Source organism: Silvimonas amylolytica (assembly GCF_014645555.1).
GTDB classification, from domain to species: Bacteria; Pseudomonadota; Gammaproteobacteria; order Burkholderiales; family Chitinibacteraceae; genus Silvimonas; species Silvimonas amylolytica.
Genome location: NZ_BMLY01000001.1, coordinates 325,610 through 383,153 on the forward strand (window position 1 = coordinate 325,610; position 57,544 = coordinate 383,153).

A 57,544-nucleotide genomic window follows, 5' to 3' on the forward strand; every position below is an offset into this window, starting at 1 on the left:
ATGCAATGTGAGGTCGGGGTGCCAGCGGCGCAAGTCATTGTTTGCGCGAGTAGTGTAACTGGAACAGCCCACCAGAGAGACTTTGCTGTTGTTGGAGTTGCCAGGACGACGCAGCCGGGCCGGCAAAGATGCCAATCCCTTCGCCCAGCACCTCAGGCACCAGCGTCAGGATCATTTCGTCCACACAGCCAGCGGTAAAGAAATCAGCAGCCAGTTTGCCGCCGCCCACCAGCCAGATGCGTTGATAGCCCGCGCGATCCATGCGTGCCAGCCAGTCGGGCACCGGTTCGCAGACACGCTGGATGGTGCTGGACATGGGCAAGGACGACAATGCGTGATGGCTGAAGACATAACACGGCCGATCCGGGTGCGGCCAGGCACCAAAAGTGCGAACCTGATCAAACGTGGCACGCCCCATCACCAACGCATCGACACCGGCATAGAACGCGCTGAAACCGTCATTCTCACGACGAGCGGGGTCAATCCGGGGCAACCAGTCCAGCCCGCCATCCGGACGTGCCAGTTTGCCATCCAGAGATATGGTTGCGTACAGCACCACGGTGCTCACGCGGCCTCCTGTAGCCAGCGCGCCCAAACCGGGACACAACCTATCGGCAGATCCGGATTAAGACCCGGCTCACGCGCACCTTCCCCCGTGGCGTGATAATCCGTTCCGCAAGAGGCTTCGAAGCCGAACTCTTGCGCCAGACGCCCGAAACGGCCGACTTCCGCAGCGCCATGACTGCCAGAGACCACTTCAATCGCCTCGCCACCAAGGCGCCGGAACTCGGTCAGCAATACACGCATGGTTTCGTTGCCCATTTCATACCGCCCCGGATGCGCCAGCACGGCAACGCCACCGGCGGCGCGAATCCAGTCTATGGACTCATGCATGCGTGCCCATTCGTGATCGACATAACCTGGCTTGCCGCGCACCAGAAATTTCTTGAACACGGACTTGGTATCTTTGGCCGCGCCGATTTCTACCAGATAGCGCGCAAAGTGCGTACGACTGATCATTTCGGGGTTTTCGGCGTATTTGCGCGCGCCTTCCAGCACATTATCCAGCCCAACCCGCGCCAGCGAATCGCTCATGGCTTGAGCACGAGCATCGCGCCCGGCGCGCACACTGGCCAGCCCTGCTCTCAAAACCGGATTGGCCGGATCAACATCCAGCCCGACAACATGCAGCGTGTACTTGCCCCAACTGGCCGAGACCTCGACACCATTGAGAAACTGCATGCCGTGCAATGCAGCCTCTTCCGCAGCCAAAGCCACGCCACGCGTGTCGTCATGGTCAGTCAGTGCAAACAGTTTGCAGCCGCGTTCAGCCGCCTTGCGGGCAACCTCTTTGGGCGGCAACAAACCATCCGAGAAATTGGAATGACAATGCAGATCAACCGGTACCATTACGCCTCCTTGACGCCGGGCGCCATGGCGAGATTACGTTGACCACTCATGCAGGGAACACCCCGGTAGAGAGATAACGATCGCCCCGGTCACATACGATAGACACAATAACCGCGTTCTGGACTTCGGCCGACAAACGCAGTGCCGCGGCCAGCGCACCACCCGAAGAAACACCGGCAAAAATCCCCTCGTCACGGGCCAGCCGGCGGGTCATTTCCTCTGCTTCCTGCTGGGTTACTTCCATCACGCGGTCCAGTTTGCTCCAGTCGCAGATGGCGGGCACGTATTCTGCTGGCCATTTGCGGATACCCGCGATCGATGCCCCATCGGTTGGCTGTACGCCAATGATCTGGATGCCCGCGTTTTGTTCCTTGAGATAACGCTGCGTGCCCATGACCGTACCGGTCGTGCCCATGCTGGACACAAAATGGGTGATTTGACCCTCGGTATCGCGCCAGATTTCCGGGCCGGTGGTTTCATAGTGCGCCAACGGGTTATCGGGGTTGGCGAATTGATCCAGCATCACGCCCTCGCCGCGCTGAACCATCTCAGCAGCCAGATCACGTGACGCTTCCATGGATTCTGCCAGGATCACCTCGGCACCAAAGGCCTTCATGGTCTGCACCCGTTCCACACTGGAGCTTTTGGCCATGATCAACGTCATGCGATAACCCATCATGGCAGCGGCCATGGCCAGTGCAATGCCGGTGTTACCAGAGGTTGCCTCGATCAGTCGATCACCCGGCTTGATGGTGCCGCGCTCCTGCGCATGACGGATCATGGACAACGCCGGACGATCCTTCACCGAACCGGCCGGGTTATTGCCTTCCAGCTTGACGAGCACGATATTGCTGGTATTGCCCGGCAAGCGTTTAAGCCGGACGAGCGGGGTGTTTCCGACAAAATCTTCGAGGTATTTGAACATGCAGCACTCCAGTGATACGGGCAATTATACCCTCATCATGGAGTGCGGCTGATAGAGGGCGCGTTTGCGCCCCGAACGGGAAGTATTTGCGTGCTCAGTCACCGCCGTTCAGGCGATTGCGCGCAGACCTTTGAGCACGGGTGCTGGCGCACTCAATAACAGATCGCCATCTACGCTGAAATCAAGTTGGGCAAAATCTGTGATGTGGCCGATCACGCCCGGTTCATCCGAAATAAAATCGCCTACCAGCACCACTTTGCAGCCGGCCGCCAGCGCAGAAGCCATACCGGCGGGCGCATCTTCAAACACAATACACTGACGCGGATCGACGCCCAGGCGTTTTGCGGCCAGCAAATAAGGATCAGGTGCAGGCTTGCCGCGCTCCACCTCTTCTGACGTCACGATCACTGCCGGCAATTGCATATTGCAAGCGGTGAAACGCGCATCCAGCACGGGCCTTGATGCCGAGGTCACCACCGCCCAGCGACCAGCGGGCATGCTCTGCAAGAACACGTCAGCACCGGGGACTGGCGCGATGCCACCCGTGGTATCGGTTTCGATTTCTTCCATCCAGGCGACTTCCGTCGCGACATCAAGATGCGGCGCCACCATGCGTACGGTGTCTTCGGTCCGCACGCCATGGGTGTACGGCCGGATGTCATCCAGATTCAGGTCGCAACGCGCGCACCATGCCTCCCAGACTCGTTCAACCAGGATGTGGGAATCAATCAGGGTGCCGTCCATGTCGAACAGAAACGCCTGTGCGCGATGTTGCTGCATATCAGCCTCGTGAGCCATTTGTTCAGATTTCATTATCTTAGGCGCAGGGGCTGGACTTGCGTTCTGTTATGGTGCAAATTTCTCCGTGATTAGCTCAATCAAACCCCTAAGGTTTAACCCGTATGCTTATACGAGAAATGGTCGGACAGACCTTCGGGCAGCGCTGGCATTACCAGCACCTGCTGGTAGAGCGGGTTCCTTTTGCCTGGCACTATCACCCGGAATACGAATTGACGCTCACGCGCCGCGCGCGCGGTATGCGCTACGTGGGCGGCGATGTCGCACCGTTTGGCGAGCTTGACCTCACCCTGGTTGCACCGAACCAGGCACACACCTGGCAGGCCCAAAGTCGCGCCGATGGACAGACCCAGGAAGTCCAGGTCATCTTCTTTACGCGGGAGTGGCTGGAGCAACTGACAACCGGTGGCCTGCCAGAGTTGACGGGGTTTGCCGACTGGCTGCGTAAAGTGCAGCAAGGCGTGGTCATGAGCGAGTCCTGTACACGCCAGCTATTGCCGCTTTTCGATGAGTTGCATCAAAGCCGCGGACTGGACCGGCTAAGTTGCCTGCTACGGATTTTCGGCCAGCTACCACGCGATCAAGCGGCACGCCTGATTGGCGGAGCACCCTCACCGGAATACCAGGACAAGCGCGTCGAAACCGCCCTGGCATGGCTGCATGAGCATTATCGGGAGCCCGTTACCCTGGCCGACCTGGCACAGGTAACGCGCAGCAGCGAGGCGACGATCAAGCGCCTCTTGCGGGAGCAACTACAGGACAGCATGACCGGCCTTCTGGCGCAACTGCGCATCGGGCACGCCTGCAACCTGTTGATTACCACGCAGATGCCGATTCAGCTGGTGGCAGAGGAAAGTGGTTTTCCCAGCCCCAGTCACTTCTACAAGCAGTTTGGTTTGGCCAAGGCCATGTCACCCGCAGCATTCCGTAAACGCTACCATTTGCGCCGCGCCATGCAGGAAGACGCCCCAGGCATGCAATCTGCGCTCGTCCGGACGGGCGTTGCGCTTCATACCGGGCAACAAAAAAGCCGCATCATCTGATGCGGCTTTTTGATATTGAACCAGAGTGCGCGTTCAGGCACCACGCTGCAACAGCGTTTCCACGTACCGCTGCACACCCTCTTCCACGGTCATGAATGGCAGGTCATAGCCGGTTTCACGCAGCAAGGTCAGATCAGCCTCAGTAAAGCTCTGATACTTGCCTTTGAGTGCATCGGGAAACTCGGTGTACTCCAGCAGTCCTTCAGACAAGACCTGATCCAGTGTCAGCACCGACTTGCCTTCGTGCTGACGGAACGTGTTGATGACGGACGTCGCCACATCGTTGAATGGCTGGGCACGGCCAGTCCCGACGTTGTAGACGCCGCAGACCTCAGCGTTATCCAGGAACCACAGATTGACCTTGACCACGTCTTCCACCGACACAAAGTCGCGGGTGTGGCCGCCGGCCGGGTAGCCGCCGTATTCACCAAACAGCTTGACCTTCCCATTCTGGCGATACTGGTTGTAGTGATGGAAAGCCACGGACGCCATGCGCTCCTTGTGCCATTCGCGATCACCATACACGTTGAAATAACGGAAGCCGACAGCCTGGGCCGAGAGGTCATCCCAGCGCTGACGCAAGACCTGATCAAACAGCAGCTTGGAATAACCGTATACGTTCAGCGGCGATTCGCATTCCGGATCTTCATGAAAACCATTCGTGCCCGCGCCATAGGTTGCCGCGCTGGAGGCATACAAAAACTGGACTTCCTCCGCCTGGCACCATTCGAACAGACCCAGCGTGTACTGATAGTTGTTTTCCATCATGTACTTGCCGTTGTGCTCCATGGTGTCAGAACATGCGCCCTGGTGCAGGATGGCGGTAATCTGGCCATCCCAGCGACCACTGGCCAGTTCGGCAATGAAGTCGTTCTTGTCGACGTAGTGCGAGATCTGGCAATCGACCAGATTGCGGAACTTGTCGCCGCGCGTGAGGTTGTCCACGGCGATGATGTCGGTTTCGCCTCGCTCGTTGAGCGCCTTGACGAGATTGGAACCGATAAAACCGGCCGCGCCGGTAACCACGATGGTCATTGCTTACTCCTTGTTGATTCGACTGCACAGCGCCAGGAATAACCAGGCGCCATGCGGCATCCATTGTTCGGTCCAGCGCCAGCTGTTCGCCATGGTCGCTACCTCGGACTTCTTGAAATCGATGTCCGTTTCATCCTCAAGCCCGCTGGTGATGCCGTTGCACACACCGCCTGGCGCATTGTAGTAACCAGGCTCGTAGCGCGGATTATTGCGGCCCCAGCCTTGCAACATGCAACTGTCAAACGGATTGTGGCCCAGAATCCAGTCCAGTGCAGCCTGCGCGTAGCCATCCAGGTCTGCGGCAAAGTTCGTTTCTTCGCTGAACAACCGGTTGGCGCGCGATGCGGCGGCGGCAATGGAACCCAACCGCGCATTCTCGCCCTGCCACCAATACCCGGTCCCGTTGTCATGCGGAATGAAAAACTGCGTCTTCCCTGCTTTTCCGGGCTGCAACACATACTGCCGCGGATAGCGGAACGGATTGTTTACTTCATCATGGGTAATGCGCAAGGCATATTCGAATGACTGGCGCAGTGCAGCACGAATTCTACCTGCCAGCGGGCTGGCCGGGACGACTTCCAGATAACGCATCAGCGCAATTTCCGGCAAACCGGCATCAGCCGCATGGAAGAACGACCGCGCACCGGTTTCGTCAGCCCTGAACCAGCCGTCATCGTGTTGACGAACCAGCAAATTGTTAACCCGCCGTACGGCCGCATCCGCGTAAGCGCCCTCGCCCGTCACCGCCAAAAGTTCCGTGGCCGCCAACAGCGCGCAGTAATCGTCGATGATGTTTTCTACGCCATCATCCAGGTACTGCAGATTGTGCTCTTGCAAGTGCGCAAAGCCATTTTGTGCCGCCTCCAGATATCGCGCGCGGACGAACTCGCCATCACGCGGCAGCTGGCTGGCGCGGGCCAGTGCAGCAATGGTCACGCCGCCACCCTGACGGAATGCGGCTTGATACCGGTCAGACTTGATACCCTGCTGCGTGGCGTAGGCACACAGATCACGCTGGTGTTCGTCCTTTGACCACTTGTCAAACAAGGTCATATAGAAGAAGCCGGCAGGATCTTGCATGCGCATCAGAAAATCCGCGCCATGCAAGGCTTCATCGACCATGCGCTCATTAAACCACTTGAGTTGCGGTGGTAATTGGGCGTGGCCGTCGATCAAATTCCACACCACTTGCGGTGTTTGCTGCGGGTTCATGAAATTGGCGACTGACAGATGCGACAGATATTTGGAGCAATCGCCCGAGGCATCGAACCAGCCGCCGTGTACATCGCGGTGCTCATCGCTCGCAAATTTGGGCCGACTGCGGTCGGCGTTGTCATAAAGGCCAGTACAACGCTGACCTTTGATGTAGTGAACAATGTCCGACAGCATCTGGCCGCCAAACAGATCGGCATCGATCGCAAAGGTATGCGACACCAGCGGCGGCACAATGCCATCAGCAACGATGAAATACTCGCCCGGCTCGGTCAGTGCGGACAAATCCGCCTGCCAGAAATGCCAGTTTTTCCATTGGTCGACCGTACCGCTGGCGGTGATCGGTCCCGCAAGTACCTTCTGCCGAGTCAGTGCGTTGTACAGACTGAACGTCAACAAACCACATTCTGCTGGCGCTTCAATGGTGATGACTTTGCGGGCATGCGGCGTGAAGCCAAGATGGTTGAACAGGAATTTCATTTCGTCTCCGGTTGCCTTTGTCGGCATAGCGCCAGTGCGGGCTGGCATTCTCTATGTATGCAGGCTCAAGCGGGCGAACTGGAAAGCCACCAGTTGCGGGCAGCGCCAATCATGCCGGCGTGATTGCCCGCGCTGGCCAGGCAAATTTCGGTTGTGCCACGAAAATCCTCCTCCAGCACATCATCGATGCTCTGGCTCAGTTCCTGCCGGAACCGTGCGCCGCGCGCGCTGATACCGCCGCCAACAATCACCCGTTGAGGATTGAAAGCGTATATCAGGTTGGCAATACCGGTCGCCAGTAAATGGCGCCATTGCGCAATGACGGCACAAACCACGGCGTCACCCGCGTCATAGGTGGCCATGATGCGTTCGCCACGCCAATCGCCCTCGCCTGTTGCGGCTTCGATAGCCCGTATCAGCGCAGCGGTGGACGCATGACGCTCCCACACCTTGCCATCGATGCGCATATAACCCCATTCGCCTGCTGCGGCCCGCGCGCCTCGATACAGCGAATTGTTGATGACAATGCCACCTCCAATACCAGTACCCACCGTCAGCGCAATGAAATGCGCGCACCCCTGACCTGCACCAGTCCAGCCTTCAGCCAAGGCCACGCAGTTGACGTCGTTTTCTACTGTGACGCGCAGGCCAAAAGCACGCTCAAGCACGATTTTTGGTGAACACCCGGGGTAGTCGGGAATCGCCTCGGCCGCGCCAAGAATAGTGCCGGTCTCTGGTGCGACCAGACCCAGTGTGCTGAACGCGATCCCGATCGGGGTAGCCTCTCGCACCAGCGGCGCAGCCAGCGCACACACATGGTCGAGCACAAAAGGCCCGCCTTGCGCGGCTGGCGTTGGAACGGTCTGCACATGGCTGACGCGACCATCCGGCCAGACCAGGCCGTACTTGATCTGCGTGCCGCCAATATCGAAGGCAAGAATGGAGGACATGGTTTCGTTTCGCTGCGGTGGTGGTCATGCCGCAGTGTGCCGGTTGATCCGGTCTGGTCTGCGGTTGCGTTGCGTGAAGCCTGCTGTCTCAGGAAGTAGCCCAGTCGATGACTGGGCGACGATGTTCCTGCAAATAACGATTGGCCGAAGAAAAGTGGCCGTTGCCAATAAACCCGCGGTGCGCGGACAGCGGCGAAGGATGCACGGACTCCAGCACCAGATGTTTGCTACGGTCGATGAGCGCAGCTTTTTTCTGTGCATGGCTACCCCACAACATAAAGACAATGCCGGACTCATGGAGGGCCAATTGGCGAATGATCTCGTCGGTCAGGACCTCCCAGCCGCGTTTGGCATGAGAAGCGGCGCAATCAGCTTCGACAGTCAACACCGTGTTGAGCAACAGCACGCCTTGATCGGCCCAGCCGGTCAGCGAACCATCCTGCGGCGGCGTCAGCCCCAGATCCCGGGCAATTTCTTTCCAGATATTATTGAGTGAAGGTGGTTTTTTAATGCCAGGCGGCACGGAGAAACTCAATCCGTGGGCTTGGCCAGCCCCGTGGTATGGGTCTTGCCCAAGGATGACCACTTTGACCTGATCAGGAGCGACATGCGCCAGCGCCGAAAACCATTGACTACGTGGCGGGTAGATTGTCTTGCCTGCGGCAAGTTCGCCATTCAGAAACTGGCCCAGTTCATGCAAGATCGGGCTTTGACGCAGCGCGTCCAACAAAGGTTGCCACGCAGCGGGAATTGCTTCAAAAATCAAGAGTTTGCTCCACGATTTCGGCGAATATGCTCGCGATGATGACGAAAAACGGTGCGTTCAAAAGCCTCTTTCAGGCCGGGCGAAGGGTAAGACCAGCGAACCAGGATCAAATGATCGGCATCCTGGCGAGCCACGTGCTCTACCCGCGCGGGCAGGCTCATCAAGTACGGTAGATGAGGGCTCAGGACGAGACCAACGTAACCTTCTTGATCCACCGCCAATGGCTCTGGTTGCGCCCATTGCACGTGCTCGATACCGATCAGACAATCGCGCTCGGGCGGCTTTTGCGGGGTCAGCAGACGCGCTAACCACAATAATTGCAGGTCCAGTCGGGATTCCACTTGCGACACCTCTCGCTCTTCGTGAGGGTGTTGTTCCATGGCTTCCAGCACTTCCAGATAACGCTGGGCCTCCAGCGGATGCTGGACGGGCTCTGCCAGCCAGGTCAGCGGCAGACGCGATTCAAAGAAAAGACCATCCGGAAAATCAGGCATGGGCGGGTTCCACGAGGTGGTTGCAGCTCTGACGATAGGCTGATTATAGGCTGCTGGCACTTAGCGCAGACGGGTTTGCCGCACACACTCATACAAGCAAATGGCCGCAGCGGCGCCCACATTCAAAGACTCAATCCCTGGCTGCATGGGGATGGTCAGCCGCAAACTGGCGCGCGCTGCCATATCCGCAGACACGCCTTGCCCTTCCGAACCCATAACCAGCGCCAGATCGCCCGTCAGTGTCGCGGCGTAGAGGTCTTGGGCATCTTCCAGCATCAGTGCGGCAATCGGCCCGGCGAACTGATCCGCAAATTGCAAAAGATCAGCACGCTCCACCAGATCGAGCACAAAGTGGGCCCCCATACCGGCGCGTAACACTTTAGGCGACCACAAATCAGCGCACTGGTCAGACAGCAAGACCTGATCAACCCCGGCAGCCGCGGCAGTACGCAGGATGGAGCCGACGTTGCCAGGGTCCTGTACGCCATCCAGCAACAGGCACAGCCCCTGTTTGCGCACCAAGGCATTGTCCGGAATGCTCACCAGCGCAAGCAGCCCGGTCGGACTAGGTAGCTCGGAGAGCGACTTGAAAAGCGCAGGTTCGAGTAGCGTCGGCGTCACGGCGCTGGTTTTGACCAGCCCGGCGACTTCCGGATTGTCGAGGCCTTCTGGCGTAACCAGCAGTTTTTCTATCACCCAGCTAGCGTCTAGCGCAGCCGCGACCAGATGCGTGCCATCAAGCAGGGTTTTCTTTTGTTTAAGGCGATCGCGCCGATGCGCTGCCAGCTTGTGACAAAGCTTGTACAGCGCATTTTGCGGCGAATGTATGACTTCCATGCCACTCTCAGGAAAAATCAGGCGCGGTTATTGCGCTCGGCCAGCGCGCGGCTGACCAGCAGGCAAACCTGTTTGAACTGGGTAAAGGTTGTTTCATCCAGCGCTTTAAGCGAGGTGCGTTGTCCGACAAACAGTCCCACCGGGCGTTCGCCCATGAAAATGGACATCGCACAGAAATCACCTGCGCCAAAGCGCTGCAGCCAGGTGCCTGGCAACAACTTTTGCAGATTATTGCGGGTGTGTTCGTTCAGCCAGACAGCTTGAGGCTTGGTCATTAGCCGGGCAAACAGGTGGACGTTATCCATGGGCAAGGCGAAGTCGCGCAGGCGGTCCTGCTCGTCCGGACTTTGCACAAAACGGACACGCAAGATATTGTCTGCGGCGGAATAAACCATAAAAGCGGCCCGCTGGATCTGCATGCCTTCGGTAAACACACGCAACGCCAGTTCGATCAACTGCGAGGCATTGGCACCTTCTCGCACTGCGGTATTGAGCGCATGCAGACGTTCAGCAAACAGATTGGTGGTTGGTGCGGGCGGTGCTTCGGGTTCCGGGGCGGCCACGGGCTCCCACGGGCCCGGCAACATCGGCAAAGCATAGGCGGCTTGCAGCCGACCAGACCGGGCAGTTTCTTTGCGAACAAATTTCAGGATCGCAGTGGTCGCGATATTCCAGCACTCATCTGTCGAAGCCTGCAGTACGCCAGAAATCACCTGGAGGGCCATTTCGATTTCTGGCTGCCACCAACCGTGGTCCAGCGCGCGGGCCATCTTGAGCACTGCCACCTGTAGCGCCTGACGTGGTGTTTCGACCGCGCTGCCTGCTTGCAACTGAATCAACGGTTCAGGGAAATGCCAGGCCACCAGCATGTCATGCGCAGCAGATTCGGCCTGCGCAGTCCGTGCTTTACCCTGCCCCAGAATGTTGAGTAGCGTCGGCAAACCAGACAATACGGCAGCAATAAAGATCTCATCGAGCTTGGCATCAAAACGCTGCGTGGCGTACTCGCGGGTCAAACGCGCAGCAAAACGCAAGCTGGTGACCGCTGAATGTAATTCAGCCACGCCCTGCGGATGATCAGGCAACAAGCTGGCCTCAGCCACCGGCCCATTGGCGAAACGCTCAAGAAAGGGGCCAATGCCATACAGCGCCACACAATTTTCAACCGAGACAACATCGGCGGACAAACTAGTCCGCTCCCGATGGTTCACCGTTCGCAGCACCTGCGCTGTCAGCAACGGGTCACGCAGGACAATATCGACCAGATCCACAGGTCGCACGCGATCCGGCCGACGCAGCATAGGCATCAGCAAGTCCTTGCTGGCTTGCAGCATGGGCAGTGGCCGGTTGGTCCACTCTGCGATCCAGGGTGCAAATGAGGGTGCTAGATTGACTGCCATATCAGAAGCTTGCTGTGTTTCCAGTCGTCAATTTCAATGGTCTTGTCCGGATTGTGTCCGGGCACGCCAAAGCTGTTGCTGATAAGCCGACAACCGGGCCGGCATTCTGCCTGAACCTTTTGCCATAAGCGTGGCATCGGTTCAGGTGACAAATAAGCATAGACCACATCAAACGTGGCCAGATTCTGGGCAAATGCATCGTCCCGCCGCCAGTCGGCATGTCCGCCCAACCGGCAACGGCCAATCAACCAGGGCAGCAAGGCGGTTTCTACACCGGCCGTAGTGACATCTGGCCGGTATTTTCTGAGCCAGGCCAGTACCGTGCCCGTACCCGCGCCAAGATCGATCAGGTGTGCATTGGGCGGGATTTCCCGGGACAGCAAGGCCAGCGTACGCTGGTTGCTCAAATACAAAGGCACCCGGCTCTGGATGGCCCCTGCGGAGAACAGAAACAACACGACAAACGCCACCAGCCAGAGCCACGATGGCACTTGCCAGCTTAAGGCAATGAGTACCGCAGCGGGAAAACACAAGTGGATGAGACTCCACCAGCGGCCGTCATGCCAGAACCAGGCAACTGTCGCGGCCAGAATCCCGCCAGCCAGTACCAGTTGCCACACCGGGCTTTGCGGCGCAACCACCCAGAACCCGGCCATCGCGGCCACCGCCAGTAACTGCAACAAAACAAAGCGCAGTGGCTGAGACATCAATTGGACCCGGAGGCCACCTTGCCAGCAACTTTGGAAGCGACTTCCGAAGCGGGAATGGCATTGGCTTCCTGATCAATCCCGGCCTGACGGCGGATTTCGGATTCAGCTTCTTTGTTCAGCACCACAATGCTGATCCGGCGGTTCACCGGGGCGTAAATATTGGTGGTATCCAGCGGTACCTGATCTGCAAACCCGTTCACACGCAAGATCTTTTCCGTAGACAAACCACCACCCGACAAGAGCTCGCGACGCGACGCATTGGCACGATCGGATGAAAGCTCCCAGTTGGAATATCCTCGCTGACCAGAGGCAAATTGTTGCGCATCGGTATGCCCGGAGAGCGAGAGATCATTGGGCACGTCATTCAGGAGTTTACCGATCTCGTCGAGGATGTCCTTGGCATAGGGTTCGAGTTCGCTGCTGCCGGACTTGAACATCGGACGGTTCTGATCATCAACGATCTGGATACGCAAGCCTTCGGCCACCATGTCCAGTTTGAGCTGCTTCTTGTACTGCGCCAGCTTGCTGTTGCTCTTGGCCTTGTCTTCCATCAGCGCTTCAAACTTCTTTTTCAACTCACTGAGGCGACGGCGATCTTTGGCCTGCTCATCTTCCTGAACCGCGCCTTTTTTCATCTGGCCAACTTGCTGGGTCAGATCCTTGCCACCACCCTTGATCAGCGAGTCAGCATCACCCGCGCCTTCGCCACCACGGCGCGCAATTTTGAGCGGGTTAGAAAAGTAATCGGCAATCCCCTTGAGGTTGCCCTTGGATACCGAACCCAAGAGCCACATCAGCAGAAAGAACGCCATCATGGCGGTCATAAAATCGGCGTAAGCAATCTTCCAGGCGCCGCCATGGTGCCCATGCCCGCCCTTCTTGATGCGCTTGACCACTATGGGGCGCTGGGAGTCGTCGCTCATCGCATATGCTCGTTTTAATCGTCAGGAACGGTGCGGGTTTATTTGCCCTTGGCGTTCTTCACGTAATCTTCCAGTTCCTTGAAGCTGGGGCGTTCAGTGCTCTCAACAGCTTTGCGGCCGAACTCCACTGCCACTTGCGGCGCATAGCCGTTCAGACTGGCCAGCAACGTGGTTTTGACAGCATTGAAGGCTTGGGTCGCGGCGGCGGCACGCGCTTCCAGTACGGAGGCAATCGGCCCCACAAAACCGTAGGCCAGCAAAATACCCATAAAGGTACCGACCAGCGCGGCGCCAATCAGCTTGCCCAACTCAGAGGGGGGCAAATGCAAGGAACCCATGGTGTGCACCACCCCCATCACCGCCGCCACGATACCGAACGCGGGCAGGCCGTCGGCCAGCTTGGAGATCACGGTAGAAGGTACTGCAGCCTCATGGTGATGGGTGTCGATTTCCACATCCATCAGATTTTCAATTTCAAACGCATTCAGGTTGCCGCCGACCATCAATCGCAGGTAGTCGGTCATGAATTCGATCAGGTGATGATCGTGGGCCACCTTGGGGTATTTGCTGAAGACGGCACTACTGTGCGGGTCATCCACATCTGCTTCAATCGACATCAGACCTTCCTTGCGGATTTTGGTCAGAATTTCGAATTGCAGCGCAAACAAATCCATGAAGAAATTTTTGTTGTATGGCGACCCTTTGAAAATCGAAGGCGCAGCCTTGAGCGTGGCTTTCATGGGCTTGCCGCCATAGCCAACAATCAGTGCGCCGATACCGCCACCAAAAATGATGACGATTTCCGTGGGTTGCCACAGCACGGCCAGTTCGCCGCCGTGCACCGCGTAGGCGCCGAAAATACAAGCGACCATGAAGATGTAACCAATAATGACAAACATGCGCCGTGTTTTCCCGGTATTACAGCTCTGTTATTGGAGGGAGCATCACTCTGGTATCGGCTTGGTGCCGACACCCATATTCTTAATCAGCGTATGTGTTGACTGGCCTCATTGCCAGACTCCGGATGCCGCCGGAATATTCATTATGAATACGCCTCCCGTACGGCAGTTTAGTTGCAGTACCCGGAGGCGACAACAGGCAGTCAATCCCAAAGCGGCATTTGTGCCACGGCCTGACGCACCGGACCGAAACTCATACGATGCACGGGGCATGGTCCGAGGGCTTTCAAAGCCGCCAGATGCGCTACAGTAGGATAGCCTTTGTGCTTGGCAAAACCGTAGCCGGGCCACTGGAGTTCATATTCTGACACTTCGCGATCACGCGCCACTTTCGCCAGAATGGAAGCTGCAGAAATACAGGCATGCAATGCGTCGCCACCCACCACGGTTTCAACTTCGCACGTGAGTTTGGGTGCGCGATTGCCATCAATGAGCGCTTTGTGCGGAATGGTCTGCAAACCTGCAACCGCCCGCTGCATGGCCAGCATGGTGGCCTGCAGGATGTTGATCTGGTCAATTTCTGCATGGGTCGCAAAAGCAATGGACCACGCGAGCGCCCGTTCCTGAATTTGCGGGAACAAACGTTCACGTGCGGCTTCGGTCAGCTTTTTGGAGTCGTCCAGCCCGATGAGACCGTGCTCATCCGGCAGGATCACCGCTGCAGCGTAAACGGAACCCGCCAGTGGGCCGCGCCCTGCTTCATCGACTCCGCATACCAGCATGGTTATCTCCGCTTGTTCAACAGGGCCAGTACGGCCTGTGCTGCACGCTCAGCCGCGTTACAGCGCAATTGCTCATGAAAATCAGTGAAGCATGCATTCAGGCGCGCACCAAATCGCTTGTCGTCAACCATATTGGTGACCGCCTGGACCAGGTTTTCTACGGTCGCATCGTGCTGCAACAGTTCAGGCACGACAAAACCACCGGCCAATGCGTTGGGCAGACTAACGTAAGGGGTTTTGATCTTCTTTTTGACCATGCGATAGGTCAAATTGGAGAGCTTGTAGGTCACAACCAGCGGACGCTTGGCCAACATGGCTTCCAGCGCAGCAGTACCGGAAGCCACGATAATGGCATCGGATGCCAGCATCGCATCATGTGCATGGCCGAACATCAGCCGGAATGGCAGTTCCTGCGCTTCCAGTTGCCACATACGCCGCTCGAACATGTCTCGCGTTTCCCGTGTAATGAACGGCACCAGAAATACGGCATGGGGATAACGCTCGGCCAGTTGTTTGGCGGCTTCGATAAACAGCGTGGCGTGCAGTTCAAGTTCGCTCTGCCGCGAACCCGGCAACATGGCAAAGGCCAGCGCCTTCTCGCTAACCCCCAATTGCTCACGATAAAGCTCGCGATTGGGTTCAACCGGGAACATGTCCGCCAGCGGATGTCCGACATAAGTCGCCGGGATACCAGCCTGCCGGTACAAGGGCTCTTCAAACGGGAACAGCAGCAAAACGTGCGAAACCGCTTTGCCGATCTTCTTCAAGCGTTCACTGCGCCAGGCCCAGATTGACGGGCTGACGTAATGAATGGTGGTAATGCCGGCGGCTTTGGCCGTTGCTTCCAGGCCCAGGTTGAAGTCCGGCGCATCAATACCGATCACAAGATCAGGCCGTTCACGCACAATGGCCTGCTTAAGCTCACGCCGTATGCGCAAAAGCTCCGGCAAATGACGGATCACTTCGACGTAACCGCGCACGGCCAGCTTTTCCATAGGCACAACAGAATGTGCACCCAGGGCCTTCATTTTGGGGCCGGCAATGCCGGAAAAGCGCGCGTCCGGGATCGCACGCTGTAGCGCTTCGATCAATTGCGCGCCGAGCAAATCGCCCGAGGCTTCACCCGCAACAATGGCAATACGCGGACCGGTACCGGTCTGGGGAAAGAGTCGATCAATCATCGGCTCAACTGTATCTGGATTAGGGTTGGAAAAGGGCCAGGGACGAGCAAATTACATGCTTAGCGGATAATGCCGCGTTCGCTGCCACGTACAAAACCAGCAAACCGTGCGACCTCTGCGGATTCTGCCGCCAGTGCATCCAGCGCGACGAGAGACTCTTCCAGTGGCAGGCTCTGACGGTATAACACACGGTAAGCCTTTTTGATTTGGGCAATCTGTTCAGCGGTAAACCCGTGACGGCGCATGCCCTCACTGTGTACGCCTGCCGGTTTGGCCCGATTGCCTGCCGCCACAATAAATGGCGGCACATCCTGCGAGATCGCAGCGGTAAACGCCGACATGGCATAGGCGCCGATCTTGCAGAACTGGTGCACCGTGGTAAATCCGCCCAGGAACGCGCCGTCGTCCACGAAAACGTGCCCAGCCAACGTCACGTTGTTGGCGAAAATGGTGTCACTACCGATCCGGCAATCGTGCGCAATATGCACATAAGCCATGATCCAGTTGTTGTCACCAATACGGGTCAGTCCTTCATCCTGGATCGTCCCGGTGGACACCGTCACATTCTGGAAAAACGAATTACCGTCGCCAATCACAAGACGTGTCGGTTCGCTTTTATATTTCTTGTCTTGCGGATCGCAACCAATACTACCGAATGAGTAAAACTTGTTACGTTCACCAATACTCGTCACACCAGAAATGACCACATGCGCATCGACCACGGTGTCAGCCCCGATCGTGACATCCGGCCCGATGACGGCATAGGGGCCGACTGTGACGCTGTCATGCAATTTTGCCTTGGGGTCTACTACCGCTGTCGGATGGATGTTTGCCATATCCGTCGATCCTGGAAAAAATTCTGGCGGGCCTGATGCCCGCCGGTACATAACCGCCCGTCTTCACTAACCACGCCCGTGGCGCTGGCTAGTGAACGTTGCAATACTTATTTGTTGACCTTGCGCTCTGCACACATCAGATCAGCTTCTGCCGCGAGTTCATCACCCACGTAAGCCTTGGCCTGATATTTGTAGATACCGCGTTTCTGGGCCACCATCTCGACGCACAATGTCAGTTGATCACCTGGCAACACCTGGCGCTTGAAGCGGGCATTATCAATACCGGCAAAGAAATACAATGTGCCATCAGAAGGCATGCGACCTTCAGACTTGAACGAGAGCACGCCAGCAGCTTGTGCCAGCGCTTCCATAATCAGCACACCGGGCATGACCGGGTACCCCGGAAAGTGCCCCTGGAAGAATGGTTCATTGATAGTCACATTCTTGATTGCCTTGATCGACTTGCCCAATTCCAGTTCGACCACGCGGTCAACCAGCAAAAACGGGTATCGGTGCGGCAGATACTTGACGATATCGTTGATATCCATCGTCTCGCTCATTATTCCTCCTGCGTGTCGCGCGCCAGCAAGGCGGCGACCTGTTTCTCGAGTTGTTTGACCTTGTTGTTCGTGACTTCAAGGCGCCGTAGATGCACGGCATTTTTTGCCCACTGGTCTTGCGGGGCTGCCGGGATGGGGCCGCCGTAGACGCCGGGCTCACGTATGCTTTTGGTTACTGCAGTGGCCGCCAGAATGATCGTGCCGTCTGCAATATCCAGGTGACCGCCAATCATGGCCGCGCCGCCAATCTGGCAACGCGCGCCAATTCGTGTTGAGCCAGCAATGCCCACACACGATGCCATGGCGGCGTGTTCACCGATCTGGCAGTTGTGACCAATCATGATCAGGTTATCGATGCGGGCACCGTTAGCGACAATGGTGTCTTCCAGTGCGCCGCGATCAATGGTGGTATTCGCGCCAATCTCGACATCATCACCAATAATGGCACGGCCCAGTTGCGGAATTTTTTCCCAATGGTCATCGGCCCAGGCATTTCCAAATCCGTCTGCGCCAATGACTGCACCCGGATGCAAAATAACCCGCTCGCCAATGATGCACTCGGCCATGAGGCACGATTGCGGATACATGCGTGCACCCGCACCAACCTGGGCACGCTCGCCCACATAGGCCTGCGGCATGATGACAGCGCCGGCACCAATCACCGCACCAGCACACACCGTCGCGCCCGGACCAACTTCAGCGTCAGCGGCCACCACAGCGGTCGCATCAACATATGCGGCCGGGTGAATGCCCGCGCGCACCGCCGGAGCGGGATGCAACAGCGCCGCAGCACGCGCATAGTAAAGGTAAGGGTTATCGGTGACGATATGCGGCACGGTCACGTCTTGCGCATCCGCAGCCTTGAGCAGCACGCAAGCGGCTTTGCAATCCACCAGCAAGTTCTTGAACCTGGGATTGGTCAGAAACGTCAGCGCGTCCGGCGTGGCGCCATCCAGCGAAGACACACGAGTGACTTCAGCATCGGCACCATGCAGCTCACCACCCAGTTTTTCTACGAGTTGGGACAAACGCATCATCAGATCACTTACTTGTCTGCCAAGGCCTTGAGCACCTTGTCGGTAATATCGATACGCGGGCTGTGGAAAGCCGCTTCCTGCAGGATCAGATCAAATTTCTCGGTATTGGCGATCTGCTGCACAGCATTATTGACGCGCTCCTGAATGCCGGCCAATTCTTCGTTGCGGCGTGAATTCAGATCTTCGTTGAGTTCACGCGACATGCGCTGGTAGTCCAGGTTGAGCTTGACCAGTTGACGCTCTTTGTCTTTGCGGTCCGCGTCGGTCAAGCCCCCTTTATCAAGTACCAGTTGCAACGACTTGCCTTGATCAGCGATTTTTTGCACGTCAGCACGACGGCCTTCGAACTCTTTCTCCAGGCGCTTGGTCGCGCGCTGCGCCGGGGCCGAATCACGCAGGATGCGGTCAACGTCTACAAAACCAATCTTCAGCGCAGGGTCGGCCGCGCGGGCCACGCCGCAAGCCAGGAGCAAAACACACAGAAAGATACCAGGCAGTCGTGCAAATTTCATGCTTTAACCTCGTTCAAACCCGAAATCAGAAGATATTCCCGATCTGGAACTGGAAGGATTCCATCTTGTCGGACTCGTCTTTCTTGAGCGCCTTGGCCAGCGAGAATTTCAACGGGCCAATTGGGGAAACCCAGGAGAACGACGCGCCAGTGGAATAACGCAGCGTACCGGCAGGCACATCATCCGTCGGACCGCGCACAAGACCGGAATCCAGGAACAGCGACAAACGCGTGCTCTTGTCATTCTTCAGGCCCGGCATCGGGAAGAACAGTTCCAGACTATTGGTCAGCATGCGATTACCACCCATGCCGTCACCGTTCTCATCCTTTGGACCAATTGTACCGTAGGCAAAGCCACGTACCGAATTCACACCACCCGCGTAGTAATTCTTGAAGAACGGATAGGTCGAGTTGCCATAGGTGCCACCATACCCGCCTTGCAGGTTCCATTCCAGCGCTGTGCCTTCATCGCCAAACGGAATCCAGTACTGACTGGTCGCACCGAGGCGATAGTACTTCAGATCAGATGACGGAATCGCCGCTTCGGCCGAGGTGCTGAAGTTCCAGCCCCGTGTCGGATACGATGCGCTATCACGCGTATCGCGGCCGAATTTCATGTTGACGCTGAATGTCCCGGTTTTGGAACCGTATTCGTTCACGAACTCGTTCACATACTTCGGCGTATTGCTGTTGGTGATGATCTCGAGGTTGTCATAAGCCAGGCCCATGCCCACCGAGTTGAACTCAGTCACCGGCAAACCAAAGTTCAGCGCACCACCCCACCCGCTGGTGGTGTAGTTACCCAGGCTGTTGTATGAGGGGTCTGTGTCGCGTTTATAGAAGTTCCAACCCATCGAGATGCCATCCGGCGTCGCGTACGGGTCGCTCAGACCCAGCGAGTACACGCGCTGGGCTGAGCTATTGTTGAATTCTGCAGAGAACGCCTTGCCGCTACCCAGGAAGTTGGTTTGCGATACCGACGCGATCAACACAACGCCTTCGGATTGACCATAACCCGCACCGATATTGAACTGGCCGGTCTTTTTCTCGGTCACTTTGACGTTCATGTCTACCTGGTCCGGAGACTCCGGAACGGGCGGCGTATCAATGGTGACTTCCTGGAAATAATCCAGCTGGTTCAAGCGTTGCTTGGAACGATCAACCTTGGAGGCATCGTATTGTGCGGATTCAAGCTGACGCAATTCGCGGCGTACCACTTCATCACGCGTCATGGAGTTGCCGGTGATGTTGATATTACGCACGTATACCTTGCGACCCGGATCAACATAGAACGTGAACGACACGGTGTGATTCACCTTGTCGACTTCCGGTACGGCATTCACGTTGGCAAACGCATAACCATCATTCCCGAGCTTGCCGGAAATGGTCGTCGTAGCCTTGGTGATTTTGGAGCGATTGAAGATCTCGCCCGGCTTGATGTTAACGATTTTTTCCAGCTCGGCCTGGGTCAGCGTGCTTTCGCCAGCAAACTTGACGTCACTGACGGTATATTGCGGACCCTCGGTCAAGTTGATCGTCAGGAAGACGCTTTCCTTGTCTTCACCAATGGCCACCTGGGTCGAGTCAATGTTGAACTCCAGATAACCGCGGTCCATGTAATACGAACGCAAGGTTTCCAGGTCAGCGGTCATTTTCTGGCGCGAGTACTGATCGTCACGCGTGTACCAGCTGAACCAGCCCGGCGTGGACATGCTCATTTCATCCAGCAGCTTGCTTTCCTTGAAGACGTTCGCGCCCACCAGGTTAACCTGCTGGATCACCGCCGTAGCGCCTTCAGAGATATCAAACTGGACACCAACACGATTACGCTCAAGGCGCGTTGTCGATGTCTTGATTTGCAGGGAGTAACGACCGCGCGAGTAATACTGCTGTTTCAGTTCTTGCACGGCGGCATCAAGCACGCCCTGATCGAAGATGCGACCTTCCGCAAAGTTCTGGCTCTTGAGTGCGGTCTTGATCTGGTCTTTATCCAGCAGCTTGGCACCGTTGATGTTGATCTGGGCAATGGTCGGACGTTCGTCCACCGTCACGATCAGCACATCACCGCTGCGCTCCAGACGCACATCGTTGAAAAAGCCGGTTGCATACAGAGCCTTGATGGCCTGCTGCGCCTTATCGTCATCCAGGCTCTCGCCTACCTTTACAGGCAGATAGTTGAAGACCGTGCCGGCGTCAGTGCGCTGCAGGCCCTCTACCCGGATATCCTTCACCACAAAAGCATCGATGGCCCAGACAGGAAGTGCACTGAAAGACAATGCTGCGCCAAGCATCAAGGAAAGCGGTTTTAATTTCATTGTGTCGGATCGGAAACTGGCAGTACTCAGCCAGAGATAAGTCGGAAGAAATCGTTATATAGCGCTAGCGCCATTAACCCGGCAATAAACGCAAGGCCCAACCGCATGCCAAACGCTTGTACCCGCTCAGGGACCGGCCGTCCGGTCACCAGTTCGGCGGTATGATACATCAAATGGCCGCCATCCAGCAGCGGCACGGGAAGCAGGTTAAGAACAGCCAGAGAAAGACTGATCCGCGCCAGATTTTCAATAAAGGGCAACAAGCCCATTTCGGCGGAACGGCCCGCCAGATCCGCCAGTGTGACCGGCCCGCCAATCTGTTTGACAGAGACGTGGCCCACAATCATCCGGCCAAACATCTGCAAGATGAATTTGACCGTATCGACAACCTTACCCCCAGCCGCGCCGATCGCTTCAACCGGCCCGTACTGCAACTGCATTTGTTGCGCTTTCCAGCGAGCCTCATCAAGCCTGGGCGCCAATCCCAACTGGCCGATATGCTGCCCTTTGACGACAACTTCATGTGGCGTCACAGTTTTGCTGATCTGCTCTCCATGCCGATCCAGCACCAATTGCACTGGCACAACCGGATAACGCGCCACAGCTTGCTGCAATGCGCTCCAGCTTTGCAGCGGCTTGCCGTTCAGCTGCACAACGCGATCACCTGCCTTGATGTCCGCATGCGCCGCCGCACTATCAGGCGCCACCTGCCCGATCACTGCAGTAATGGGCAACGGAGAGATACCAAACCGGTCAATCAGGTTTGCATCAATTTCGCCCAGACTGGTTCTTGCAGGGTCAACCTGCAAAGTGACATCACCGGCCTGGCTGTGCACCGCAATTTCAAATGGTTCGCGTTTGCTGGCGGAATCGATCAGGTTCTCTGCAAGGTCATCCCAGGTGCTCACCGGACGATGGCCAATCGCATCAATGCGGTCACCCGCACGCAAGCCAATCTGTTGTGCAGGAGACCCCGTCATCACATCGGCAATAACAGGCTTGAGCGTGGTGACACCACAGACAAACAACACCCAATAGAACAGCAAGGCCAGCAAAAGGTTGGCCACCGGCCCCGCTGCGGCGACTGCCATTTTCTTTAGTGGATGTTGTTGATTGAATGAACGTGGCAGATCTTCAGGCTCAACCGGACGCTCCCGTTCATCGAGCATGCGAACATAGCCACCCAATGGAATGGCGGCAAGTTGCCAGGTGGTTTCGCCACGCTGCCAGGACACCAGCTTTTTGCCAAAACCAATGGAAAACGTGAGCACCTTGATGCCACAACGCTTGGCTACCCAGTAATGACCCAACTCGTGGAAGGTCACCAGAATGCCTATCGTCACCACGAAGGCCAGCACGGAGATCAGTACGCTCATGGCGTCAGCTTTGGGACGCCAGCCAGCGCTGTGCGGTCAACCTTGCCAGTGCATCGGCCTGCTGCAGGGCGTCGAGCGAGTCGGATTTACAGTCACCCACGCATGTCGCCAGCACCTCTTCAATCAGCACCGGAATCTGCGTGTAACCCAATTGACGATCAAGGAAGGCAGCCACCGCGACTTCATTGGCGGCATTCAGCACAGCGGTCGCCGCACCCTCGGCGCGAAGCGCTTCAAATGCAAGACGCAGGCAAGGCGTGCGAACCAGGTCTGGCGCCTCGAAATCCAGACGGCCAACACTAAAAAGATCGAGCGACTTCACGCCAGATTCAACGCGTTGCGGGTAAGACAAGCCATAAGCAATCGGCGTGCGCATATCTGGCGTACCCAGTTGTGCCAGCACCGAGCCATCCGCGTATTCAACCATGGAATGAATGATGCTCTGGGGGTGTACCACCACAGTGATTTCATCTGGCGCGGCATTGAACAACCAATGCGCCTCAATGACCTCAAGCCCTTTATTCATCATGGTGGCCGAGTCGACCGAAATTTTCCGACCCATAGACCAGTTAGGATGCTTTACGGCCTCTTCTGGCGTGACATTGGCCAATGTTTCCAGTGAGCGAGTCCGAAACGGGCCGCCCGAAGCAGTCAGCAGAATGCGTTTAACCCCGGCCTGAGCCAGCGTGCCGCGATAGGGGTGTTCACGATGCGCACGAGGCAACACCTGAAAGATCGCATTATGTTCGCTATCAATCGGCAACAACTCTGCGCCGCTGGCATTCACCGCATCCATGAACAGTTTGCCAGCCAGCACCAGTGTTTCTTTATTGGCCAGCAGCACGCGCTTGGCGGCTCTGGCCGCAGCCAGCGTTGGGCGCATACCGGCCGCACCGACAATGGCCGCCATAACCATGGTGACTTCCGGCGCAACAGAAACCTGTTCCAGCGCAGCTTCACCACAAAGCACCTCTGTCTGGCACCCGGTCTGTTTAAGCAGGCCACGCAGTGTCTCAGCAGATTGGTCGTCCAGAACAACCGCATAACGAGGTGCGTGCTGGCGGCATTGCTCTGCCAGTTTCTCCAGCTGGGTTGCGCCGGTCAGCGCATAAACGCGAAATTGGTCTGCGTGACGGGCGACCACATCAAGGGTACTGACACCGATGCTGCCGGTGGAGCCCAGCACGGTCAGCGTTTGGATTGCGCTCATGGTTACTGCCCGAAATTCGTTTTATCGATATGGATCGGCAAGATAGCGTACGCGCTCAAGCCTGCATCAGCCATGGCCAGGCCAGCGCAGCCACCGGCAACAATGCGAGCAGACTATCCACACGGTCAAGTACGCCGCCATGTCCCGGCAGCAATTGACTGCTGTCTTTGATTCCAGCCTGACGCTTGAACAGCGACTCCATCAAATCACCAACAATGGATACCGCCGTCAGGCACCAACCCGCCAACAGCATCTTCCACCAGGAGATACCGACGAGATGCCCCATCACCAAGACATAGATACCGACAGCGACCATTGCACCGGCCACGCCTTCCCACGTCTTGCCCGGGCTGATAGCGGGCGCCAGTTTATGCTTGCCAAACGCCTTGCCGGAAAAATAGGCCGCCGTATCGGCCACCCAGGCCACAACCATAATCGCCAGCAGGCCGGATGCATCAGCCTGCGCCCTCAATGCCGCCAGCGCAATACCTGCGGCAACAAGCAACAAGATGCCCGGTAACGTGCCTTTGAGTGCGGTGCCTTGTAAACTCCAGCGAAAACGCAGCCACAGTGGCGCGACAACGAGCCAGAAAGCTGCGGCAACCGAAAGTACCGGCAACACCCAGGGCTGGTGGAATACAAAAAATTCACCAGGCGCGAGTGCGAACACAAGCGCCCCCACAATCACCCCCAACCCAATGCGTCCAAAACGGGGCAAATTGCACAAACCGCCCCACTCCCACGCACCCAATGCGGTGACGATCGCGGCAAATGCAACCCAGCCGGAATGTGGCAGCAAATAAAGCGCGCACAAAACCAGCGGTATCAATACCAGTGCAGTCAGAACTCGGGTAATCAGCATTTCAGGACGCCGCGCTTTGTGGATGCAATTGTTCGCTAATGCGCCCGAACCGGCGTTCACGCCCCTGATACCAGGCGACAGCCTCAGCCATGGCATCAAAATCGAAATCGGGCCAGAGCATGTCTGTGAAATAGAGTTCAGCGTAGGCCAGTTGCCACAACAGGAAGTTGCTGATGCGGCGTTCGCCGCCAGTGCGGATAAACAGATCAGGCTCAGGCGCGTAGGCCATGGCGAAGTATGGCGCGAGATCGGATTCTTCAATCCGCTGACCCAATAACTCCGGGCGATCCTTGAGCATAAGCTCCGTAGCCTGCAGGATATCCCAACGACCGCCGTAGTCCGCCGCAATAGACAGTGTCACACCGGTATTGCCGGCAGTGCGTGCTTCTGCAGATTCAATCCATTGCACCAGTTCTGGTGCGAAGTGGCTGCGATCGCCCACAATTTTCAGGCGAATACCATTCTCATGCATGCGATCCACTTCAGATTGCAGGACCTTGAGAAACAACCCCATCAGAAAAGAGACTTCATCTGCCGGGCGGCGCCAGTTCTCGCTACTGAACGCAAATACGGTCAGGTATTTAACGCCCAGTTTGTCGCACGCCTTGACGGTTGCGCGGAGCGCATCAACGCCTTTTTTGTGACCAAAAACACGCGGCATCAGGCGCTGTTTGGCCCAGCGCCCGTTGCCATCCATGATGATTGCAACGTGACAGGGAATGCCGGACTGTTCATCCGGTGTATCCAGCGTGGAACTACGAAAAATACTCACCCGTCACCTCTACGAAGACTCTCGACAACCACCACGGCCCCTGCAGACTTAAACAGTCAGCAGTTCCTTCTCTTTTTCCGCCAGAACCTTGTCGATTTCAGCGATGTACTTGTCGGTCAGCTTCTGGACTTCGTCCTGGCCACGACGATCTTCATCTTCAGAAATTTCCTTGTCTTTCAACAGGTTCTTCAGATCGTTGTTGGCATCACGACGGATATTACGGGTAGAGACGCGAGCACCTTCTGCCTCGTTACGCACAACCTTGATCAGGTCTTTACGGCGCTCTTCAGTCAGCATGGGCATAGGCACACGAATCTGATCACCATTCGTTGCCGGGTTCAGCCCCAGATCCGAATCGCGAATAGCCTTTTCAACCTTGCCAACCATCGTCTTTTCATACGGCTGAACGCTGATCGTGCGCGCGTCTGACAAGGAAATGTTGGCCACCTGGTTCACCGGCACCGGCGAACCGTAGTAATCAACCTGAATGTGATCCAGCAAGCCAGTATGGGCGCGGCCGGTACGCACTTTCATGAGGTCGGTTTTCAACGCCTCAAGGGTTTTTTGCATCCGGGTTTCGGTATCTTTTTTTATGTCAGCAATCATGATTTCAACCTCATCAAGAGTGACGAAGACTATCCGGAGTGGATACGGTCAGTCACTCCAAATCAAAAACCGGCCGCGCAACCACCGCAGCCGGCGAAAAACAATGGGTCTGGCCCCGAAGTAACTTAGCAGTGTACCAGCGTACCTTCATCTTCCCCAAGCACCACACGCTTGAGCGCACCTGCCTTGAAGATGCTGAACACACTGATATTCATCTTCTGGTCACGACAGAGCGCAAATGCGGTGGCATCCATCACCTTGAGATTGCGGGTAATGGCCTCGTCGAATGTGACAGTGTGGTAACGCACAGCATCGGGGTTCTTCTTCGGATCGTCGGTGTATACACCATCCACCTTGGTCGCCTTCAGCACGATGTCGGCGCCAACTTCCATCCCGCGAAGGGCAGCGGCGGTGTCGGTAGTGAAGAACGGGTTGCCAGTGCCGGCACCAAAGATCACGACCTTGTTTTCTTCCAGGTAACGAATGGCCTTGCCACGGATATAGGGCTCGGCAACCTGTTGAATGGTCAGCGCGGATTGCACGCGACTGACGATGCCGGCATGGCGCATCGCATCTTGCAGGGCCAGCGCATTCATCACCGTCGCCAGCATGCCCATGTAATCAGCTGTTGCGCGATCCATGCCCGCCGCTGCCGGGGCTACGCCGCGGAAAATATTGCCACCACCAATCACGATGGCCACCTGCACGCCCAGATCAACCACAGCCTTGATTTCCTGGACAATGCGCTCGATGGTGACACGGTTAATACCGTAGCTGTCCTCACCCATCAGGGCCTCACCAGACAGTTTCACCAAGATGCGTTTGTATTTGGTATCGGGGCTCATTCGGGTTCCTTTTGTGAGGTATCTTGAGGATGGTGACGGGCCGGCTCATGGCCAGCCGGAGTATGCACTTTGCAATGCTTTAACAACATGGCAAAGCACACACCAGGCGAACAAACGCCGCGCGTCGCCGCGCGGCGTTGTTGTGTGATGCTACCGACAAGCATAGACGCCGTCGGTTACGCCCGCCCGCACCTTTGTCTGAGCCTTTATAGCACAGCCAATGGCAAGGCGAACGTGGTACGGATATCAGACCTTGGCAGCGGCAGCCACTTCAGCGGCGTAGTCCACAACCTTTTTCTCGATACCTTCGCCAACGACGAACATGGTGAATGCGTCAACCTTGGCGCCGTTCTCGGCCAGCAGCTTTTCAACGGTCTGGTCAGGGTTCTTTACGAACGGTTGACCCAGCAGGGTTACTTCAGCCAGGTACTTGGTGACGCGACCTTCAACCATCTTGGCAACGATGTCAGCCGGCTTGCCGGATTCAGCAGCTTGCGCGGTGTAGATCTTGCGCTCGGATTCCAGCAACTCAGCCGGAACCTGATCCTTGGATACACATACCGGCTTGGAAGCGGCGATGTGCATGGCAATGTCCTTGCCCAGTTGTTCGTCGCCACCTTGCTGGGCAACCAGAACACCAATCTTGGAGCCGTGCAGGTAAGCAGCCAGTTGACCGGTGGTTTCGTAACGCACAGCACGACGCAGGGTGATGTTTTCTGCCAGCTTGGAGATCACAGCCTTGCGGTGTTCTTCAACGGTGGCACCATCAACAGTCACGTTGGCCAGGGCTTCAACATCGGTCACGTTCGATTCTGCAACAGCCTTCACAGCCAGTGCAGCAAACGCCAGGAAGTTGGCATCCTTGCCCACGAAGTCGGTTTCGCAGTTCACTTCGATCAGCGCGCCGTGCTTTTTGTCGGCGGAAATGAATGCAGCTACGGTACCTTCAGCAGCGGTACGGCCAGCCAGCTTGGAGGCCTTGTTGCCGGACTTGATACGCAGGGCTTCTTCAGCAGCCTTGATATCGCCGTTCGCTTCAACCAGTGCCTTCTTGCACTCCATCATGCCCATGCCGGTCAGTTCGCGCAGTTCGCCGACCAATTTTGCGGTAATTTCCGCCATTGTGATTCTCCTGAAATTCGAATGTGACTGGATACTTGCGAAAAAGGGGCGCAACGCCCCTTTTTCATGCAGATTCTAGCGAGCTGAAATTACGCTTGCGCTTCAGCAGCAGCTTCCACAACTTCCTGCACAGCCTGGTTACGACCTTCCAGCACGGCATCAGCCACGCCACGGGCGTACAGACGGATAGCGCGGGAGGAGTCATCGTTACCCGGGATGATGTAGTCGATGCCTTCCGGGTTGTTGTTGGTATCAACAACACCGATCACCGGAATGCCCAGCTTCTGGGCTTCAACGATGGCACCCTTCTGGTAGCCAGTGTCGATCACGAAAATCGCGTCCGGCAGACCCTTCATATCCTTGATGCCGCCCAGCGAGCGCTCGAGCTTTTCAACTTCGCGCTTGATGTCCAGCAGTTCTTTCTTGCCGTAGCCGTTGTTTTCATCAGCCAGAATAGCGGTCAGATCTTCCAGACGCTTGATGGACTGCTTGACGGTCTTGAAGTTCGTCAGCATACCGCCCAACCAGCGGTGATCAACGAACGGCATGCCAGCGCGCTGAGCTTCTTCAGCCAGGATTTCGCGCGCTTGACGCTTGGTACCAACAAACAGGACAGTACCCTTGTTAGCCGACAGACGACGCACATACTTCAGCGCCTCTTCGAACAACGGCAGGGTCTTTTCCAGGTTGATGATGTGAATCTTGTTGCGTGCACCGAAAATATACTGGCCCATCTTGGGGTGCCAGTAACGGGTTTGGTGACCAAAGTGGACGCCCGCTTCGAGCATCTGACGCATGCTGATAGACATAATACTAAACTCCGATAAGGGTTATGGCCTACCGTCCGCGTTGCACGCCAGAGTCACTTTAAATCGTTGACTCCATGTGGCGCACCCTTAATGGCGGACCGGGAAGATTTCCGCGAAATGCGAAAGCGCAAGATTATAGCCTGATTGTGCCAACCGGCTCAAGCCACCCGGCACCACTAAATGCCAAAGCCGATTCAACGGGCCGATGCCGCCTCACAAGCGGGTGCAGAGACCGCCTCACAGACACTGCGTAAACGCACGCGGGCATCCTGGCCGAGCACCTGATCAGACAAAGCCTCTGCCAGCGCAAGTTGCAAGGCAAAGTCATCGGCCAGCCAGACTGGATTGGCTAGTACCCGATCCAGTGCAATCCCTTGCTGCAGGGACTGCCAGCCCGCCGCGGGCCGATTTTGTTGCAACTGGATCTGCGCGATCAGACGCAAGGCATGAGCACGTTCAACGGCCGGCACTCCCTCGCCTTTGGCGAGCACACCGTTGGCAAGCGCCAACGCACTTGAAGCATCGCCTTCTTGCAAGTAGATACGCGCAGTCAGGTTATCCAGTTGCGGCGTAATGGCACAATCAACGCCACAAACAGAACGAGCCCGCTGCAGTGCTGCGGTAGCCGCATGCGTGTCCGGCATGGCGAGTAATGCAAGTTGATAGCTGGCCTGCCCGCGCTGCGCGGGCCTGAACAAGCTCGAATCCATGGGAGCGAGCGTCTTTGCTGCCGCTGCGGACTGGTGCATTTTTGACTGTGCGTAGGCCAACCCCAGCCGGGCCTCTCCTTGCCCATCCCAGTCATCCATGGCCTGAAATAACCTCAACGCCATTTGCCATTGCGCTGCGGCATCCTCCCAACGTTGTTGTTGGCTGGCTCGATGGGCGCTCACCATCGCCTCATGCGCCTGTGTGGCCAGAACTGAAGCGGGTGTTTGCGGAGCAGCAGCAGAACCACATGCGGTCAGCAAGAAGACAAGCACCGTGCTGGCCGCGATGTCGGTCAAAAAATGGCGCATGACTCACTCCCCCCGACTTTCCGGCACAGGTGCCGAGGCATCTGGCGCGCTCACCCAGTTGCGAAACGGCCAACTGCGCTGAGCACCAGTCACCAGTTCATTACCACCCTGTACAAGGTCGCCGGTATTACGCACGATGGAGGGCAGCTGCGGCGCCACCCCGTCCACCGCCTTGCGCGCCGTCGTCGCCAGGGCCGCCGCTTCACTGGCCGTGCGACTGGTGTTCTCGAGAATCACCGGTAGATGTGTCGCCACCTCTGATGCTGCGCGATCTGCCTGCGCCAGCACCTGATCAGCACGACGGGCAGCCTGAGTGGCCTGGTCCAGCGTGGCGGGCAAATCTTTGGCTGCCACCTGATCCAGATGCTGCAGGACTTGATCCAGCGTCTTGCGGGTATCGCGCAATTCGGCACTAAACTGGTTCAGATTGGCAACCGTTGCCCGCACATCGCCCTTTGGGTCGTTCAGGTATTCCAGCGTGTCGTGAATGGAGTCAATCACTGGAATGGTGCGCTGGCGCAGGTCAGCGGCGATTTCAGACAAACCCATCGCTGGTGCAAATACCAGCTTGCCACCCTCCTGGATCGGTAATGCGGTCGCGGTACCGCCAGCGATTTCGATGTAGTGATCGCCCAGAAACCCATCCTGCTGCAGCAACGCGACCGAATCAGGCTTGACCCACTTGAGATAGCGGTTTTCCACCAGCAACTCGACATCCACCTTGGCCTGGTCGTTCAACGCCACACGATCAACAACACCGATCTTGAAGCCCGAAAAACGCACTTGCATGCCAGTGCTCATGCTATTACCGCTTTCTGCCACAAAAGAAAGGCGGGTTTTGGGCGTGAAATAACCCTGGCGAATCGCCAGCAACACCACCAACGCAACAAAGCACAAAAAACCAGCGGCAATAAAAACACCCACCCGCCAGCCCAGCCACTGAAAGCGTGCGTCGGTGTCTTTGAGATATTTAATGGGCATCCTGTGTCCAGCAATCAAAACTGCGGTTCTGCCGCCCGAAAGGGACGGACCGTTTTATCTTCGACTTATATATATCCGTATATCCACCAGCGGGCCTGTATGTGCCCATGCCGGGGTTAGTACGCTGCCGTTTGTGGCATCGGGATGATTTCCTGCAATTGCATTGAAAGCGCGGGTGCACCAACACCCACCACCACCAAAGGCGCCGACTGCGCGAGGTGCGCAAACACTTCCTGGCAGGCATGGGGCGCAGCATGGGTAATCCAGTCATACCAGTCCTGATCAGCCAGCAAGAACCTGGCCTGTTGCACATAAGCCCGCACCAGCACCAGTTGCCGCTTGCGCTCGCGGTCCAGTCCTGGCGGCAATGCAGCAGCCAGACGCTTCAACGCATCCCCTTCCAGACCTAGCTGCCCAAACACCGCTTCAAAGCGCGACTCCAGTTGCGCCATCGACTGGGGCTGGTGGTACCACACGGGCAAGATCATGTTTTCCCACACACGCAGATTGCTCAACAATCCGCCGGCGCCTTCCAGCGCGCCAACTGCACCCGGCGCCAGCGCATTGAGCACTTCGGCACAGGCATCGAAGCGTTGCTGCATTTGCTGCTCATGCCCGCACACCAGCCAGTAACGCTGACCGGGCTCCAGTGCTTGCTCAATGCCATCTGCCAGCTTCAGGACAACCATAGCGACCACATGAAATCGAGAACAAAAATGGCGCTAAGACCCCGCACCACAGCGCGCGATGAAGCCTTGGGAATATCTGTCACGTAAGGGCCTACGCGCAGACCTACATGGCAAGCCAGCAAACTGGTTCCCATCCCAAAGAGCGCCGCCTTGGCCATGCAGGTCAGTACCTGCTCGAGCGTCAACATGCGATCGAACTCGATCACCTGGTAGGTCACTTCCGCACCGGCCCCCAGCATGGCACCGCCCAATTGAGCCGCCACAGCCAGATAAAAAGACAGACCAATACATGCGATGGTCATCCCCAATACGCGCGGCATGATCAGATATGCCCCAAGCGGAATACCCATGCGATACAACGAGCGGATTTCGCCATGCACTTGCATGGTCGCCAACTCACTGGCCACCGCCGAAGAAGAACGCGCCACCAGGATAATCGCCGCCAGCAAAGGGCTGATTTCCTTGAAGCCCAAAGAGGCCAGCAGGCGCAAGGCGGCCTCCTGACTCTGGCCGTACTGGCCGTGCAGCATAGCCACGACTATGCCGCCCAGCGCAAACCCCACCAGCAACACCAGAAGCGCCGCTTCGTTGCCGGTAAAGTAAATCTGCTTGAGCAATACGCGGCGCGCCGGTGCGTGCCGCAGGCCGGACAAGGGATCAAGCAAGGGAGAGAACAGGCGGCGCAACATGCGACAGGGAAAGGCCTCAGGAAAGACAGCGAACACTATAACTTGCCTTTGTAGCTTGTCACAAAGCGCAGTAGACATGCAGTACTGGAAAAGCTGACAGTCAGCCCCAAGTTGATTTTTATTGCCGGCCAGGCCAATCAAGCCACCTCGGGTTTGCGGCGCGCCAATCGAGATCATAGTCAATTTCGATTAGATCGCTCCTGCCGAATGAATTAGACTAACGGCCAAGATTGCAGCCTTATTTACACAGGAAAACGCCAATGTCCACAAAGCACTCCAATCTGCTGATTCTGGGTTCCGGCCCGGCCGGCTACACGGCTGCCGTATATGCCGCCCGTGCCAACCTCAAGCCAGTACTGATCACCGGCCTGGCTCAGGGCGGCCAACTCACCACCACGACCGAAGTGGACAACTGGCCCGCTGACGCCGATGGCGTGCAAGGTCCGGAACTGATGGTGCGCTTCCAAAAGCATGCAGAGCGCTTTGGCACCGAAATCCTGTTTGACCATATCCACACCACGCACCTGAATGAAAAGCCGATTCGCCTTGTGGGCGACTCTGGCGAGTACACCTGCGACGCGCTGATTATTGCAACCGGCGCATCCGCTCAATACCTGGGCCTGCCGAGCGAAGAAGCCTTTGCCGGCAAGGGTGTTTCAGCATGTGCCACATGTGATGGCTTCTTCTACCGTGGCCAGCGTGTGGCCGTGGTGGGCGGCGGCAATACCGCCGTTGAGGAAGCGCTCTATCTGGCCAACATCGCCGCGCACGTGACATTGATTCACCGTCGCGACACATTCCGCGCAGAAAAAATTCTGGTCGATCACCTGATGGCCAAGGTTGCTGAAGGCAAGATTTCGCTGGAAACCCATCAAACGCTGGACGAAGTACTGGGCGACAACACGGGCGTGACCGGTGTGCGCCTGAAATCGGCCCAAGATGGCAGCACGAAGAATGTCGAACTGGCTGGCGTGTTTATCGCCATCGGCCACAAGCCGAACACGGACATCTTCAAGGGTCAGCTGGAAATGGACAGCACCGGCTACCTGATCACCAAGGGTGGCCGCGATGGCAACGCCACTGCCACCAGCGTGCCGGGTGTATTCGCAGCGGGTGACGTGCAAGACCATATCTACCGCCAGGCAGTGACTTCCGCCGCCAGCGGTTGTCAGGCCGCGCTGGATGCGGACCGCTATCTGGAAACCCTGCGTTAAGTCGCACAGGTTCAAAACGCAAAAGCCGCATCGCTTCGATGCGGCTTTTTTCATTGATGCGCTTTGCGCACGCATGAGTTCGATGCTGGATAGATCGGCCCGCCCTGCCGTGGTATGTTCGGCGCATTCCCGTTTTATTCCTGCGCCATGAGTTCCGATCCGAAACAGCGCCTCAAAGAGATCAAAAAGACGCTCAAACAGGCTGCAGCCGCTACACCAAAGCCAATACCGGTCAAACCGCCGGAACCCACCGACCATGAACTTTTCCTTGCCGCAACCAAAGGTGTGGTGCCACTTTACCGCCCTGCACTGGTAGAACATCCGCGCGCCAAACCCAGTCCATGGCCGCGTCAGCGGGAAAAAGACGAAGCCGCCGTGATGGCTGAGGCCATGACCGACCTGTGGCCATGGGATGAACTGGAAAGCGGCGAGGAATTGCTGTTTATTCGGCCCGGCCTGAAGCTGGAAACCCTGCGCAAGCTGCGACGCGGTGAATGGGTGGTTCAAGCTCAGCTGGATCTGCATGGACACAACTCTGATACCGCCCGGCTGGCGGTCGCTGAGTTTCTGCTGCAATGCCGCCGCACCAACAAGCGTTGTGTGCGTATTATTCATGGCAAGGGTTTAGGCTCAAAAAACCGTGAGCCCGTACTCAAGCTCAAACTGAAGAACTGGTTGGCCCAGCGCGACGAGGTACTTGGTTTCAGCCAGGCGCGGCCGGTGGATGGTGGTGCGGGTGCAGTGCTGGTTCTCCTCAAAGGCTGGCGCGAAAAGTAAGCGCCCTCGCCTTGTAAAAGTCTGTAACAGGCGGCTTAAGCTTGCCCTAAGCCCTGCACGCGGCCATTCAGGTACAATGCCGCGTTTTCACATTAGCGTGGTCCGATGAACGCCTTCTTTTCCCGCCCGGGATTCCGGGTACTGATCGTCGTGCTGTTTGCGGTTCTTTGGTTCGGCACGCTGGGCTACCGCAAGGTCATTACGCCGGATGAAGGACGTTACGCCGAGATCGGCCGCGAGATGGCGGTGTCTGGCGACTGGGTCACGCCCCGCCTCAATGGCATCAAGTATTTTGAAAAACCGGCACTGCAATACTGGGCCACGGCTGCCAGCTTCAAGCTGCTGGGCGAATCTGAATTTGCCGCCCGCCTCTGGCCCGGCCTGACCGGTTTTCTGGGCGTTCTCTTTGCGTTCTTTGTGTCGCGCCGTTTCTGGGGTGATCGCGTCGCGTGGCTCACTGGCAGCATCCTGGCCACCTGTGTGTGGTGGATGGCCAACGGCCACTTTCTGACGCTGGACATGGGGGTCAGCTTTTTCATGTCCGTCGGCATGGGCGCCTTTATGCTGGCGCAGCGCCAAGGTGCTACCGAAGATGAAAACCGGAACTGGATGGTGGCCTGCTGGGCAGCCATGGGTCTGGCCATTCTGTCCAAAGGCCTTATCGGTATCGTACTGCCCGGCGCGGTACTGGTGCTCTACTCGATCATCCAGCGTGATGCCCGTCTGTGGCTGCGGCTACATATCGGTAAGGGTTTGCTGGTCATGTTGGCCGTAACCGTGCCGTGGTTCTGGTTTGTTTCCCGTGCCAACTCTGAGTTCCTGTGGTTTTTCTTTGTCCACGAGCACTTCCAGCGCTTTACGACGACTGAACACAATCGTCTTGGCCCGATCTGGTATTTCATCCCGATTCTGATTGCGGGCATGCTGCCGTGGACCTCCCTGTTGCCGCAAGCATTGAAGCTGGGTTGGCAGAAAGTGGAGCACGAACGTTTTCAGGCCAACCGGTTCTTGTTGATCTGGGCGGTCTTCATTTTCGCGTTTTTCTCCAAGTCAGACTCCAAGCTGCCGTCCTACATCCTGCCGATCTTCCCGGCACTGGCGATGCTGGCAGCCCAGGTACTGGACAAGGTCTCTGCCCGTGCGCTGCGCTGGCATCTGGGTTGGGTCAGCATCCTGGGTCTGGCAGTGATCATCGGTGCACATTTCTTTGGTCAGACCGGCAGTGAGCGCACCCCCCAGGAGATCAACCACATCTATTCGTACTGGCTGATTGCAACGGGCATCGTGCTACTGGCAACCGGGGTCATGACCTGGATACTGGCCAGCCGTAACAACAAATGTGCGGCCATTGCGGCGACGGTCATCGGCAGCGCGATCGGCTTTCAGATTCCGATGCTGGGTCATGAATCGTTTGCGGTCACCAACTCGAGCTATTACCTGGTCGAGGCCATGAAGCCGCACATCACCCCAAGCACCACACTGTACGCCGTGGAGTATTACGATCAGAGCCTGCCGTTCTATCTGAAACGCACTTTGCAGTTTGTTGATTACGTGGATGAATTCGAAACGGGCCAGAAAGCAGAGCCAGACAAACTCATTCATATGGATGAATTTGTCCGCCGCTGGCAGTCTGACCAGGCACCAATGGCGGTGGTGACCCGCACCACGTATGAAAAGCTGCAAAAACTGAATTTATCCATGACCATTATTACCAGCGACCCGCGTCGCCTAGTGATCGCCCGACCATGAAAGCACTTGAATTCGTATTGATCCTGATTGGCGTGCTGCTTAACGCAGGTGCCCAACTTGCACTCAAGGCCGGTGTTCGCACCATTGGCCACTTCGAGTTTTCTGCCGCCAACGCGGTCCCTATCGGCTGGCAACTGGCGACCAACCCCTACATCATCACGGGTTTGTCCTGCTACGTGATCAGTGTGGTGGTCTGGATCATGGCCCTGTCGCGGGTTGAGGTCAGCGTAGCCTATCCGATGTTGTCGATCGGCTACGTTGTCAACGCCGTGCTGGCCTGGCAGTTATTTGGCGAGGCCCTGACCGCCCAGCGTATTGCTGGCATCGGCGTCATCATTGTTGGCGTTTTCCTGATTGCCCGGAGTTAAGTTTTCCCATGACTGATTTTCTGCCGTTTACCCGCCCGTCGATCGACGAAGAAACCATTGCTGACGTCGCCAATGTGCTGCGCAGTGGCTGGATTACCAGCGGTCCGAAGGTACAGGCGCTGGAAGCCGGGTTGTCGGCCTACTTTGGTGGCCGGCCGGTGCGTGTGGTCAACTCGGCCACTGGTGCGATGGAAATCGCCCTGCGACTGATGAAAATCGGTGCAGGTGATGAAGTGATTACCACTCCGATGACCTGGGTTGCCACCACCAACATCATTATTAATGCTGGCGCCATGCCGGTACTGGTTGATGTCGACCCGCGCACCCGTAATATCGACCTGGACAAGGTGGAAGCTGCGATCACCCCGCGCACCAAGGCCATCTTGCCAGTGGATCTGGCCGGCCTGCCCGTGGACCGCGACCGTCTTTACGAAATCGCCAAAAAGCACAACCTGCGCGTACTGGAAGACGCCGCCCAGTCACAAGGCTCCACCTGGGGCGGTCGTCGTGTCGGCAGCTTTGGCGACCTGTGCTCGGTGTCCTTTCACCCGAACAAGAACATGACCACCACCGAAGGGGGTGCGCTGGTCATGAATACGGATGAGGAAGCACGTGAATTTGTGAAATGGCGCCTGCAGGGGGTGACGCGGTTCCCGGATGGCACCATGGATTGCGACCTGCCTGGTGGCAAATACAATCTGACTGATGTCTCTGCAGCCGTCGGTCTGGGGCAACTGAAGAAGCTGGATGAGTTCAACGCCCGCCGCGCCGAACTGGCCAAGCGTTATTTCAAACTGATTGACCCTGCGCTGGGTCTGGCGCTGCCGCCAGAGTCGGATGACAGCAACTGGCACATGTTCCAGCCGCTGTTGCCGCTGAAAAACATGAGCATCGGTCGCGCTGAGTTTATTGATCGCATGAAAGAAGAAGGCATCGGCGTAGGCATTCACTACCCGGCGCTGCACTTGTTTACCTTGTACCGTGAACGCGGCTACAAAGAAGGCATGTATCCGCACGCCGAACACATCGGTGCCTCGACGGTTAGCCTGCCGCTGTTCCCGGCCATGAAAGACGAAGATGTGGATCGCGTTTGCGCGGCATTGGGCAAGGTGCTCAAGCCGGTACTGAAAGGCTGAATGTCGCGCCCGGCGGCGCAAAGATCAGTCAGCGCATGTAAATCCGTGATGCAGCGACATCACTAAATACAATTAAAGATTAACAATTAACCGGAAACAGGCCATGCCGCCCTGGCCACTTCCACTTACAACGATAGCCAATACCTTATGAGCCAACCTGAAGTTACGGTCGTTATTCCTGTCTACAACGAAGAAGCGGGCCTGCAGGCCCTCTTCGACCGGCTCTACCCCGCGCTGGATGCGCTGGGTAAAAGTTATGAAATCCTGTTTGTGAACGATGGCAGTCGCGATCGCTCCGCCGGTATGCTGGCCGCGCAATTTGAAAAGCGCCCGGATGTCACCCGCGTGATTTTGCTGAATGGCAACTTTGGTCAACATCGCGCCATTCTGGCCGGGTTTGAAAACGCAAACGGTTTGCGAATCGTCACCATGGATGCCGACCTGCAAAACCCGCCGGAAGACGTCCGCACACTGCTGGCTGAAATGGACAAAGGCCACGATTACGTGGGTTCTATCCGCCGCCAGCGCAATGACTCGATTTGGCGGCACGTCGCCAGCCGCGCCATGAATCACCTGCGTGAGAAACTTACCAAAATCAAGATGACAGACCAGGGCTGCATGCTGCGTGCCTATGACCGCCGCATCATTGATCTCATCAATCAGTGCGCCGAAATGCATACATTCATTCCGGCGCTGGCGTATTCGTTCTCGCAGAACCCGACTGAAGTTGTTGTGGGTCACGAAGAACGCCATGCCGGCGAATCCAAATATTCGCTCTATAGCCTGATTCGTCTGAATTTTGATTTGATGACGGGTTTCTCGATTGTGCCGCTGCAGGCGTTCTCCATGCTGGGCATGGTGATTTCCTTCTTCTCGGCCCTGTTGGTGCTGGTGCTGATTGGTCGCCGCATTTTTGTCGGCCCGGAAGTCGGCGGCCTGTTCACGCTGTTTGCGATTGCCTTCTTCCTGATCGGCATCACACTGTTCGGTATCGGTATTCTGGGCGAGTATATCGGCCGGATTTACCATGAAGTCCGTCAGCGTCCGCGTTACCTGATCAGCGCGATTCTGGAAAAAAAGGACGAGGTATGAATCGGGCCGTTGTTTTCGCCTATCACAACGTCGGCGTCCGTTGCCTGAAGACCCTTCTGGCGCGCGGCGTTGAGGTCGCGCTGGTGGTCACGCACGAAGACAACCCGAACGAAAACATCTGGTTTGGTTCAGTCGCGCAGGTTTGCCGTGAGTACGATATTCCGTACATCACGCCAGAGAACCCCAACACGCCCGAAGTAGAGCAACAGGTCGCAGCGCTCAACGCCGATTTCCTGTTCAGTTTCTACTACCGCCATATGCTCAAGGGTCCGTTGCTGGAATCAGTCAGCCGCGGTGCGTTTAACATGCACGGCTCGTTACTGCCTAAATATCGTGGTCGCGTGCCAGTCAACTGGGCCATTATCAAAGGCGAAACCGAAGCCGGTGCCACCTTGCACGTAATGAACGTCAAGCCCGATAACGGCCCGCTGGTTGCGCAACAAGCCGTGCCTATCCTGCCAGACGACACCGCGGAAGAGGTCTTTGTCAAAGTGACGGTGGCAGCTGAACAGTGCTTGTATGAAGTGCTGCCCAGCTTGCTGGCCGGCACCGCCGTTTTCAAGCCACAAGACCTCAGCCAGGGCGGCTATTTTGGGGGTCGCAAGGCAGAAGATGGTCGCATCGACTGGCAACAGTCGGCCACGCAGGTTCATAATCTGGTCCGCGCCGTGACCCGGCCCTACCCTGGCGCCTTTACTGATACGCCGCATGGCCGACTGATTCTTTGGCGCTCACGCGTGGCAGTGGCTACCGGAACACCAGGCCAGGCCGCGCTCTTTGCCGAGGATGGCAAGTTGTTTGCTCGCACTGCTGATGGCAGTGTGTTGCGCATTCTGGATGCCGAACTGGCAGGCCAGGCACTCACCGTAGAGATTCTGACGCGTTTACCTGGTCAGACACTACAACTGGTTTAAAGCGCATTGCGCTGAGCGGCGGGCGCATCAATGCCGGCCCCGATTTTTAATTTGTTGGTTACACCTGAGAAGGACAAAGAAGATGAAAAAAGTGCTGATTCTGGGCGTGAACGGTTTTATCGGCCACCACCTGACCAAGCGCATTCTGGAGACTACCGACTGGGAAGTGTTCGGTATGGATATGTTCACTGACAAGATCAGTGAATTCCTGGATCACAAGCGTTTCCACTTCTTTGAAGGTGACATCACCATCAACAAGGAATGGATCGAATATCACGTGAAGAAGTGTGACGTAGTGCTGCCGCTGGTGGCAATTGCCACACCGTCCACCTACGTGAACAACCCGCTGCGCGTGTTCGAACTCGACTTCGAAGCCAACCTGCCGATCGTGCGTCAGGCACTGCAATACAAGAAGCATCTGGTGTTCCCGTCCACTTCTGAAGTCTACGGCATGTGCCACGACGATGAATTCGATCCGGAAAACTCCGAACTGATCTGTGGTCCGATCAACAAGCCGCGCTGGATTTACTCTTGCTCCAAGCAGTTGATGGATCGCGTGATCCACGCCTATGGCATGGAACAAGGTCTGAACTACACACTGTTCCGTCCGTTCAACTGGATCGGCGCGGGTCTGGACAACATCCACACCCCGAAAGAAGGCTCCAGCCGCGTGATTACCCAGTTCCTGGGTCATATTGCACGTGGCGAGACCATCAAGCTGGTCGATGGCGGTCATCAGAAACGTGCGTTCACGTACATTGATGATGGCATTGATGCACTGATGAAGATCATTGAGAACAAGGATGGCAAGGCATCGGGCCAGATCTACAACATCGGCAACCCGGTCAACAACTACTCCATCCGCGATCTGGCATCGATGATGATCGAACTGGCCAAAAAATATCCGGAATACGCTGATGGCGTGGCCAAGGTTCAAGTGGTTGAAACGACATCGGGCGAGTACTACGGCAAGGGTTATCAAGACGTACAAAACCGCGTGCCGAAGATCGATAATACCAAGGCTGACCTGAACTGGGCGCCCAACACCAGCATGGCCGACGCACTCAAGGGTATTTTTGATGCGTACAAGGATCAAGTTGGCGCTGCGCGCGAACTGGTGGATTAATCGCCAGCTTGCTGCAAGACAATAAAAAACGGGAGGCTAGCCTCCCGTTTTTTATTGTCTACCGTTTCAGTCAGTGAGCTGCCCTGATTGCTCCCGGAAAGGGATCGGACGCCGGCCAAAGTGCGTGCACATCTTGCTGCAGCTGATACAGCATGTAGCGCTCTGTGTTGTCGCCCGGACGATGGCTAACCGCCACGGGTTGCATGCCATTGACCAGAACTGGCAACTGGCCTCCGCGGCTTTGTACCAGTAACCAACGGCAAGACCGGGCCTCCTGCATGGTTTCCAGGCGTCGCGTGCGCACACCATCGTAGTAATCCAGCAAAGCGCGCTGTGGTTCACCCAGCCAGGCGCTGGCGATGCATTCATTCTGTGCTGCGGGTTTATCCAGCGCGGGTTTGAGGGCAACAAACACCTCCCTGTAACGCATACCGAAATCCAGCGCGGGCAACCACAAAGTCGCGATGGCGCCCCACGTCAGCGTAATCAGGAGCATCCAGCGCCAGGCAAAGCCGGCTGGTGTGTTGCGCGGTACGCGCGGCCACAACAGCAGCACCAGAATCACAATCACACCGCAAGCAAGCCAGTGACCAGGGAACCAGGCCGGCGTCCAGCCAGCAAAGACTCTGCGCGTGAGCAAGGCTTCAACAGCTTGCGGTGTACCCGTCGCCAGGGCGTAGCCGCTGACCACGGCACAGGTCAGCAGCAACGCAGCCAGCACCATAACCAGTGTTGATAAACGGGCCCAACCGGGTGAGCCTTCCCGATACATCACCAACCCTGATACCGCAATCAGCACCGTGGGTGCCAATAGTGGCATGGCGTAGAGCTCGCGTGCGTCCGCGGCCAGCACCAGTACCAGACTGTTGATTGCAAAAAACAACAACGCTGGCGCAATGGCAGTAAGTGAAAGTTGTATTTGCCCGCGCCAAGCCCGCCATAAACCCCAAACAGCCAGGGGCCAGGCCGGGAAAGCATACCAGGGCAGTGTTTTCAGATAGAAAAAATGCGTCGCTGCCGGGCCCAGGTGTGCCGTGCCATTGAAACGGCCAAAATTGTTGGTGTTGAACCAAAGCTGGAACAAGCCCGGATCACGTGCATAGAGCTGATTCATCCACAACACGGGCAAAGGCGAACCCACCACCAGCGCGATCACAAAAGCCAGCGCGTATCGACCAGAGCGGTAAGACGGCAAGAACACGGGCAGCAATATGGCGGTTAACCCAAGACACCCAGGACCCAGCAATCCTTTGGCCAGAAAAGCGACCATCCCGCCAAGACCCAGCATGACGCCGCCGGCAAGTGGTCGTACAGGGGCCCAGGTCAACCCGCAGATTCCCCAGGCGATCCCTGCCAGCAGGGCCAGATCAGTCAGCATCTGATGGGCCCGCAAAGGCAAGCCCAGGCAGCCCAATAACAACAGCACCGCCCAGCGGCCGGTACCTTTGCCATAAATACGCCATGCAGCCAGCGCAGTGCCCAGCATGGCCAGCAGCATCCAGAAACCAGCAGTCAGGCGTGCTGCATCGGGTGCACTGAACGCGCCGCCAAACCCCTGCAGGACCCAAGCGGCGCTGATGAAGAAGATCGGCGGCTTTTCCATGAAAGGCTCGCCGGCCAGGGTCGGCACCACCCAGTCGCCGGTTTTGGCAATGTGTTCGATAAGGCCAAAGGTGTAAGCCTCATCCGGCTTCCAGGGTTCATGCCCGATCAAGCCTGGCAGCAGCCAGGCCAACACCAGAATCAGGAACAACCAGCCTGGAATGACGGGCAGACGGTGTGGCAGATCGCTACTACCACGGGACGAAGACGATAAATTCAGGCTGCGCATGCGTTCGATGACAAAACAGGTAAACCGGGCCCGCAAGCCCGGTGCAATCAAGATGGATACGCCACTCGGCAAAAAGATGAGTTATTGGGCGTTTAAGCCCGGTTGCCAGAGCACATCACCCTGACCTTGTGCCCGGTTGGCAACACGCGCCAGCACAAACAACAGATCAGAAAGACGATTGAGGTACTGCACGGCGGCATCTGCGACATGCTGTTCTTTACGCAGGCAAACCAGACTGCGCTCTGCCCGGCGCGCCACGCAGCGGCCCACGTGCAGCAGTGCCGCAGCGCGGGTACCACCCGGCAAGATGAATTCCTTGAGGGGGGGCAGTTCATCGTTAAAGCCGGCTATTGCTTCATCAAGACGCAATAACTGGGTTTGCGTGATGGCCGTGTGGCCGGGAATACACAACTCGCCACCCAGATCGAACAGATCGTGTTGCACCCGTACCAGACAATCACGCAGGGCATCTGGCAACGATTCACACAACAGCACGCCCAATTGAGAATTCAGCTCGTCGACCTCGCCCAGCGCGTGAATACGCAGGTCATCCTTGCCCACGCGTGAGCCATCGCCCAGGCCAGTGGTGCCGTCGTCTCCCGTACGGGTGGTGATCTTGCTCAGGCGGTTTCCCATATGTCTTGCTCCATGTGTTCGAGGTCTGTGGCGGGATCAGGGGGCTTCGTCATGGCCGATGGCGACTTCGACCAGATCAGGCTTGAGGATGGCGTGAGCCGTTTGCGGCGCAATCCCGATCAGAAAGCCACGTTTGCCGCCGTTGAGATAAATCAGGTCCAGATCCATGATGGTTTTTTCCATATAAACCGGCATGGCCTTGCGAGTACCAAATGGCGATGTGCCACCTACCATGTACCCGGAGTGCTTGTTGGCGATATCCGGCGCGCACGGGCGGATGGTTTTTTTGTGCAACAGGCGCGCCAGATTCTTGGTCGAGACCTCGCAATCGCCATGCATCAGTACAATTAACGGCTGCTTGTCATCATCTTCCATCACCAACGTCTTGACGACCGCATGTTCAGGCACGCCGAGTTCACGTGCAGATACTGCGGTGCCGCCCTTTTCTTCGTACTCGTACAGATGCTCGGTAAACACAGCCTTATGCTGACGCAGCACACGAATGGCTGCGGTGACGGGGGCTTTTTCGCTCATCCAGTCCTCACTTGTTGCTACCTGGCTTGATACGCGCCAGTACTTGCCGAAACAACACCAGTTATCCGGCATGCGGAATAACCCGCGAGTTTACCGCGACAGCGAACACTGCGTCTGATTTGTGCACCAGATACGCGCAGACACTTCCGTGGCTCATGCACTTTGCATGCGAGGTTTCTGATAAAATACCCGATAGATTCGCTCAACTATTGTGACCCTATTGGTCTGGATTGCACCTGTGCCCTACGCTTTTGCTGAGTCCCCGTTCTCGCCCCGTTTTGCAACGTTGCCACCGCGCTTCTTTGCACACGTGCCACCCACCCCGTTGACCACCCCACAACTGGTGGTATGGAACAGCGCACTGGCCCGCGATCTGGACCTTCATCCTGATGCACAGGCGCACGCCGGCATCGACGACTATCTGGGTGGCAACCGCATTCTGGAGAACAGCCTGCCCCTGGCCAGCGTTTATTGCGGCCATCAGTTTGGCGTGTATGTATCGCAATTGGGCGATGGCCGCGCAATTCTGATCGCCGAACTCCCCGATGCGCACGGCCAGACCCAGGAAATCCAGCTCAAGGGGGCTGGCCCTACACCATGGTCACGTCACGCTGACGGCCGTGCAGTGTTGCGTTCCAGTATTCGCGAATATCTGTGTTCAGAAGCCATGCATGGTTTGGGCATCCCGACGACGCGTGCTTTGGCACTCGTGGCCTCTCCCACACCAGTCTGGCGCGAGACGCGCGAAACTGCGGCCGTAGTGACACGTGTCGCCCCGACCTTCGTGCGCTTTGGCCATTTCGAGTACTACAGCCATCACGATGAACATGAACATCTGCGCACACTGACTGACTGGACCATCCAGCATTTCTACCCGGAGTGTGCTACAGCGCCCTCGCCGGCTTTGGCATTGCTTGAGGCCGTCATTGCGCGCACTGCCAGGATGGTCGCCCAATGGCAGGCCGTAGGGTTTTGTCACGGCGTAATGAACACAGACAACATGTCTATCCTGGGTCTGACCCTGGATTACGGTCCATTTGGTTTTATGGATGGCTTCAACGCCCGCCATATCTGCAATCACAGCGATGAGAGCGGCCGTTACGCCTATAACCAGCAACCGCAAGTTGCGCTGTGGAATCTCAACGCACTGGCTCAGGCCTTATTGCCACTCATGGATCGCGAAGCAGCCATCGCCGCTCTGCACGGGTTCCAGGCATTGTTTGAAGAAGCCTTTGCCAGCCAGTTCCAGGCCAAGCTGGGTCTAACCAGTTGGCAAGATGAAGACTGGACATTGCTAACTGATCTTTTGAACCTGATGCACGCCAGCCGTACCGACTGGACCACCTTCTGGCGCGACCTGGCCAGCGTGCACGATGGCCGCCCGTTGACCACGCCCTTGCGTGATCGCTTTGTTGATCGCGACACATTTGATGCCTGGCTTGTCACGTATCAAACGCGTGCAGGTGCGCAAACGGGCATCAACCCCGAGGACGTCGCCACCGGCATGCGCGCGGCCAACCCGCTCTACGTATTGCGCAACCACCTGGCCGAAACCGCAATCCGTATGGCGCAACAAGGAGACTTTGCCGAAGTAAAACGGCTCCTTGACTGCCTGGCTCAACCATTTAATGAGCGACCGGAATATGCGTCTTATGCCGAGCCAGCGCCCGATTGGGCCGCCGACTTGTCTGTTTCTTGTTCATCCTGATATTGAGCTGTAATACGCTTGTCAAAAAAACATGCTTATTGTGATTTACGTCACCGTTCAGGGCTGGGATAATCCCGCCCATCCTGCCTCGGTAATCCCCATCTAATGCCTGATCTTTTCAGCGGTATTCCGCTCCATGTGGCCGTCAGTCTTGCGCTGGCGCTTCTGTTTGTTCTGTTTTTCGAATTTATCAACGGTTTTCACGATACAGCCAACGCTGTAGCCACGGTGATTTACACCAAGTCGATGCCGCCGCATCTGGCAGTGGTTCTGTCCGGTATTTTCAATTTCGCAGGTGTATTGCTAGGTGGCCTGGGTGTTGCCTACGCCATCGTTCACTTGCTTCCCGTCGACTTGCTGATCAATGTCAGCACCAGCCATGGCCTGATCATGGTGTTCGCGCTGCTGGCTTCCGCCATTTTGTGGAACTTCGGCACCTGGTATCTGGGCTTGCCTGCATCCAGCTCGCACACGCTGATCGGCTCCATTCTGGGGGTTGGCCTGACTAATGCCTGGTTGACGCATACCTCGGTCAAAGACGGTATTAACTGGGGCAAAGCCGTCGAAATCGGCATGTCATTGATTATCTCGCCTATCGTGGGTGTGGTTCTGGCTGGCGCACTGCTACTGGTTTTGAAGAAGATTCGCCCGGATTCGGGCATGCACAAGACGCCGGAAGAACGCAAAGGCATTGATGGCAAGAAGCACCCGCCGTTCTGGACCCGCCTGGTGTTGATCCTCTCTGCATTGGGCGTGAGCTTCGCCCATGGTTCTAACGATGGTCAGAAAGGCATCGGCCTGATCATGCTGGTGCTGATCGGCATCGTGCCGGCCAAATTTGTGGTGGATCTGGATGCCACGGCCTATCAGATCGAACACACCCGTGACGCCGCCATTCACCTGCGCCAGTTCTATCAACGCAATGCCGCTACGGTCAATGAACAACAGGTCAAGCTGAGTGACTACCTGGCACTGGGTAAGGCTCCGACCAGCGAGTTGCCGCCGCGCTACAAGTGCGACCCCGCGCTGACTGAACCCATGATTGCCGATCTCCTGTCCACGCTGGACGGCGTGCAGTCGTATCGCGACATTACTCCGGAAGCGCGCAACCGTGTGCGCCGTTCACTGTTGTGTCTGGACGATACCGCCAAGAAAGTCGGCAGCATGAAAGCGATCGGTTCGGATGAAAAAGCCGACCTTGGCCGGCTGCGCAAAGACCTGACCGGCACCACCGAATACTCGCCTTACTGGGTCATTCTGGCCGTGGCGCTGGCACTGGGCGTGGGCACGATGATTGGCTGGCGCCGCGTCGTGCAGACTGTGGGTGAAAAAATCGGCAAGCAAGGCATGACCTATGCGCAAGGCTTGTCTGCGCAGATTACCGCCGCGGTTTCCATCGGCATCGCCAATATTTTCGGTTTGCCTGTATCGACCACGCACGTTTTGTCATCCGGCGTTGCGGGTACCATGCTTGCCAACCGCAGCGGCCTGCAAGGTGCGACCATCCGCAATATTCTGCTGGCCTGGGTACTGACTCTGCCTGCCGCCATGGCATTGGCCGCAGGGATGTTCTGGCTGGCCAGTCGCTTCATTCAGTAACTCAGCGGTGGATTACACAAATTGACAGATCAAACGGCGCGAACTAACATCGCGCCGTTTTCTTTTTCGGGGTTCTTCCCTTGGAAATCCAGTTACAACCCGGTTTCGCTTTGCCCGTTTGCTGATCCGGCTGGACCGTGCCTTTAGCCATTGTCCTGCCCAAAACGGCGGGATGGTGTGCGTCCTTGAAGGTTTGTCCTTGCTGGCAAGCCGCGCTTATCCTTCTCCTTGCATTGCGATTATTCCTGATCCTGGCGGCCCAGACCGCCGCGACGACTCGCACGCTGTCGTCACAACGTCATGACACGTTGCTGTAATGCCGCTCATGACAAGGAGATTGCATGTTCAACGTATTCACCTTTGATCTGGCTCATTTCGTCCAGTCCCTCGTCGCCCTCGTTGTGGCGTTTGTCCTTGGTACTGTGATCGGATATGAGCGTCAGTTCCGCCAGCGCACGGCCGGTTTGCGCACCAACACGCTGGTCGCCGTCGCTTCTGCGGCGTTTGTCGATATGGCATTTCGTATCAGCGGGCCAGATGGGGCCATTCGCGTGGCGTCCTACGTGGTTTCGGGCGTCGGTTTTCTGGGTGCGGGCGCCATCATGAAAGAAGGTCTGAATGTGCGTGGCCTCAACACGGCCGCCACGTTATGGGGCTCTGCCGCCGTGGGCGCTGCCGCAGGCGTGCGACAACTTGATGGAGCGCTGCTCACTGCCATTCTGGTGTTGTCCGCCAACACCTTGCTGCGCCCGCTGGTCAATGCCATCAACCGTCAGCCGATCAGTGATCGCAGCAGTGAACTGACCTGGCAGTTGCATGTAGTGGTTGATGGTGATCAGCAAAAACATGCGCTGGCACTGATCGATGCCTTACTTGATCAGGCCCACTACCCGCTCAGCGATATGGATATTGAGCCTTTTGGTGACGATGATGTCGAACTGACCGCCACGCTGCTGGCGACCTCAGCCAATTCTGAAGAACTCGAGCGCATTGCCAAGAAACTCTCCAATCAGCCCTACATCAAACAGGCCTTCTGGAATTCCAGTTCCATGGAGTGAGCGCTGGTCTGGTGCCGCACAAGAAAAAACCGCCTCAAGGGCGGTTTTTTCTACAACAGTGCAGCGGTACTGCGGCTTAGCCAACCACGCGGGCGATCGCGCGTTCAACGCGTGCCAGACCTTCTACGATGTCCGCATCCGGCATGACCAGCGAAGGCGCAAAGCGCAGTACGTCCGGGCCGGCCATCAAAATCATCGCGCCTTCTTCGACCGACAGATTCAGCACATCACGTGCACGACCCTTGTATTGATCATTCAACTCGGCACCAATCAACAGGCCCAAACCGCGCACTTCCTTGAAGATCGGGTAACGCTGCCCAATTTCAGTCAGCTTGCTGCGCACCAGTTCTGCTTTGGCTGCAACGCCAGAGAGCACTGCCGGGTCGGTAATGACATCCATGACGGCGCCCGCTACCGCACATGCCAGCGGATTACCGCCATATGTGGTGCCGTGTGTGCCGACGGCGAGGTGCTTGGCCAGGTTTTCCGTGGTCAGCATGGCGCCGATCGGGAAACCGCCACCCAGGCCTTTGGCCGTAGAGAGGATGTCCGGCGTTACACCGTAATGCTGATAGGCAAACAATTGGCCTGAGCGACCGTTACCACTCTGCACTTCGTCAAAAATCAGGAAGGCATTGTGCTTGTCGCACAAGTCGCGGATGGCTTGCAGGAACGCCTTGTCGGCCGGGGTGACGCCGCCTTCGCCCTGAATCGGCTCGATGATCACACACGCGGTGTCGTCATCGATCAGCGCCTTGAAGGAATCCAGATCGTTGTAGTCGAAGTGGAAAATACCTTCCGGCTTGGGCCCGAAACCATCGGAATACTTGGTCTGACCCCCGACGCACACGGTGAAGAAGGTGCGGCCGTGAAACGAGTTATACGCAGCCAGCACTTTGTTCTTCTGCTCGCCAAAGCGTTCGATTGCAGCGCGGCGAGCCAGTTTCAGCGCGGCCTCGTTGGCTTCCGCCCCGGAGTTGCAGAAGAACACACGCTCGGCAAACGTGTTGTCGACCAGTTTTTTAGCCAAAGCCAGCGCTGGTTCGTTGGTAAATACATTAGAGAGGTGCCACAGCTTGCTGCCTTGTTCATGCAAGGCTTTCACCAATGCCGGGTGGCAATGCCCCAGCGAATTCACCGCGATGCCGCCACCAAAGTCGATATATTCACGACCGGCCTGATCCCACACGCGGCTGCCTTCGCCACGCACAGGCACAAAAGCTGCGGGCGAGTAATTAGGCACCATGTATTGATCAAAATCGGCTCTGGTAAAAGACATTGCAGTTCCTTTTTGCGTGATTCGGATAAAGATCGGGCCAATCGCGCCCGTTGGCGTTCATTCTAACTGTCATGACGCAAAGCAAAAACCATAAATGCGAAAAGGTGAGCCGGTTTCACCGCCGAACGGAACGCCTGGTAAGCGCTGCAAATGAAAACGGAGCCCTGGAGGCTCCGTTTTTTTTGTGACTGATTGCGAATCAGGATGATTTGATGGTGGTGCTTTCACCCGCGAGCAACAGCCAGGTTTCGATCACCGTATCCGGATTAAGCGAGATGGTTTCGATCTCTTGCTCCACGAGCCACTGCGCCAGATCGGGGTGATCCGACGGGCCTTGACCACAGATGCCCACGTACTTGCCGCGCGCACGGCAAGCCTTGATCGCCATCGACAACATGGCTTTGACGGCCTCGTTACGCTCATCAAACGAAGCTGACACCGGGCCGCCGGAATCGCGGTCAATCCCCAGCGTTAGTTGGGTCATATCATTGGAGCCAATCGAGAACCCGTCGAAGTAATCCAGGAAGCGATCGGCCAGCACGGCATTGGACGGGATCTCGCACATCATGATCACACGCAGGCCGTTTTCACCTCGCTTGAGGCCATTTTCTGCCAACAGTTCGATGACCTTTTCCGCTTCGGCCAACGTGCGTACAAACGGGATCATCAACTCGACGTTGGTCAGCCCCATCACGTCACGCACCTTTTTGGTTGCGCGGCATTCCAGCTCGAAGCAATCACGGAACGACGGGTCGATATACCGCGAAGCGCCACGGAAACCGAGCATCGGGTTTTCTTCATGCGGCTCATATTGCGGGCCACCCAGCAAGTTAGCGTACTCGTTGGACTTGAAGTCCGACAAACGCACGATCACCTTGCGCGGCCAGAAGGCGGCTGCCAGCGTGGCGATCCCTTCTGCGATCTTGTCGACGTAGAAATCCACCGCCGAACGGTAGCCGGCAATGCGATCTTCCACTTGCGCCTTCAGGCCAGGCTCCAGATTGGGGTACGCCAGGAGCGCCTTGGGGTGGACACCGATCATGCGGTTAATGATGAACTCCAGCCGCGCCAGGCCCACGCCCTCGTTGGGCAACTGGCAGAACTCGAACGCCAGTTCCGGGTTGCCGACATTCATCATCAGCTTCACAGGCGACTTGGGCATTTGCGCCAGAGAAACATCCACGCGTTCGAACTTGAGCAGGCCCTGGTAAACAAAACCACTGTCGCCCTCTGCACACGATACGGTTACTTCATCGCCTTCGCGCAGAATCTGGGTTGCATCACCGCAGCCCACCACCGCCGGAATCCCCAACTCACGTGCAATGATGGCCGCGTGGCAGGTACGACCGCCTCGATTGGTCACAATCGCCGCTGCGCGCTTCATCACCGGTTCCCAATCCGGGTCGGTCATGTCAGACACCAGAATATCACCCGGCTGTACGCGATCCATCTCGGTTACATCACGGACGATACGTACCTTGCCAGCTCCGATCTTCTGGCCAATAGCGCGACCTTCGGTCAGCACATTGCTACGTTCCTGCATGCGGAACTTGGTCAACTTGTCCGTCGCCTGTTCTTGCGACTTCACGGTTTCCGGACGCGCCTGCAGGATGTACAGCTTGCCATCCACGCCATCACGCCCCCACTCGATGTCCATCGGGCGGCCGTAGTGTTGTTCGATGATCAACGCGTAATGGGCCAGTTCTTCGACCTCGGCATCGGTCACAGAGAATGCACGACGCTCAGCCGGATCAACGTCAACGGTCCGCACAGACTTGCCGGCAACCGCCTCGGTGTTGAATTCCATCTTGATCGCCTTGCCACCCAGATGCTTGCGCACAATCGCCGGGCGACCGGCTTGCAGTGTCGGCTTGTGAACATAGAACTCATCCGGGTTTACAGCGCCCTGCACCACTGTCTCGCCCAGGCCATAAGAGGCCGTGACAAACACCACCTGATCGAAACCGGTTTCAGTATCGATCGAGAACATCACCCCTGCCGCGCCCTTGTCAGAGCGCACCATGCGCTGCACGCCGGCCGACAACGCAACCAGCTTGTGATCAAAGCCCTTGTGCACGCGGTAAGAGATCGCCCGATCGTTATAGAGCGAGGCGAACACTTCCTTGATTGCATGCAGAATGTGTTCGAAACCCTGAATGTTGAGGAAGGTCTCTTGCTGGCCCGCGAACGACGCATCCGGCAAATCCTCAGCGGTTGCCGAGGAACGCACGGCCACAGTGACGTTGTTGCCCAGTTTTGCGTAGTGCGCCGCGATTTCGTCTTCCAGCGCCTTGGGGAAAGGTGTGGCGACAATCCACTCACGAATCTGCTTGCCAACAGTCGCCAGGGCTTTAACGTTATCGACGTCCAGGCCATCCAGCGCGGCATCAATCCGGCCGGCCAGACCTTCATGGGCCAGGAACTGACGATACGCATCAGCCGTTGTGGCAAAACCACCGGGCACACGCACGCCTTTTTCGGCCAATTGGGAAATCATTTCTCCCAGAGATGCGTTCTTGCCGCCGACCTGTTCAACCTGGTGCATGCGCAGTTGTGCAAAGTCGATGACTTGCGCGTTGCCGGTTGCGGTGACGTCGTGGTTCGGAGTGGCGTTCATCAGCGGACCTCGTCAGAATGTTGCGTTGCAGAATGGATTCCTCTCATTCTAGGCTGGGGCAAACCGTCGCATAGTTGGCGAAATCCTTTACGGGAAAATCCCGCATCGGGAAAGCCCCAACTCTCGCCAATAGTCTGATTTTTATTGAGTTTATGTTACGTGTACGCGATATGAACTATCACAATTGTGTGTGTCAATTGCAATATCTGACACACAGTTGTCGCCCAAACGGTGCGTTTAGGGGTTTCGGCAATATGACACTTTGCTAACTCATTTATGCTGGATAAATTTATCTCTCTGAAATGACGGCCCTACGGAGCTGCTGAACCATGCCGCGTACCGCGTTTTTTGTCTCAGACCGCACCGGGATTACCGCAGAAATGCTCGGGCATTCGCTTTTGACGCAATTTGATGACGTCAATTTCCGCCGCATTGCCCTGCCGTTTATCGATACACCAGAAAAGGCGCTTGAAGCCGCCGCCCGCATCCGCGAACAGGCCGCCGCCGATCAATGCCGCCCCATTGTCTTTACCACCATGGTGGATGAATCACTGCGCAAGATCACCCATGTGCCAGAAGCGCTGACGCTGGATTTTTTTGAAATCTTTATCAGCCCGCTGGAACAGGAATTGGGGCGCGAATCTTCACATACCGTCGGCCGATCTCACGGTATTTCCAATTTCGAGGAATACAAAACCCGGATTGACGCTGTTAATTTCGCCATTAGTCATGACGATGGCGTCATGCCGCGAGATTTGAACGAAGCAGACATTATCCTGATTGGCGTTTCGCGCTCGGCCAAAACACCCACATGTTTGTATCTGGCGCTGCAATATGGCATCAAGGCGGCCAATTACCCGCTCACACCCGAAGACTTTGGCGCACATACCTTGCCACGCTTGTTGCTACCGTATCGCACCAAACTGTTTGGCCTGACGATCGACCCCGATCGGCTGGCGCAAATCCGCGAGGAACGCAAACCTGGCAGCCGTTACGCCGCGCTGGATAACTGCCAGTTTGAGGTGTCTGAGGCAGAGGCGCTGATGCGCCACGTCGGCGTGCCGTATCTGAGTTCGACCACGCGCTCGATTGAAGAACTGGCCACTACCATCATGCATCGCACCGGGCTGACGCGACGCACTTTCTGACCTGTAACGCAGTCCCTTGGGTAGCTTCATGATCCGCACCGCTTTTTTTGTCTCTGGCCGTACCGCCATCACCGCAGAAATGCTGGGACACAGCCTGATTACGCAGTTCGATGACGTGAATTTCCGCCGCATTGTGCTGCCGTTTATCGATACCGAAGAAAAAGCACTGCAAGCCGTTGCGCAGATCAAGGCGCAGGCCGCGGCAGATCAGTGCAGGCCGGTTGTGTTCTCTACCTTTATCAGTGAAAACCTGCGCAAGCTCTTTGTGATTGAAGAAGCGCTGACGCTGGATTTTTTTGAGACCTTTATTGGTCCGCTGGAAAAAGAACTGGCGCGCCAGTCCAGCCACACCGCCGGCAAAGTACACGCCATCACCAATTTTGAAGAATACAAAGACCGGATCGATGCGGTGAATTTCGCCACCACGCATGATGATGGCGGTATGGCCAAAAACCTGCAGGACGCGGATGTCATTCTGGTCGGTGTATCACGTGCGGGCAAAACGCCAACGTGTCTTTACCTGGCACTCCAATATGGCATCAAAGCCGCCAACTACCCATTCACGCCGGAAGACTTTGCCGATCACCGCTTGCCCAAGCCGCTGCATCCGTTCCGCAACAAGCTGATCGGCATTACCATCGAACCCGCGCGCCTGTCGCAAATCCGGCAGTCTCGCAAACCGGATAGCCAGTATGCGCAGCTATCAACCTGCGAACAGGAAGTGGCTCTGGCAGAAAGCCTGATGCAGCATGAGAACATCCCGTTTTTGAATACCACGCGGCTGTCGATTGAAGAGTTGTCGACTACCATCATGGTCAAGGCAGGGCTGAAGCGTCGCTGCTATTGATAAGGCGTGCCGCCAGTCTTGCAGTGCGCTCCGCCTGTCTACCTCACCCCACTTACAGCAAATGACATCGACAACTTCCGCGCCTGCGCCGGAGGCGGTACACTCTCGCCTTTGAACGTCCGGCCCGAAGCCATTTATGTCCCGATCCCGTAGCGAAGCCTCTGCTTTTGAATTCAAGAATATCGGGCTCAAACTGCTGACCTTTGTGCCAGCCACCACCGATATCGCCGCGCTGGAAGCCGCGCTTCAGGCCAAACTGGGCGGCCGGGATCATATGCTGTCTGGCGATCAACTCGCTATTGATTTCAACCAGTTACCGCAAACTCCCAGTGCAATTGAAGTCACTGCCATGGTCAATGTGCTGCGTCAGTTCAGCTTGCAGCCCGTGGGCGCTTATGGTGGCAATGAAGCGCAGCAGATTGCCGCGCGTGAAGCTGGCCTTGTGGTGCTGTCGGATGAGGGCGTTAGCCTGCCTGCGGCGACTCCGGCTCCGGCACCCGCTGCGCCGGTCATTGCGGAGCGCACGCCCACCATGGTCATCACCCGCCCGGTCCGTACCGGTCAGCAGGTGTACGCCAAAGATGCCGATTTGATCGTCATGGCACTGGTTTCCAACGGTGCCGAAGTCATCGCGGACGGCAATATCCACGTGTATGCACCCTTGCGCGGTCGCGCACTGGCTGGTGCCCGGGGTGATGCCAACGCCCGTATTTTCACCACCTGCATGGAAGCAGAGCTTGTTTCCATTGCCGGTATCTATCGCACGCTGGACGAATCTTTGCCGGCCTCGCTCAAATCGAAGCCGGCGCAAGTGTTGCTAAACGAAGACAAACTCGTGATTGAAACACTGACGCTGTCGTAGGCAAAGCCAGCAACTTATATACATGTACAGTCGGATTGCCGACTGCATCACTGACCGAATCCAGACCTACAGGGGATTTTTTGTGGCCAAAATCATTGTTGTCACCTCCGGCAAGGGCGGCGTGGGTAAAACCACTACCAGCGCTAGCTTTGCATCCGGGCTTGCGTTGCGCGGCTTCAAAACTGCCGTGATCGATTTTGACGTGGGCCTGCGTAACCTTGACCTGATCATGGGTTGCGAACGCCGCGTGGTGTATGACTTCGTGAACGTCATCCAGGGTGAAGCCACCCTGCGTCAGGCGCTGATCAAAGACAAGAACTGCGACAACCTGTTTATCCTGCCTGCCTCGCAAACACGCGACAAAGAAGCGCTGTCCAAAGAAGGCGTGGAAAAAGTCCTCAAGGAACTGACCCACGACGGTTTTGACTACATCATCTGCGACAGCCCGGCTGGTATTGAGACCGGTGCCTTCCTGGCGCTTTACTTTGCCGACGAAGCCATTGTGACCACCAATCCGGAAGTCTCCTCGGTCCGTGACTCTGACCGGATCATCGGTATTCTGGATGCCAAGTCCCGCAAGGCCGAAGAAGGTGGTAGCGTGAAGACGCATCTGTTGATCACCCGTTATTCGCCCAAGCGTGTGGATAGCGGCGAGATGTTGTCGCTGGATGATGTTCAACACCTCTTGCGCATTTCGCTGATTGGCGTGATTCCGGAATCCGAATCCGTGCTGCAAGCATCCAACGCGGGTACGCCGGCCATTCATAACGAAGGTACGGATGTCTCGGAAGCCTACAAAGACGTCGTTGCCCGTTTCCTGGGTGAAGACAAGCCGCTGCGTTTTATCGAAGTCCCGAAGCAGCCGTTCTGGAAGCGGTTGTTCGGAGGTTAAGCCATGTCGATCCTGAGCTATTTCTTTGGCGAGAAGAAAAAAACCGCCAGCGTGGCGCGAGAGCGTCTGCAAATCATTCTGGCGCACGAACGCGCTGGTCGTGATGCACCGGACTATCTGCCCCAGTTGCAAAAAGAGTTGATCGACGTCATCTCCAAATATGTCGCCATCAACGCCGATGACATCAAGGTACAACTCGAGAAGAAAGATGATTTCGAGGTACTGGAAGTGAACATCGTGTTGCCTGAACCCGCGCGCCGCTAAGCACGCCGCGCCTGACAGGCATAAAATAAGTCACTGTTAACGTGACCGGCAGAGAGGCGATCGCCTCTCTTGTCTTTTGCGCAGCGGGTAAACCCGCTGTGCCGATGTGGGAATACACACTATGTCAGTAGCCATCAGAACACCGGAAGAAATCGAAAAAATGCGCGTAGCCGGCCGGCTCGGCGCGGAATTGCTCGATTTCATCACCCCGCACGTGCAGCCAGGCGTGACCACCGAAGAGCTGGATCGCTTGTGCCATGAGTACATGGTCAACGTGCAAAAAACCATCCCTGCCCCGCTGGGTTACCAGCCGCCGGGGTATACGCCGTACCCAAAGTCCATCTGCACGTCGGTCAACAACGTGATCTGTCATGGCATTCCCAATGACAAACCGTTGAAAAATGGTGACACCGTAAACATCGACGTCACGGTGATCAAAGACGGCTACCACGGCGATAACAGCCGCATGTTCATGGTGGGCGACAAAGTCCCGGCCCATGCCAAACGACTGGCGCAGGTCACCTTTGACAGCATGTGGATCGGCATTGAGCAGATCAAACCGGGCGCACATCTAGGCGACATCGGCGAGGCCATCCAGCGTTATGCCGAGAAAGCCGGTTATTCAGTCGTGCGTGAGTTCTGCGGCCACGGCATTGGCGATCACTTTCATGAAGATCCGCAGGTACTGCACTACGGCAAAGCGGGGACGGGTATTGAGCTGAAACCGGGCATGATCTTTACCGTGGAGCCCATGATCAATCTGGGCAAGCGCGAAATCCGCGCCATGCCGGATGGCTGGACCATCGTCACCAAAGACCGCTCGCTCTCCGCCCAGTATGAACACACCGTGCTGGTGACTGAAACCGGTTACGAAATCCTGACCATGTCGGCAGGCGTACAGCCCAAACCTGAAAAATACCTGCTCGGATAACCGGAACGCTCATGACCGCCCTGCGCTCAGTCATCGCCCTGCGCGAACATCACGCGGCCCAGAAAGCCGAACTGCACCGCAAGTTCAGTAACCCGGCCAAAGCGGCACCACTGTTGCAGGCGCTGGCGCATCTGACTGATCGCACCCTGATCGAGTTGTGGGACCGACACGGGTTTGAATCTGACATGTTGCTGGTGGCGGTGGGGGGTTACGGGCGCGGCGAGTTATACCCGTATTCGGATATTGATCTCTTGATGCTGTTGCCAGATCAGCCCTCCCCGGCCTTGCTGGAAAAGCTGGAAATCTTCATCGGCGAGTTGTGGGATATTGGCCTGGAAGTGGGCCATAGCGTGCGTACCCTGCCCGATTGTCTTGCGGAAGCGGAAAAAGACATCACCGTGCAGACGGCATTGCTGGAGTCCCGTTGTCTCACGGGTGATCGGCAACGCTTTACCGAGTTTCGCGATACGGTGCACCGGCATATTGATCCAAAAGAATTTTTTGACGCCAAACTGCTGGAACAACAAGCCCGGTATGCGCGGTTCCAGAATGCCACCTACAAACTGGAACCCAACGTCAAAGAAGCACCAGGCGGTCTGAGAGACTTGCATTTGATCGGCTGGATTGGCTCGGCATTGGGCTTGGGCAACAATTGGCGCAAGCTCGCGGCACTGGGCATGCTCACCCATGAAGAAAGCCAGAAGCTGCGCCGGGCAGAACGTGTGCTGCGTTGTATTCGCATTCAATTGCACTGGACGGCCAAGCGCCACGAAGACCGCATCCTGTTTGACTATCAGAACCCGATGGCGGCTGATTTTGGGTATGTCGACAACCAGAAGCAGCGCGCCAGCGAACAGTTGATGGCGCAGTACTATCTG

The 57,544-nt window shown here is 56.8% G+C and carries 57 protein-coding genes (1 of these 57 only partly in view); 19 read left to right on the forward strand and 38 right to left on the reverse strand.

The annotated features are described in order from the left end of the window. Positions 1–34: 34 nt before the first annotated feature. The 4 genes from IEX44_RS01455 to IEX44_RS01470 form a co-directional block, all read right to left on the reverse strand. On the reverse strand, positions 35–568 hold the full coding sequence (locus IEX44_RS01455) for a dihydrofolate reductase family protein (protein WP_188687983.1): 534 nt from the start codon (positions 566–568) through the stop codon (positions 35–37). Further along, entirely contained in the window at positions 565–1,410 is an 846-nt protein-coding gene (locus IEX44_RS01460; protein WP_188687985.1) for a 3',5'-nucleoside bisphosphate phosphatase, read from the reverse strand. Before IEX44_RS01460 ends, IEX44_RS01455 begins: the two co-directional genes overlap by 4 nt. A gap of 46 nt (positions 1,411–1,456) precedes the next feature. Then, positions 1,457–2,335, reverse strand: coding sequence for a cysteine synthase CysM (gene cysM / locus IEX44_RS01465; protein ID WP_188687987.1), 879 nt, complete (start codon positions 2,333–2,335; stop codon positions 1,457–1,459). A gap of 108 nt (positions 2,336–2,443) precedes the next feature. Next, positions 2,444–3,148 (reverse strand): HAD family hydrolase, encoded by a 705-nt coding sequence (locus IEX44_RS01470; protein WP_229678682.1) that lies wholly within the window; start codon positions 3,146–3,148, stop codon positions 2,444–2,446. A gap of 89 nt (positions 3,149–3,237) precedes the next feature. Between IEX44_RS01470 and IEX44_RS01475 the strand changes: the two genes are divergently transcribed. Then, a complete protein-coding gene (locus tag IEX44_RS01475; RefSeq protein ID WP_188687991.1) occupies positions 3,238–4,176 on the forward strand; it encodes a helix-turn-helix domain-containing protein in 939 nt (312 codons plus the stop codon). Between the two features lie 33 nt (positions 4,177–4,209). On the opposite strand, the gene rfaD is transcribed toward IEX44_RS01475, so the two are convergent. From rfaD to IEX44_RS01620, 29 genes are all read right to left on the reverse strand, one after another. Beyond that, positions 4,210–5,211, reverse strand: coding sequence for an ADP-glyceromanno-heptose 6-epimerase (gene rfaD / locus IEX44_RS01480; RefSeq protein WP_188687994.1), 1,002 nt, complete (start codon positions 5,209–5,211; stop codon positions 4,210–4,212). A gap of 3 nt (positions 5,212–5,214) precedes the next feature. After that, complete coding sequence (locus IEX44_RS01485) at positions 5,215–6,903, reverse strand: glycoside hydrolase family 9 protein (RefSeq protein WP_188687996.1); 1,689 nt, start codon at positions 6,901–6,903, stop codon at positions 5,215–5,217. 65 nt (positions 6,904–6,968) lie between these two features. Beyond that, positions 6,969–7,853, reverse strand: a complete 885-nt coding sequence (locus IEX44_RS01490; protein ID WP_188687998.1) for an ROK family protein — start codon at positions 7,851–7,853, stop codon at positions 6,969–6,971. A gap of 88 nt (positions 7,854–7,941) precedes the next feature. After that, complete coding sequence (gene ung / locus IEX44_RS01495) at positions 7,942–8,619, reverse strand: uracil-DNA glycosylase (RefSeq protein WP_188688000.1); 678 nt, start codon at positions 8,617–8,619, stop codon at positions 7,942–7,944. Continuing rightward, positions 8,616–9,113 (reverse strand): PilZ domain-containing protein, encoded by a 498-nt coding sequence (locus IEX44_RS01500; RefSeq protein ID WP_188688001.1) that lies wholly within the window; start codon positions 9,111–9,113, stop codon positions 8,616–8,618. Before IEX44_RS01500 ends, ung begins: the two co-directional genes overlap by 4 nt. Positions 9,114–9,173: 60 nt before the next feature. Continuing rightward, positions 9,174–9,950 (reverse strand): TrmH family RNA methyltransferase, encoded by a 777-nt coding sequence (locus tag IEX44_RS01505; RefSeq protein WP_188688004.1) that lies wholly within the window; start codon positions 9,948–9,950, stop codon positions 9,174–9,176. 17 nt (positions 9,951–9,967) lie between these two features. Then, the gene (locus tag IEX44_RS01510) at positions 9,968–11,350 is read right to left on the reverse strand and encodes an HDOD domain-containing protein (protein ID WP_188688005.1); all 1,383 of its coding nucleotides are present in this window, start codon (positions 11,348–11,350) and stop codon (positions 9,968–9,970) included. Beyond that, on the reverse strand, positions 11,335–12,057 hold the full coding sequence (locus IEX44_RS01515; protein ID WP_188688007.1) for a class I SAM-dependent methyltransferase: 723 nt from the start codon (positions 12,055–12,057) through the stop codon (positions 11,335–11,337). Before IEX44_RS01515 ends, IEX44_RS01510 begins: the two co-directional genes overlap by 16 nt. Continuing rightward, entirely contained in the window at positions 12,057–12,983 is a 927-nt protein-coding gene (motB, locus tag IEX44_RS01520) for a flagellar motor protein MotB (RefSeq protein ID WP_188688009.1), read from the reverse strand. Before motB ends, IEX44_RS01515 begins: the two co-directional genes overlap by 1 nt. Before the next feature lie 38 nt (positions 12,984–13,021). After that, positions 13,022–13,882 carry a flagellar motor stator protein MotA gene (motA, locus tag IEX44_RS01525; RefSeq protein WP_188688011.1) on the reverse strand — a complete coding sequence of 287 codons (861 nt, stop codon included), beginning with the start codon at positions 13,880–13,882 and terminating at the stop codon, positions 13,022–13,024. 203 nt (positions 13,883–14,085) lie between these two features. Then, positions 14,086–14,664: a ribonuclease HII gene (rnhB, locus tag IEX44_RS01530; RefSeq protein WP_188688013.1), complete on the reverse strand. Its 579-nt coding sequence runs from the start codon at positions 14,662–14,664 to the stop codon at positions 14,086–14,088. A gap of 2 nt (positions 14,665–14,666) precedes the next feature. Continuing rightward, on the reverse strand, positions 14,667–15,845 hold the full coding sequence (gene lpxB, locus IEX44_RS01535; RefSeq protein ID WP_188688015.1) for a lipid-A-disaccharide synthase: 1,179 nt from the start codon (positions 15,843–15,845) through the stop codon (positions 14,667–14,669). Positions 15,846–15,904: 59 nt separating this feature from the next. Next, positions 15,905–16,681, reverse strand: a complete 777-nt coding sequence (gene lpxA / locus IEX44_RS01540; protein WP_188688017.1) for an acyl-ACP--UDP-N-acetylglucosamine O-acyltransferase — start codon at positions 16,679–16,681, stop codon at positions 15,905–15,907. 107 nt (positions 16,682–16,788) lie between these two features. Continuing rightward, positions 16,789–17,241, reverse strand: coding sequence for a 3-hydroxyacyl-ACP dehydratase FabZ (fabZ, locus tag IEX44_RS01545; protein WP_229678683.1), 453 nt, complete (start codon positions 17,239–17,241; stop codon positions 16,789–16,791). Next, on the reverse strand, positions 17,241–18,275 hold the full coding sequence (lpxD, locus tag IEX44_RS01550; protein WP_229678684.1) for a UDP-3-O-(3-hydroxymyristoyl)glucosamine N-acyltransferase: 1,035 nt from the start codon (positions 18,273–18,275) through the stop codon (positions 17,241–17,243). Before lpxD ends, fabZ begins: the two co-directional genes overlap by 1 nt. A gap of 11 nt (positions 18,276–18,286) precedes the next feature. Then, entirely contained in the window at positions 18,287–18,790 is a 504-nt protein-coding gene (locus IEX44_RS01555; RefSeq protein ID WP_188688019.1) for an OmpH/Skp family outer membrane protein, read from the reverse strand. Between the two features lie 25 nt (positions 18,791–18,815). After that, positions 18,816–21,104, reverse strand: coding sequence for an outer membrane protein assembly factor BamA (gene bamA, locus IEX44_RS01560; protein WP_188688021.1), 2,289 nt, complete (start codon positions 21,102–21,104; stop codon positions 18,816–18,818). 26 nt (positions 21,105–21,130) lie between these two features. Then, a complete protein-coding gene (gene rseP, locus IEX44_RS01565) occupies positions 21,131–22,480 on the reverse strand; it encodes an RIP metalloprotease RseP (protein WP_188688023.1) in 1,350 nt (449 codons plus the stop codon). Positions 22,481–22,484: 4 nt separating this feature from the next. Then, complete coding sequence (gene ispC, locus IEX44_RS01570) at positions 22,485–23,690, reverse strand: 1-deoxy-D-xylulose-5-phosphate reductoisomerase (RefSeq protein WP_188688025.1); 1,206 nt, start codon at positions 23,688–23,690, stop codon at positions 22,485–22,487. A gap of 55 nt (positions 23,691–23,745) precedes the next feature. Then, positions 23,746–24,552 carry a phosphatidate cytidylyltransferase gene (locus tag IEX44_RS01575; protein WP_188688028.1) on the reverse strand — a complete coding sequence of 269 codons (807 nt, stop codon included), beginning with the start codon at positions 24,550–24,552 and terminating at the stop codon, positions 23,746–23,748. Position 24,553: 1 nt separating this feature from the next. Beyond that, complete coding sequence (gene uppS, locus IEX44_RS01580) at positions 24,554–25,318, reverse strand: polyprenyl diphosphate synthase (RefSeq protein ID WP_229678782.1); 765 nt, start codon at positions 25,316–25,318, stop codon at positions 24,554–24,556. 54 nt (positions 25,319–25,372) lie between these two features. After that, positions 25,373–25,930, reverse strand: coding sequence for a ribosome recycling factor (frr, locus tag IEX44_RS01585; RefSeq protein WP_188688032.1), 558 nt, complete (start codon positions 25,928–25,930; stop codon positions 25,373–25,375). Between the two features lie 125 nt (positions 25,931–26,055). Next, positions 26,056–26,775 (reverse strand): UMP kinase, encoded by a 720-nt coding sequence (gene pyrH / locus IEX44_RS01590; RefSeq protein WP_188688034.1) that lies wholly within the window; start codon positions 26,773–26,775, stop codon positions 26,056–26,058. Positions 26,776–27,021: 246 nt separating this feature from the next. Continuing rightward, positions 27,022–27,897, reverse strand: coding sequence for a translation elongation factor Ts (tsf, locus tag IEX44_RS01595; RefSeq protein ID WP_188688035.1), 876 nt, complete (start codon positions 27,895–27,897; stop codon positions 27,022–27,024). A gap of 89 nt (positions 27,898–27,986) precedes the next feature. Then, entirely contained in the window at positions 27,987–28,706 is a 720-nt protein-coding gene (gene rpsB / locus IEX44_RS01600) for a 30S ribosomal protein S2 (protein WP_188688037.1), read from the reverse strand. A gap of 194 nt (positions 28,707–28,900) precedes the next feature. Then, positions 28,901–29,725, reverse strand: a complete 825-nt coding sequence (locus IEX44_RS01605; protein WP_188688039.1) for an outer membrane protein assembly factor BamD — start codon at positions 29,723–29,725, stop codon at positions 28,901–28,903. A 3-nt stretch (positions 29,726–29,728) separates the two neighbouring features. Beyond that, entirely contained in the window at positions 29,729–30,706 is a 978-nt protein-coding gene (locus IEX44_RS01610) for an MlaD family protein (protein WP_188688041.1), read from the reverse strand. 116 nt (positions 30,707–30,822) lie between these two features. Continuing rightward, positions 30,823–31,395, reverse strand: a complete 573-nt coding sequence (locus tag IEX44_RS01615) for a hypothetical protein (RefSeq protein WP_188688043.1) — start codon at positions 31,393–31,395, stop codon at positions 30,823–30,825. Beyond that, positions 31,383–32,084 carry an ABC transporter permease gene (locus tag IEX44_RS01620; protein WP_188688045.1) on the reverse strand — a complete coding sequence of 234 codons (702 nt, stop codon included), beginning with the start codon at positions 32,082–32,084 and terminating at the stop codon, positions 31,383–31,385. Before IEX44_RS01620 ends, IEX44_RS01615 begins: the two co-directional genes overlap by 13 nt. A 260-nt stretch (positions 32,085–32,344) precedes the next feature. Here IEX44_RS01620 and trxB point away from each other — a divergent pair, with 260 nt between their 5' ends. From trxB to IEX44_RS01660, 8 genes are all read left to right on the forward strand, one after another. Continuing rightward, entirely contained in the window at positions 32,345–33,298 is a 954-nt protein-coding gene (gene trxB, locus IEX44_RS01625) for a thioredoxin-disulfide reductase (protein WP_188688047.1), read from the forward strand. Positions 33,299–33,445: 147 nt separating this feature from the next. Next, positions 33,446–34,075, forward strand: a complete 630-nt coding sequence (locus IEX44_RS01630) for a Smr/MutS family protein (protein ID WP_188688049.1) — start codon at positions 33,446–33,448, stop codon at positions 34,073–34,075. Between the two features lie 105 nt (positions 34,076–34,180). Next, positions 34,181–35,824 (forward strand): phospholipid carrier-dependent glycosyltransferase, encoded by a 1,644-nt coding sequence (locus IEX44_RS01635; protein WP_188688051.1) that lies wholly within the window; start codon positions 34,181–34,183, stop codon positions 35,822–35,824. After that, a complete protein-coding gene (locus tag IEX44_RS01640; protein ID WP_188688053.1) occupies positions 35,821–36,192 on the forward strand; it encodes an SMR family transporter in 372 nt (123 codons plus the stop codon). Before IEX44_RS01635 ends, IEX44_RS01640 begins: the two co-directional genes overlap by 4 nt. 8 nt (positions 36,193–36,200) lie before the next feature. Continuing rightward, positions 36,201–37,328 (forward strand): DegT/DnrJ/EryC1/StrS family aminotransferase, encoded by a 1,128-nt coding sequence (locus tag IEX44_RS01645; RefSeq protein ID WP_188688055.1) that lies wholly within the window; start codon positions 36,201–36,203, stop codon positions 37,326–37,328. Between the two features lie 147 nt (positions 37,329–37,475). Next, a complete protein-coding gene (locus tag IEX44_RS01650) occupies positions 37,476–38,420 on the forward strand; it encodes a glycosyltransferase (RefSeq protein ID WP_188688057.1) in 945 nt (314 codons plus the stop codon). Beyond that, positions 38,417–39,334 (forward strand): formyltransferase, encoded by a 918-nt coding sequence (locus IEX44_RS01655; RefSeq protein ID WP_188688059.1) that lies wholly within the window; start codon positions 38,417–38,419, stop codon positions 39,332–39,334. Before IEX44_RS01650 ends, IEX44_RS01655 begins: the two co-directional genes overlap by 4 nt. Positions 39,335–39,416: 82 nt before the next feature. Further along, complete coding sequence (locus IEX44_RS01660; protein ID WP_188688061.1) at positions 39,417–40,460, forward strand: bifunctional UDP-4-keto-pentose/UDP-xylose synthase; 1,044 nt, start codon at positions 39,417–39,419, stop codon at positions 40,458–40,460. A 70-nt stretch (positions 40,461–40,530) separates the two neighbouring features. Here IEX44_RS01660 and IEX44_RS01665 read toward each other — a convergent pair whose 3' ends face one another. The 3 genes from IEX44_RS01665 to ybaK are packed head-to-tail and all read right to left on the reverse strand — an operon-like array spanning position 40,531 to position 43,461. Then, entirely contained in the window at positions 40,531–42,342 is a 1,812-nt protein-coding gene (locus IEX44_RS01665; protein ID WP_188688063.1) for an ArnT family glycosyltransferase, read from the reverse strand. Between the two features lie 30 nt (positions 42,343–42,372). Further along, complete coding sequence (locus IEX44_RS01670; RefSeq protein WP_188688065.1) at positions 42,373–42,927, reverse strand: cob(I)yrinic acid a,c-diamide adenosyltransferase; 555 nt, start codon at positions 42,925–42,927, stop codon at positions 42,373–42,375. Positions 42,928–42,963: 36 nt separating this feature from the next. Continuing rightward, entirely contained in the window at positions 42,964–43,461 is a 498-nt protein-coding gene (ybaK, locus tag IEX44_RS01675; protein ID WP_188688068.1) for a Cys-tRNA(Pro) deacylase, read from the reverse strand. Positions 43,462–43,699: 238 nt separating this feature from the next. Here ybaK and IEX44_RS01680 point away from each other — a divergent pair, with 238 nt between their 5' ends. From IEX44_RS01680 to IEX44_RS21355, 3 genes are all read left to right on the forward strand, one after another. Then, positions 43,700–45,169, forward strand: a complete 1,470-nt coding sequence (locus tag IEX44_RS01680; RefSeq protein WP_188688070.1) for a protein adenylyltransferase SelO — start codon at positions 43,700–43,702, stop codon at positions 45,167–45,169. A 105-nt stretch (positions 45,170–45,274) separates the two neighbouring features. Further along, entirely contained in the window at positions 45,275–46,768 is a 1,494-nt protein-coding gene (locus IEX44_RS01685) for an inorganic phosphate transporter (protein WP_188688072.1), read from the forward strand. A gap of 341 nt (positions 46,769–47,109) precedes the next feature. Beyond that, positions 47,110–47,826 carry an MgtC/SapB family protein gene (locus IEX44_RS21355; protein ID WP_188688073.1) on the forward strand — a complete coding sequence of 239 codons (717 nt, stop codon included), beginning with the start codon at positions 47,110–47,112 and terminating at the stop codon, positions 47,824–47,826. Positions 47,827–47,902: 76 nt separating this feature from the next. Here IEX44_RS21355 and IEX44_RS01695 read toward each other — a convergent pair whose 3' ends face one another. Together IEX44_RS01695 and ppsA are read right to left on the reverse strand one after the other, a co-directional pair. Continuing rightward, positions 47,903–49,105: an aspartate aminotransferase family protein gene (locus IEX44_RS01695; protein WP_188688075.1), complete on the reverse strand. Its 1,203-nt coding sequence runs from the start codon at positions 49,103–49,105 to the stop codon at positions 47,903–47,905. 199 nt (positions 49,106–49,304) lie between these two features. Beyond that, positions 49,305–51,722 carry a phosphoenolpyruvate synthase gene (gene ppsA, locus IEX44_RS01700; RefSeq protein ID WP_188688077.1) on the reverse strand — a complete coding sequence of 806 codons (2,418 nt, stop codon included), beginning with the start codon at positions 51,720–51,722 and terminating at the stop codon, positions 49,305–49,307. A gap of 329 nt (positions 51,723–52,051) precedes the next feature. On the opposite strand from ppsA, the gene ppsR (IEX44_RS01705) reads away from it, so the two are divergent. From ppsR (IEX44_RS01705) to IEX44_RS01735, 7 genes are all read left to right on the forward strand, one after another. After that, entirely contained in the window at positions 52,052–52,870 is an 819-nt protein-coding gene (ppsR, locus tag IEX44_RS01705; protein WP_188688079.1) for a posphoenolpyruvate synthetase regulatory kinase/phosphorylase PpsR, read from the forward strand. A gap of 28 nt (positions 52,871–52,898) precedes the next feature. Then, positions 52,899–53,717, forward strand: a complete 819-nt coding sequence (ppsR, locus tag IEX44_RS01710) for a posphoenolpyruvate synthetase regulatory kinase/phosphorylase PpsR (RefSeq protein ID WP_188688081.1) — start codon at positions 52,899–52,901, stop codon at positions 53,715–53,717. Positions 53,718–53,853: 136 nt separating this feature from the next. Next, the gene (gene minC / locus IEX44_RS01715) at positions 53,854–54,579 is read left to right on the forward strand and encodes a septum site-determining protein MinC (RefSeq protein WP_188688083.1); all 726 of its coding nucleotides are present in this window, start codon (positions 53,854–53,856) and stop codon (positions 54,577–54,579) included. 82 nt (positions 54,580–54,661) lie between these two features. Beyond that, the gene (minD, locus tag IEX44_RS01720) at positions 54,662–55,471 is read left to right on the forward strand and encodes a septum site-determining protein MinD (RefSeq protein WP_188688085.1); all 810 of its coding nucleotides are present in this window, start codon (positions 54,662–54,664) and stop codon (positions 55,469–55,471) included. A 3-nt stretch (positions 55,472–55,474) separates the two neighbouring features. Then, the gene (gene minE / locus IEX44_RS01725; RefSeq protein WP_188688086.1) at positions 55,475–55,735 is read left to right on the forward strand and encodes a cell division topological specificity factor MinE; all 261 of its coding nucleotides are present in this window, start codon (positions 55,475–55,477) and stop codon (positions 55,733–55,735) included. A 121-nt stretch (positions 55,736–55,856) separates the two neighbouring features. Further along, on the forward strand, positions 55,857–56,666 hold the full coding sequence (map, locus tag IEX44_RS01730; RefSeq protein ID WP_188688088.1) for a type I methionyl aminopeptidase: 810 nt from the start codon (positions 55,857–55,859) through the stop codon (positions 56,664–56,666). 11 nt (positions 56,667–56,677) lie between these two features. After that, positions 56,678–57,544: the 5' end (the start) of a [protein-PII] uridylyltransferase gene (locus IEX44_RS01735; RefSeq protein WP_188688091.1), read on the forward strand. It continues 1,701 nt past the right edge of the window; 867 of the gene's 2,568 nt are visible here — the first part of the coding sequence; it begins with the start codon at positions 56,678–56,680; its stop codon lies off the right edge, out of view.

Excerpts from the sequence above, each read along its gene's own strand:
- IEX44_RS01460 (WP_188687985.1), bottom strand. The coding sequence starts at position 1,410 with ATGGTACCGGTTGATCTGCATTGTCATTCCAATTTCTCGGATGGTTTG.
- cysM (WP_188687987.1), bottom strand. The coding sequence starts at position 2,335 with ATGTTCAAATACCTCGAAGATTTTGTCGGAAACACCCCGCTCGTCCGG.
- IEX44_RS01470 (WP_229678682.1), bottom strand. The coding sequence starts at position 3,148 with ATGAAATCTGAACAAATGGCTCACGAGGCTGATATGCAGCAACATCGC.
- IEX44_RS01475 (WP_188687991.1), top strand. The coding sequence starts at position 3,238 with ATGCTTATACGAGAAATGGTCGGACAGACCTTCGGGCAGCGCTGGCAT.
- rfaD (WP_188687994.1), bottom strand. The coding sequence starts at position 5,211 with ATGACCATCGTGGTTACCGGCGCGGCCGGTTTTATCGGTTCCAATCTC.
- IEX44_RS01485 (WP_188687996.1), bottom strand. The coding sequence starts at position 6,903 with ATGAAATTCCTGTTCAACCATCTTGGCTTCACGCCGCATGCCCGCAAA.
- IEX44_RS01490 (WP_188687998.1), bottom strand. The coding sequence starts at position 7,853 with ATGTCCTCCATTCTTGCCTTCGATATTGGCGGCACGCAGATCAAGTAC.
- IEX44_RS01500 (WP_188688001.1), bottom strand. The coding sequence starts at position 9,113 with ATGCCTGATTTTCCGGATGGTCTTTTCTTTGAATCGCGTCTGCCGCTG.
- IEX44_RS01505 (WP_188688004.1), bottom strand. The coding sequence starts at position 9,950 with ATGGAAGTCATACATTCGCCGCAAAATGCGCTGTACAAGCTTTGTCAC.
- IEX44_RS01510 (WP_188688005.1), bottom strand. The coding sequence starts at position 11,350 with ATGGCAGTCAATCTAGCACCCTCATTTGCACCCTGGATCGCAGAGTGG.
- IEX44_RS01515 (WP_188688007.1), bottom strand. The coding sequence starts at position 12,057 with ATGTCTCAGCCACTGCGCTTTGTTTTGTTGCAGTTACTGGCGGTGGCC.
- motB (WP_188688009.1), bottom strand. The coding sequence starts at position 12,983 with ATGAGCGACGACTCCCAGCGCCCCATAGTGGTCAAGCGCATCAAGAAG.
- motA (WP_188688011.1), bottom strand. The coding sequence starts at position 13,882 with ATGTTTGTCATTATTGGTTACATCTTCATGGTCGCTTGTATTTTCGGC.
- rnhB (WP_188688013.1), bottom strand. The coding sequence starts at position 14,664 with ATGCTGGTATGCGGAGTCGATGAAGCAGGGCGCGGCCCACTGGCGGGT.
- lpxB (WP_188688015.1), bottom strand. The coding sequence starts at position 15,845 with ATGATTGATCGACTCTTTCCCCAGACCGGTACCGGTCCGCGTATTGCC.
- lpxA (WP_188688017.1), bottom strand. The coding sequence starts at position 16,681 with ATGGCAAACATCCATCCGACAGCGGTAGTAGACCCCAAGGCAAAATTG.
- fabZ (WP_229678683.1), bottom strand. The coding sequence starts at position 17,241 with ATGAGCGAGACGATGGATATCAACGATATCGTCAAGTATCTGCCGCAC.
- lpxD (WP_229678684.1), bottom strand. The coding sequence starts at position 18,275 with ATGCGTTTGTCCCAACTCGTAGAAAAACTGGGTGGTGAGCTGCATGGT.
- IEX44_RS01555 (WP_188688019.1), bottom strand. The coding sequence starts at position 18,790 with ATGAAATTTGCACGACTGCCTGGTATCTTTCTGTGTGTTTTGCTCCTG.
- bamA (WP_188688021.1), bottom strand. The coding sequence starts at position 21,104 with ATGAAATTAAAACCGCTTTCCTTGATGCTTGGCGCAGCATTGTCTTTC.
- rseP (WP_188688023.1), bottom strand. The coding sequence starts at position 22,480 with ATGAGCGTACTGATCTCCGTGCTGGCCTTCGTGGTGACGATAGGCATT.
- ispC (WP_188688025.1), bottom strand. The coding sequence starts at position 23,690 with ATGAGCGCAATCCAAACGCTGACCGTGCTGGGCTCCACCGGCAGCATC.
- IEX44_RS01575 (WP_188688028.1), bottom strand. The coding sequence starts at position 24,552 with ATGCTGATTACCCGAGTTCTGACTGCACTGGTATTGATACCGCTGGTT.
- frr (WP_188688032.1), bottom strand. The coding sequence starts at position 25,930 with ATGATTGCTGACATAAAAAAAGATACCGAAACCCGGATGCAAAAAACC.
- pyrH (WP_188688034.1), bottom strand. The coding sequence starts at position 26,775 with ATGAGCCCCGATACCAAATACAAACGCATCTTGGTGAAACTGTCTGGT.
- tsf (WP_188688035.1), bottom strand. The coding sequence starts at position 27,897 with ATGGCGGAAATTACCGCAAAATTGGTCGGCGAACTGCGCGAACTGACC.
- rpsB (WP_188688037.1), bottom strand. The coding sequence starts at position 28,706 with ATGTCTATCAGCATGCGTCAGATGCTCGAAGCGGGCGTCCACTTTGGT.
- IEX44_RS01605 (WP_188688039.1), bottom strand. The coding sequence starts at position 29,725 with ATGCGCCATTTTTTGACCGACATCGCGGCCAGCACGGTGCTTGTCTTC.
- IEX44_RS01610 (WP_188688041.1), bottom strand. The coding sequence starts at position 30,706 with ATGCCCATTAAATATCTCAAAGACACCGACGCACGCTTTCAGTGGCTG.
- IEX44_RS01615 (WP_188688043.1), bottom strand. The coding sequence starts at position 31,395 with ATGGTTGTCCTGAAGCTGGCAGATGGCATTGAGCAAGCACTGGAGCCC.
- IEX44_RS01620 (WP_188688045.1), bottom strand. The coding sequence starts at position 32,084 with ATGTTGCGCCGCCTGTTCTCTCCCTTGCTTGATCCCTTGTCCGGCCTG.
- trxB (WP_188688047.1), top strand. The coding sequence starts at position 32,345 with ATGTCCACAAAGCACTCCAATCTGCTGATTCTGGGTTCCGGCCCGGCC.
- IEX44_RS01630 (WP_188688049.1), top strand. The coding sequence starts at position 33,446 with ATGAGTTCCGATCCGAAACAGCGCCTCAAAGAGATCAAAAAGACGCTC.
- IEX44_RS01635 (WP_188688051.1), top strand. The coding sequence starts at position 34,181 with ATGAACGCCTTCTTTTCCCGCCCGGGATTCCGGGTACTGATCGTCGTG.
- IEX44_RS01640 (WP_188688053.1), top strand. The coding sequence starts at position 35,821 with ATGAAAGCACTTGAATTCGTATTGATCCTGATTGGCGTGCTGCTTAAC.
- IEX44_RS01645 (WP_188688055.1), top strand. The coding sequence starts at position 36,201 with ATGACTGATTTTCTGCCGTTTACCCGCCCGTCGATCGACGAAGAAACC.
- IEX44_RS01650 (WP_188688057.1), top strand. The coding sequence starts at position 37,476 with ATGAGCCAACCTGAAGTTACGGTCGTTATTCCTGTCTACAACGAAGAA.
- IEX44_RS01655 (WP_188688059.1), top strand. The coding sequence starts at position 38,417 with ATGAATCGGGCCGTTGTTTTCGCCTATCACAACGTCGGCGTCCGTTGC.
- IEX44_RS01660 (WP_188688061.1), top strand. The coding sequence starts at position 39,417 with ATGAAAAAAGTGCTGATTCTGGGCGTGAACGGTTTTATCGGCCACCAC.
- IEX44_RS01670 (WP_188688065.1), bottom strand. The coding sequence starts at position 42,927 with ATGGGAAACCGCCTGAGCAAGATCACCACCCGTACGGGAGACGACGGC.
- ybaK (WP_188688068.1), bottom strand. The coding sequence starts at position 43,461 with ATGAGCGAAAAAGCCCCCGTCACCGCAGCCATTCGTGTGCTGCGTCAG.
- IEX44_RS01685 (WP_188688072.1), top strand. The coding sequence starts at position 45,275 with ATGCCTGATCTTTTCAGCGGTATTCCGCTCCATGTGGCCGTCAGTCTT.
- IEX44_RS21355 (WP_188688073.1), top strand. The coding sequence starts at position 47,110 with ATGTTCAACGTATTCACCTTTGATCTGGCTCATTTCGTCCAGTCCCTC.
- IEX44_RS01695 (WP_188688075.1), bottom strand. The coding sequence starts at position 49,105 with ATGTCTTTTACCAGAGCCGATTTTGATCAATACATGGTGCCTAATTAC.
- ppsA (WP_188688077.1), bottom strand. The coding sequence starts at position 51,722 with ATGAACGCCACTCCGAACCACGACGTCACCGCAACCGGCAACGCGCAA.
- ppsR (WP_188688079.1), top strand. The coding sequence starts at position 52,052 with ATGCCGCGTACCGCGTTTTTTGTCTCAGACCGCACCGGGATTACCGCA.
- ppsR (WP_188688081.1), top strand. The coding sequence starts at position 52,899 with ATGATCCGCACCGCTTTTTTTGTCTCTGGCCGTACCGCCATCACCGCA.
- minC (WP_188688083.1), top strand. The coding sequence starts at position 53,854 with ATGTCCCGATCCCGTAGCGAAGCCTCTGCTTTTGAATTCAAGAATATC.
- minE (WP_188688086.1), top strand. The coding sequence starts at position 55,475 with ATGTCGATCCTGAGCTATTTCTTTGGCGAGAAGAAAAAAACCGCCAGC.
- map (WP_188688088.1), top strand. The coding sequence starts at position 55,857 with ATGTCAGTAGCCATCAGAACACCGGAAGAAATCGAAAAAATGCGCGTA.